Source organism: Tateyamaria sp. (genome assembly GCF_039945315.1).
In the GTDB taxonomy this organism is placed as follows: domain Bacteria; phylum Pseudomonadota; class Alphaproteobacteria; order Rhodobacterales; family Rhodobacteraceae; genus Tateyamaria.
Genome location: NZ_JBDUXB010000052.1, coordinates 56,083 through 111,464, shown reverse-complemented (window position 1 = coordinate 111,464; position 55,382 = coordinate 56,083). Strand labels below are relative to the sequence as shown.

Sequence of the window (55,382 nt, the reverse complement as noted above, 5' to 3'; positions counted from 1 at the left end):
CATCGGCGATATCTTTGCCCCCTATAATCACGACGAATACGCCGCGAGCATCATCAAACCCTTCGTGCGTGAACAGTGCACATGGGTTGTGGAAAAGCACGGCGACTTTCAAATGATCTATTACGGGCAACACGTGGGCGGCAATCAGCACAAGCGTGACGCCTATGCCGGAAATGCCTATTTCGACGACTGCGCGACGTTTTGCGAACGCTGGGACCAGTCCAGTTTCGATCCGGACTACGACATGCTGCCACTGGATCACTTCCGCCCAATGGTGCGCGAAGTGTTCGCACGCAAGGCATACGACCCGGACGTGATACAGCCCGGAGTGCGGGTGCCATTGGTGGATGCCGAGGTTGCGCGCGAGCGATAACTTTAGGCGAAAGCACTACGTGCAGTTAGTGGTTCAGACAAAGCTTCCCGCTTGCTCAAGCCGATAAACGCCGAGTTCGCGCCCATTGTGGCATTTGGCGTTGTTAAAGCAAAACTGTGTTTATTGGCTTTCCGGAGCAGGTCCTACGGTCAGTAATCTGTCATTGCTCCAAACAAGCGCTTCGTAACAGACCTCAGCACCAGCACCGCCGCACCAACCACCATCCCGGCCAATCAAGAGGATCCGATCCGGGCCCCAGTCGACAAGTCTCCAGCCGATCGCCTGCCATGCTGTTACCGTCCCATCAACGATCAGGTTCAGCATACAGCCACCCGAACCGCAGTAGAGCGAAGCAGCGGAAGAGCAGGCGTATTTGCTTTCATCAACTAGCTCCGCGGACACTTTGCCAAATTGTGAGCCAAGTTCGATCTCGCTCACGGCTTCACCCACATTGAATTCACCATTTTCGAATGAACTGCAGTCAGCCGCTGCGCGGTCGATCAAACCTTGAGCCTCAGGCGAGACTGCAAACGCTGAAAGCGTGCTCAAAATGACTGCAAAAAATGCGCCAAAAACTACTCGCATTGCGAATGCCTCCCTGAATAATTCTGACAGCATATTGGGGCTCGCGCAGAACTATCGCAAGTCTTGCTGCCATTCTCAGTTGCGGCGGCGACACGCCACGGGTCGCACTTCAAACCTGCAAACGGCCAAACCGCCTTTACTCCGCAGCAGTATCCTTGAGCGGCAACACAGGTTGCTCTTCCAATTCCTCAAAGTCAAAGTTGTCGAGTCGATTGGCCCGCTTGCCCGCTTTATCGGCACTGATCTTTATGTCTTCGATGTCCTTGGACGCCTGCGAAAAGTGGCGATCCAGATTCCCAACTCGTGTGCCAAGACGATCCACATCCTGCACCAACATCGACAGTTCTTTGCGGATGGCACCGGCCTGTTCACGCATCCGCGCATCCTTCAGTATGGCGCGCATCGTGTTCAGCGTGGCCATGCAAGTGGTCGGCGACACAATCCAGACCCGCGCGTCGAACCCAGCGCGCACAAGGTCTGGGAAATTCGCGTGCAACTCGGCATAGACCGCCTCAGACGGCAGGAACATCAGCGCACCATCTGCGGTTTCGCCCTCAATGACGTATTTTTCCGAGATGTCGGAGATGTGCTTTTTCACCGCCACCTTCATCTGAGCGACGGCTGCCTTGAGCGCATGATCGGAATCCGCCGCGCGCAGGGCCTCGTAGGCCTCTAGCGGGAATTTGCTGTCGATAACGATAGGGCCGGGCGGGTTTGGCAGGTCAATCAAGCAGTCAGCGCGCTTGCCGTTCGACAGGGTGTGTTGCAGCGCATAGCTGTCACTCGGCAGCGCCTTGGACACGATGTCGCGCAGTTGAATTTCGCCAAAGGCGCCCCGTGTCTGCTTGTTCGAGAGGATGTCTTGCAGGCTCAGCACATCGCCGCTCAGCTTGGTGATATTGTCCTGCGCCTTGTCGATGGCGGCCAAACGTTCCTGCAGCTGGGTCAGGCTGGTCGTGGTCTGTTTGGACGAGCCGTGCAGCGTTTCCTTCATCCGCTCTTGCATGTCAGTCAAGCTACGCTGGCTGCGCAGGGCGTTGTCTGCGAGCCTGTCCTGCATCTGTTGCTGGACGACCGCCAGCCGGGCCTCAACCGTTTGCGCGAGCTGCGCCTGTCCGTTGGTGGCAGTGTCAGACACTGTCTGGATCGAGGCGCGCAGCCCTTCCTGACCCTGTGCCAGACCCTGCACATGCTGGCCCAGATAACCCAACTGCTGGGCCAATGGTTCAGAGGCGCGCGCCGAGCGTCCAGCCGCACGCAATGCCGCAATCAGCAGAACAACGATGAGCAACACCACAGCGGCACCGATGAGGGCTGCCAAGACCAGCGGATCGCTCGTGTCCAGCGTTATGTTTCCAATCTGGATCATGTACGCCCAAACAACCGTTCGATGTCGGCCAATTTGAGTTCGACATAGGTGGGCCGCCCGTGGTTGCACTGGCCGGAATGGGGTGTCGCCTCCATCTCGCGCAAAAGCCCGTTCATCTCTTCACCCCGCATCCGGCGGCCTGAACGGACAGAGCCGTGACAAGCGACGCGGGATAGGATTGCTTCAATCCGCGCCTGAACAGATTGGCTGGACCCAAGGTCAGACAGCTCGTCCAGAATGTCGTGGATCATGGCAGAGGCATCGACTTCGCCCAAGATGGCTGGTGTTTCCCGCACGGCAATCGCGTCCCCGCCGAATGGTTCTATGCCAAGGCCCGCTTGCGCCAACCCATCCGCTATTTCGAGCAATGCCTCTCTGTCCCCCGGCGACAGTGTGACGATTTCCGGGATCAGCAAGGCCTGCGCCGCGACACCGTTTTCGGCCATCTGGCGTTTGAGTTTTTCATAGACCAAGCGTTCGTGCGCGGCGTGTTGATCCACGATGACCATACCCGTCGCTGTCTGCGCCACGATGTAATTCTCGTGCACCTGCCCGCGCGCCACGCCAAGGGGCAGATCGGTCGGATCCACCTCAATCGGCGTTTCTACGACCTGCGCACTGAAATCCTGCGCCATCTCGGCAAAGCCTGTTGATCCGCGCGGACCAAGGCTGGGCCGGTCCATCTGGTAGACGCGTGGGGCCATCGGTTCGGGCTGCATTGCGCCAAGGGTGGCGCTGGCCACTGTCGAGGAGGCTCGGTGCCCAGCTTCGGCCAGAGCATGGCGCAAACCAGAGACGATAAGCCCACGTGCCAAACCCGGATCGCGGAACCGCACCTCTGATTTGGCGGGGTGCACATTGACGTCGACGAGTTGCGGATCACAGTCCACGAACAGCGCTGCGGCCGGGTGGCGATCTCGGCTGAGGAAGTCAAAATAGGCGGCGCGCAGAGCGCCTGTCAGCAGCTTGTCTTTGACAGGGCGCCCGTTCACGAACAGAAACTGCGCCACCGCTGCGCCGCGCGAATAGGTAGGAAGGGCGGCGTACCCAGTTAGGTGCAGCCCCTCGCGCTGTGTGTCGATGGGAATGGAATTTTCAGCAAATTCGCCCCCCAGTACATCAGCCAGTCGCGCACGCAAGGCGGCCATTGGATCGCCTGTCTGCGCCTCTGTCTTGAAAACGGTGCGCGGATCGCCGGTCACGTCACGCAATTCGAAACGAATAAATGGTTCAGACATGGCGAGGCGCTTGATCACATCCGTGATCGCCTGTGCTTCGGCGCGGTCAGTGCGCAGGAACTTCAGGCGTGCAGGCGTGGCGTAAAACAGATCACGCAGAGTGATCACTGTGCCGGAGTTCAGGGCCGCCGGTTTGACCGTAGATGTGACACCTCCTGCCACTGTTATCTCTGCCCCGGGCTCGCCTGGCACCCGGCTGGTGATCGTCAAACGGCCTACCGCGCCAAGGCTTGGCAGTGCCTCACCACGAAATCCAAAAGTGTGGATGTTGAGCAGATCAGACCCATCGATCTTTGACGTCGCATGGCGGCTAAGGGCAAGCGGCAGGTCGCTGGCGGCAATCCCGCACCCATCGTCGGTGACACGGATCAGGGTTTTTCCGCCTCCCGAGACATCAATAGCGATCCGGCGCGCGCCCGCATCTATTGCGTTTTCAACCAGTTCCTTGACGGCGGATGCAGGCCGCTCAACCACTTCACCTGCGGCGATGCGGTTGACGGCTGCGGTATCGAGTTGCCGGATCACAGGACGTATGTTGGGGGTCTGGTCGTTCATCCCACAAGACTTAGCATGAGTGGGCGCGATTCGACCACACCTAGCAGCGGTGCCGACGACACATCGGCCTTGCGGCTCACCCGTCGATTGCGGCCTTGTACCACGCGACAATTGCGGCGCGCTCCGCGTCTTCCATGTAGCTCAGATTGGCGGGCGGCATGGCGTGGCTGATCCCCGACTGCAGGTAGACGGCACGGGCATTGCGGGTCAGATCTGCTTCTGTTTCTAGCGCCACGCCTTTTGGCGCCCATAGCAGTCCCGACCAGACCGGTTCGGCGGCATGGCACATGCTGCAACGTCCCAGCACGATGTCGTGTACCTCTTCGAACCCTTCGGCTTGTGCAAACCGTGCAACCCGCTGCGCCTCTTGGTTCAGGTTGGGGGCGACACTCAGCCAGACAATCGCGATAAAGATCAGTGCGGTCACCGCCCAGGTCCAGTGCGGATTGCCCTGACGGGAATGGTGCGTGTTGAACCAGTGCCGGATCGTAACCCCCATCAGAAAGACGAGGCTCGCGATGATCCAATTGTACTCGCTCGCAAAGGACAGCGGGTAATGGTTGGACAGCATCAGGAAGATCACCGGCAGGGTCAGGTAATTGTTGTGGGTCGAGCGTTGCTTGGCGATCTTGCCGTATTTGGAGTCGGGCGTGCGCCCCTCCATCAGATCCGCCACGACGATTTTCTGGTTGGGAATGATGATAAAAAAGACATTTCCTGACATGATCGTCGCTGTGAAAGCACCCAGATGGAGCAAGGCCGCGCGCCCTGTGAACACCTGCGTGTAAAACCACGCCATGGCCACCAGAACAGCAAACAGAGCCACCATCAGAGTGGTCTGATTGGCGTTTACGAACAGGTTGCACAGCTGCGTATAGGCCAGCCAGCCAAAGGCGAGCGAGGCGAGCGAAATGCCAACCGCCTGCCAAGGCGCGAGGTCCATAACGTTGGGGTCAACCAGATAGAATTCAGCGCCGAGGTAGTAGACTAACACAAGCAAGGCAAAGCCGCTCATCCACGTCCAGTAACTTTGCCATTTATGCCAGATCAGCCCGTCGGGCATGCCTGCCGGCGCGACTAGGTACTTCTGGATGTGGTAGAACCCGCCCCCGTGGACCTGCCATTCTTCGCCATCTGCACCGCTGGACAAATTGCGATCCCGGTGCAGCCCAAGATCAAGCGCAATGAAATAAAATGAAGACCCGATCCAAGCGATGGCCGTAATGACGTGCAACCAGCGGACAGCGAATTCGGCCCATGCGCCCAGTGCGGCCAGATCGTACATGTTGTGTTATCCCTTTGCTCTTGCTTAGCAGAATAACAGGGCTTCAGGGAGACGAAAGGGTGGAAGACGCTCTGCCCCCAGCCTTCAGCCTTCTTGTGGTATTCTCAGTCTACAGATTAATCGTAGCGCAGTTCGACAGCCTTACCCTTGAACACCCAATATGCGAGCGCTGTGTATCCGCCGATCATGGGCAGCACAAAAACTGTTCCGACGAGAATTAAGAACAGGCTTTCCGGTGCGCTCGCGGCCTCATAGATCGTCAGCTTTTCAGGAACTACGTAAGGGTAAAACGAATAGGCGAGCCCCCCCAAACGCCAGAATAAACAGACTGATCGCATATAAGAACGGTGCCCGTGCACCTTTGTCCGTCGCGTTGGGCAGGCGTTGCAAGGATCGCCACAGCATCCAGACCAGCAGTGCCGACAAGAGCGGCATTGGCGCCAGCAGAACGATTTCCGGGAAGGTAAACCATTTGTCGAAAATGCGGGGGCTGACCAAGGGTGTGGCAAGCGATACCGCCCCAAGACCAAGCACCAGACCCCAGATCCCGCCTTTTGCCCAATCGACCACCTTGGCTTGAAGCGTGTATTCGGTTTTCAGGATCAGCCAGCATGCGCCGATAAAAGAATAAGCTACCGTCAGGAAAACGGCTGTCATCACCTCGTAGGCCAGCAAAGGTCCTGCAATATTTCCGACAGTTTCCATAAACCCGGGCCAGTTGGTCCCGAACTGGAAAGACATGGTGATGCCTGAAACAACGCCCATGGCAAAGGACAGCGCAAAGATTTTGACCCAGAAGCGGTAGGCCTCCATCCATTTGCCATCGCCAGTCGCGTTGAAGCGCAGCTTGAAAAACAAAAGCACCCAGCCCAGGGCGATCGTGATTGTCGGGAACAAAATGTGGAACGAAATGTTTGCGCCGAATTGAATGCGGGACAGAATAAGGGTGTCCATTGTGGCCTCCGGTGGTCAGAACCGTCTGAATTCCATGTCTGACCCTAATATAATTGCCCAACTATGACTATCAGCGGAGGTGCGACAGCATGCGCATGCCGCGAAGTTGCGCGTATTGTCGCGGGGCTTGAATGCAGCCCACATATCAAATGCAAAAGAGCGGAGGCATTGCCCCCGCTCTTTGATCATAGCGTGTTTAGAAGCTTAGATTTCTTCTGGCAGAACCAGATTGAGGAAAATGGCCACAGCCGCCGTCGGTGCCACTGCTGATGTCATCAGTGTTTTGACCACTCCGGGCAGGTACTGCACCGCTGATGGGACAAGGTTCAAACCCAGTCCGGCGGCAAGGGACACGGCGATGATCACCATGTTGCGACGGTTCATCTTGACCTCGGTCAGCACGTTCAGACCAGCAGCGGCTACCATGCCAAACATCACGATGACCCCGCCCCCAAGAACCGGCAAGGGCATTGATGCAATGACCGCGCCCACTTTTGGCAGCAGTCCGCAGATAATCAGGAACAGCGCCCCGATGGTCACCACATGGCGAGACATGATGCCCGTCATACCGACAATGCCAACATTCTGGCTGAAGGATGTATTCGGCAGACCGCCAAAGACAGCAGCCACGGCAGTTCCCAGCCCGTCGGCATAAGTCGCGCCAGCAATCTCTTTGTCCGTCGCTTCGCGCCCTGCACCTGCTTTGGTCGTCGCGGAAGCGTCACCAACGGTTTCAATGGCCGACACGATGCTAACGAGAACCACGGCAATCACGGCTCCAAGGCTGAACTCAAACCCATATGGCAACGGCTGCGGCGTCATGAACAGCCCGGCATTTGCGACAGCGCCAAAATTCACCATGCCCAGCGCGAAGGCCAGAAGATAGCCAACCACAAGGCCGATAAGGATGCCTGCGTTCGATATGATACCTTTGGTGAAGAACTTGAGCACAAGGGCGACGACCACAACTGTGAGAGCAACGCTCCAGTGCTTCAATGAGCCAAAGCTTTCTGCTTCCATCTGGAATGTTGCAGCGCCGCCGGCAGCGTATTTGATCGCAACAGGGATCAAATACAGACCGATTGCCAAAATCACGAGGCCGGTGATCAGCGGTGGGAATAAGAAACGCAGATGCTGAATAACCGAACCGAGAAAGAAATGCACAATCCCACCGATCAGGCACGCAGAAAGTGCGACACCCAGACCCTGGGTCGCCGCGATGCCTGCGAGCACCCCGACGAATGCAAAGCTGGTGCCTTGCATGATCGGCAGACGCGCGCCAACAGGTCCTATACCGATGGTTTGGAAAAGCGTCGCTATGCCGGCGAACAGCATGGCCATCTGGATCAGATAAACTTGCTCAGGCCCACCGAATGCAAGGCCAGCAGCCCCTGCAACGATGATCGAAGGGGTTACGTTGGAGGCAAACATTGCCAGTACGTGTTGCAGGCCCAGCGGCACCGCCTCTACCAGAGGTGGCGTCTCATTTGGGTCTGAATAGTACCCGTCGCTCATGTCAGTCATTGGTCTTTGTCCCTGTTTTCAGCCGTCTTGATCGCGGCTAGAAAAGGTTATGGGACCACGCGATAGGGGGGATCAAGCAAAAACTCTTGCAGGTTCGCGCCCGGGCCAATCCTGTCCACAACTGCAAACAAACCGGGCGAATGCAGCGGAGTGAGCACACCGTGCCATGTCCCACGATGCAAATTGATGCCCTGCCCGGGGGCCGTCAGGAAAGCGAACGGCAGACCCGGTGCGCCCCCATCGTCCGGAGCAACCGTGACAAGAAAGGGGTGTTCAGCCATTGGTATGAACGCCTGACTGCCCTCTGGATGCCGCTCAAGCAGGTCAAGGGTGTAGGGCAGTGCGCGCGGTGTTGCCTTGAACAGACTCACCCCCGCTTTCCCGTCTCCGAAATCCATGCGCGCGCGATCGTGAAAGCGCCCGCAGAGCCCTGCGTTGATGATCTTGTCCGGCTCGCCGGCGCATTCCAGCACGTCGCCAAACGGCGCAAAGGCCTCTGCGGTCAAAGGTTGGCATTGGATATCAGAGCGGAACATGCCGGTTCACATCTTTGTAGAGCAGGTAGCGAAACGGCTCCGTTCCGGTCGCGATACAGGCCTGTGGGCAAAACGCACGCAACCACATGAAATCACCCGGGCCAACTGAAACCCAATCCGTGTTCAGCAGGTATTCGGCGGTGCCTTGCAACACATACAACCCATGCTCCATCACGTGCGTCTCTGCAAAGGGAATGCGCGCACCGGGCAAAAAGTTCACCAGATTGACGTGACAGTCGTGGCGCAGATCCAGCGGATCGACAAAACGCTGCGTGGCCCATGCGCCATTGGTGTCTGGCATCGGCACTGCCTTGACGTCCGTCTCATGCGTGACAATCGGTTCAGGCAGCGTCAGCCCATCCCCTTGCACATACCTTTTGCGAACCCAATGGACGCCACAAGGCAGGTCGCCTCGGTTAAACAGGGTCCATTGAGCCCCGGATGGGATGTAAGCATAGCTCCCCGGGGTCATAACATGCACGGTTGCACCAATGGTTAAATGAGCTGTGCCTTTCGCGACGAACAGAATCGCTTGTGCATCCTTGTCGGGTTCGGGGTCGTTGCTACCTCCCTCTGGCGCAAGTTCTATTGCGTATTGTGCAAAGGTTTCCGCAAAGCCGGACAAAGGCCGCGCCAGTATCCACGCGCGGGTGCCTGCCCAACCGGGCAAGAAGGACGTCACGATATCGCGCTGCGTCTCGGCAGGGATCACTGCATAGGCTTGGGTGAAAACTGCAGTGCCCACAGGTGAATTATCTTGAGCCGGATGGCCTCCGGGGGGAAAAGCATAGGTGCTCATTGCATCGCCTCCAATCGCAGACGCGCGATCCGCTCAACCTGCCTGCAGGCCTCGGTAAATTCAGTTTCGGTGTCATTGGCGATCCGGCGATCAAAGGCGCGCAGGATACCGGACTTGTCGTGATCCTTGACCGCAATGATGAAAGGAAAGCCGTGCTTGGCTACGTAGGCACTGTTCTGAGTGTCAAACCGCTGGCGTTCGTCGTCGGTGAGCGCATCCAGCCCCGCACTCGCCTGCTCGGCCGTGCTGTCATCTGTCAAACGCTTGGCCGCTGCTAGCTTGCCCGCAAGGTCCGGGTGGGCACGCAGCACCGCTAGCCGTTGATCATCACTGGCTGCGCGAAACACGCGGCAGAGCGCGTTGTGTATGCCTTGGGCTGTGTCATGCGCCGGCCCCAATTCCAGCGCCCATGCCCCTTCGGCAATCCAAGGCGAGTGTTCAAAGATACCCCCAAAGGTCGATACGAAATCCTCCTGCTCTAGCAGATGCCATTTGCTACGGGGTTGAGGGGGATGCTTGGACGCCCAATGTGTCGCGATATCCGTGCGGCGGGCGCACCAGACACCCTCAAACTCATGGATGTACTCAATAAATTTGCGCAGCGCCTGCACACGACCCGGGCGCCCGATCAGGCGGCAGTGCAAACCAATGCTCAGCATCGCCGGGCGCCCCGACGTGCCTTCGGCGTAAAGTGCATCAAAGCTGTCCCGCAGATAGGCAAAGAACTGATCCCCTGCGTTAAACCCTTGCGGTGTGGCAAAGCGCATATCGTTACAATCAAGCGTATAAGGGATGATCAGCTGGTCACGCCCATCTGCATCGATCCAGTAAGGCAAATCGTCGTCATAGGTGTCGCTGATCCATTCAAAATCTCGCTGTGCGGCAAGCGAAACCGTATTCACCGAACACCGCCCCGTGTACCACCCCTTGGGGCGCGCGCCGGTGACTTCGGTGTGTAACTTGATCGCTGCGTCCATGTCGGCGGCTTCGGCCTCTGGGTCATGATCCTTGTAATCAATCCACTTCAGCCCGTGGCTGGCGATTTCCCAGTCGGCTTCCTGCATCGCCTCGACCTGCGCCGGACTGCGCGCCAGGGCTGTTGCGACCCCGTAGACCGTAATCGGCACGCGGGTTTCGGTGAACAGCCGGTGCAGCCGCCAGAACCCTGCGCGGGCGCCGTAGTCATAAATGCTTTCCATATTCCAATGGCGTTGTCCGGGCCACGGGGCGGCGCCTACAATCTCTGACAGAAACGCTTCGGACGCCGCATCGCCGTGCAACAGGCAGTTCTCGCCGCCTTCTTCATAGTTCAGCACAAAAGACACAGCGATGCGCGCACCACCGGGCCATGTCGCATCCGGTCGATCAGCCCCGTGCCCATGAAAATCGCGCGGGTAACGGGGGCTCTTGTCAGCCATGGACTTCCCTTTGAAATCAGAGTGAGATGCGCACAATCTGAGCGATGATGAGGCGGGATGCAATGGCTACAGGATATCTGACGACGCATGTGCTTGATACGGCACGCGGTGTGCCTGCAAACGGTATTACAATCGCGCTTTACCGGGTATCAGCCAATTCACACCGCAAAATTGCCGAAGCCGTCACAAATGTAGACGGGCGCACAGACACACCAATCCTGCCGGAGGGCAAGATGACGGCGGGCCAGTACGAACTGATCTTTTTCTGTGGTGATTATCTGGATGCCCACGAACTGAATAGTGACCCGGTCAAGTTCCTCGACCAGATTCCGATCCGTTTTGGGATCACGGATGAGGACGCCCATTACCACGTGCCATTGCTGTTATCGCCCTATGGCTATTCGACCTACCGCGGCAGTTAAACGCGTTCAATCAGCGTGATCTGAGATGTTCCAAAACTGCGCTGATCAACCGGCCCGAACCCCTCTGGAGGGACCATTGCCGCGCTTTCTTCCCAAACCACCAGTGCCCTGGGATTGAGCCAGTCGCGCACAGCAACGAGCGCACGTTCCCCCAAGCCCTTGCCATAGGGTGGATCAAGAAAGACAAGATCAAACGGTGCCCCGTTCCATGCGGCAAGACGAGTGGCGTCGCCGCGTATCACCTGTGTCTCATCCTGCGCTTTCAACTTGGCGATATTGTCTGTGATCAACCGCTGCCCCACACGACCGTTTTCCACAAAGACAGCAGCCGCAGCCCCCCGCGACAATGCCTCTAAGCCCAGCGCGCCGGTACCCGCAAACAGATCAAGTACATGTGCGTCCTCGATCACGCCGCGGCTCGCCAGCATCGAAAACAGCGCCTCACGCACGCGGTCGGGAGTTGGACGCAGGTGCGCGCCCGGATCGCCTTTGCCAACGCCGGTCAAAGGCACCCCGCGCCAGCGCCCGGCGATGATCCTCACTTGAGCAGTGCCTTCAGGTCACTGGAAGGATCGGCGATGACATCCGCGTCCGGGCTTTTGCCAGCTTCGATCAAACGTTTGCCAATCATATACCCGCGCGGATCGTTGGCCGCGTCCACCGCCAACAGGGTGTCACCCTGATAATACCAGAACGATTTGGCGCTGCCCCCATCACGGGTCACCACGCGGTCATAGCCGGTGTTCAGGCCTGCGATCTGCAATTTCACGTCATACTGATCCGACCAGAACCATGGACGGGCGGCATAGTCTTTGCCCGCCCCAAGGATGTTTTCAGCGACACATTCCGCCTGATCAATGGCGTTGGGCACGCTTTCTAGCCGGATACGCCCACCGCGGTACGGGAACGAGGCGCAATCGCCTGCAGCCCATACATGGGGCGCAGACGTGCGCCCCTGAGCGTCGGTCGCAATGCCGTTGTAGATTTCAATACCGGCAGCCTCAGCCAGCGCTGTGCCGGGTGCAATGCCGACACCGACAATGACGAAATCCAAATCCAAGGAAGTGCCATCTGACAAAACAGCGCCAGACACCGCGCCGTCGCCCGTCAGATGGTCAAGGCCGACCCCTTCACGGATATCGACACCGTGCTCACTGTGAAGCGTTCGGAAAAAATCACTTGTCTCAGGCGCGGCGACCCGCTGCAGGATACGGTCCGCCATCTCGACCAGCACGACCTGCAATCCCAGCTTGGACGCGACCGAAGCGGCCTCAAGCCCGATATACCCGCCGCCCACAATCAACACCCGTGCGCCAGAGGTAAAGCGAGGGGCCATCGCATCAACATCCGACAAATCGCGCACCACAAAAACACCGTCCAGATCGCCGCCAATGGCGGTTGGCAAATGGCGCGGGACGGATCCTGTGGCCAGTACAAGATCTGAATAGGTCAGCACATCGCCATCAACGGTGACGGATTGAGCGTCGGTATCAATGCCCGTCACTTCAGTGCCCAAACGCAGGTCGATGGACTGATCCACATAGAACGCTTCGGGGCGCAAGAACAGACGCTCCAACGGCATGTCGCCCATAAGATAGGCCTTGGACAAAGGTGGGCGTTGATAGGGGGGCACAGGCTCGGCCCCGACAAGGGTCACTTGCCCCTCAAACCCACCATTGCGCAGCTTGGCGACACAGGATGCTCCTGCCTGCCCGGCCCCGATCACAACCACATGATCCATCTATTTTACCTTTGTTCTCGCCCTTTGCCGACGCTCAACTATATCGCAGATAAGTAGCGAAGCAATTCCAAGAAAGGCCTGATTACATGGCAATCTCCCAAGGCGACACCCTTCCCGACGCAACTCTGGTCTATATGGGCGACGAAGGTCCGGCGACAGTCGCGCTAAGCGACAAGACCAACGGGCGCAAAGTTGTAATTTTCGCCCTACCCGGCGCCTTTACCGGGACGTGCAGTACCGCCCACGTCCCCAGTTTTATCCGCACCAAGGACGCGTTTGCCGCCAAAGGCGTCGATGAAATCATCTGTATCTCTGTCAATGACCCTTTCGTGCTGAAGGCGTGGAGCGAGTCTACCGGCGCAGGTGAAGCCGGGATCACGATGCTTGGGGATGCCGAAGCGGTCTTTACCAAGGCGATGGGGCGAGATTTTACTGCGCCGCCCGCTGGCATGATCAACCGTTCGAAACGCTATGCGATGTTAGTCGAGGACGGCAACATCACGCTATTGCAGGAAGAAGAAAACCCTGGCGTCTGTAATGTTTCTGCCGGGGAAGGCATGCTTGACGCCATGTGAGGCAGAGCCAATTCAAACATATAGCAAAAGGCCCCGATGCGGGGCCTTTTTCCTTTGGATCAGACCAGCCCGTCCATCTTGCGTGCCAGCTTGACGTCCAGCGGGCTCAGTCCATCGACGTCATGGGTGGTCAAAGTCACCTCAACGGTCTTGTAGACGTTCGACCATTCGGGGTGATGGTCCCACTTTTCCGCCCACAGCGCGACACGGGTCATCCAGCCAAAAGCATCGACGAAATTGCCAAATTGAAAGGTCTTGTGGATCGCATCCCGGCCGTCAACTGTAGTCCAGCCTGTCTCGATCAATGGCGCAAGCAACGTGTCCCGGGTTTCTTCGCTTAAACGTTCTGTCATTGCTGTTCCTCTATCTCGACCCGCTTGAAGGGGCCGTACTCTGTCAGAATTTCGATCTCTTCCTCGACCGCCTCCCGCTCGGCTTGCAGGTAGTTGGCGATTGCGTCAGCAAAACCGGCGTCATTGACCCAATGCAAGCTGTACGTCTGCGTTGGCAAATAGCCGCGCGCCAGTTTGTGTTCACCCTGCGCTCCGGCCTCGACCCGCGCCAATCCTTGGTTAATAGCGATGTCGATGGCTTGATAGTAACACAATTCGAAATGCAGGCACGGGTGATGCTCGGTGCATCCCCAATACCGGCCAAAAAGCGTCTGCGCGCCGATAAAGTTCAACGCCCCGGCCACATATCGCCCATCTCGTTCGGCCAGAACCAGCGCCATATCATCGCGCAGTGTCTCTTGAGCGATACGAAAAAATCGCCTTGTGAGGTACGGCGTTCCCCATTTTCGTGCGCCCGTGTCCTGATAAAACTCCCAGAACGCATCCCAGTGTTCAGGTCGCAAATCGTCCCCGGAAAACGTCTGGATGGAACCGCCAAAGGCCTGCGCCTGCGCGCGTTCTTTCCGCATGTTCTTACGCTTGCGACTGCTCAGGGTCGCCATGAAAGCATCGAAATCCGCATACCCATCGTTTAGCCAATGAAACTGCTGTGTGGTGCGCACCATCAGACCCAAATCTGCACCCGCGTCACGCTCGGCTTCGGTGCAAAAGGTCACGTGCACTGAACTAAGGCCGTTGTTGTCCGCCAGCTGCACCGCCCCTTGCACAAGGGCCGACAAGCCGGACTCGGCAAAGTCTGGATGGGTCAAAAACCGCCGCCCCGTAGCAGGGGTATGGGGCACTGCTATTTGTAGTTTCGGGTAATACCGACCACCTGACCGTTCGTAGGCATGGGCCCAATTATGATCAAAGATGTATTCGCCCTGTGAGTGCCCTTTGGCGTACATCGGCGCCACACCAATTGTCTGGCCCTGCATGATCGCTTGTAAGTACTGTGGCTGCCATCCAGTACCGGGACCGACAGAATTGCTGTCCTCCAACGCTTTGAGAAAACGGTGAGTTGTAAAGGGATCATTGGGGCGACCATCCTCAGCCGCCTCAGGACAAGCGCACGCATCCCACGTCTCGGCTTCGATGGCCTCAAGGCTGGGCAGGACCCGAATTTCGATCTCTTGCTCGGACACGAAGGTTCCTTATGGGCTTTCGCAATTCAATGTGTGTCACGGGTGCGAAGGATCAACCGGGATGGGCCGCCAAGTACCCTTCGAACGTCACATTTTGGGCGATCTTGCGCGCCTCTGCCTCAGCTTCTGGCGATTTGATGGTCCAGCACAGAATATCCGCACCTCCTGCTTTCAATTCCGCCACGCGCGGGCGGGACAAGTCCGCAGCGTCGTGGCTGACAAAACTGGCTTTGACACGGTCGTAGTCGGGGATAGCACGCAAAGCCTCGCACGTCGCCCGAGACAAGGGCCACTCTTTGGGATCATAGCCACTGGTTACCAGACCTCGCGGGATATCGGGGCACAGTTCGGCCATGCGGGCGACAGAGTGCGGATTGAAAGACATCACAGCCACCGGGCCCGCGTAGGTCTGCAATGCGTTCGCCACTGCTTCCTCAAGCGGACCGATCTGCTCTCCCATTGCGCCATCCTGATCCTTGATCTCAATCAGCACCGGAACCTGTCCTGCGACCAAAGCAAGGATTTCCGGCAAGGACGGTATCCCTTCTGATCCGCCGCACAAAGTCGTTTGCGCAAGGACCGATGCCATCCGTGCGCGCACTGAACCACTGGCTTCAGCCAACCGGTCAAGGGCATAGTCGTGAAAGACCATGGCGGCGCTGTCCGCTGACAGTTGCACATCAATTTCGATGCCATAACCATGGGCAATGGCCGCAGAAATCGCCGCGCGGCTGTTTTCGGGCCGCCCGTCGGTCACATCATGCAAGGCACGATGCGCCAAAGGTGTGGTCAGAAAAACGGGGTTCAGCCGAGGCCTCATTTGACCTGAAAGATGCCTTCGATCTCGACCGCAACGCCAAGGGGCAAAGACGCCGCAGAAACAGCCGAGCGGCTATGACGCCCAGCGTCGCCCAGAGCTTCAACGAGGAAATCGGACGCGCCGTTGATCACCTGTGGCTGTTGTGTGAAATCGGCGGTGGAATTTACGAATCCAGTCAACTTAACGACCCGCACGAGGCGATCGATGTCTCCGCCGCACGCCGCCTTGACTTGCGCCAGGAGACTGATGGCACACGTTTTGGCCGCGGCCGCCCCGGCCTCTACTTCCAAATCTGCGCCCAGTTTCCCTGTAATCAGCCCATCGGCACCGTTCGAAATCTGGCCAGAGACATAAACAATGTCGCCAATTTGCACAAACGGCACATAGTTGGCGGCAGGAGCTGGAGCGTCAGGCAAAGAGACGCCGAGTTCGGCAAGACGAGTGGCGATGGACATGTGGTGATCCTTTCTGGCGATCTGGGTTTGGCGCAGACGCTAGACGCAAGCCATCACCTCGAAAAGGGCGAAAGATCGGGATTCGCGAAATGCCCATTGAAAATGTCAGCCATCGGTGCGATTTTTAGTTTCAGTTTGACCGGAGTATCAAATAATTGGGGTTTGATGCGGCTTTGGTCCCGCATCCGCGATTTTGATTTTTCTTCTCGATTTGACTTTTGACGCAGCATTTCAATCTCGTTTTCAGTCGGACGTTGCCCGGATTGCGCGCGTGACCCGCCAGTCTTACCAATCGGTCGTTTAAGCGGCTGCTTCGCGTTGCATCAGCACCTTTTCGCTTTTTTCACGATCATTCTTGGGCAAACGCCTGCCTCTGGTCGGGATTTGTGTAACGCAACAGCCACATCGCCATAAATCGGCGTTGCGTGCACTGTGCATTTTGCGGACAAACACTAGGTGTTCTTTACGAAGTTGCCGGAGATTTTGAGTGACCATATTTTCCCGCCTGCACCGTGCCTCTGTGCTCGTGCTTGTCGTGTCCCTTTTGGGCGCGTGCGCGGGGTCCAATGGCACAGCGATCACGCCCGAAGGGATCAATGACCCCAACGAGAAAGCGAACCGCGGCGTTCATGAATTCAATCGCAGCCTCGACCGGGCCTTTATCCGGCCAGCAGGGGTCGGATATACTAACTTTGTTCCCGACGGGCTAGAAGACGGCATCACCAATTTTGCGCTTAATCTGGAAGAGCCCAAAAACATGGTGAATAGCTTGTTGCAGGGCAATCTGCGGGGCGCAGGCCTGTCTCTTTTCAGCTTTGTAACCAACACGACGCTGGGGTTTGGTGGGATAATCGACGCTACTCGGGAACTCGGCATTCCTGAAAACGACACCGATTTCGGTGAAACGTTGTATGTCTGGGGGGTTGGTGAAGGCAACTATATCGAATTACCGTTTCTGGGACCATCCACCCATCGCAGAACGGCAGGTTTGGTTGTGGACCTGTTTACGAACCCGCTCAGCGCCGTTTTTGACGGCCGTAGCAGATTTTTCTACCTGACTCCCGCCGGCTTCGCATCAGGTCTGTCGGCACGGGGTCGCTTTACAGACACAATCGACTCGGTGCTGTATGAAAGTGCGGACAGCTACGCTCAGGCGCGGCTGATCTATTTGCAAAACCGCAGATTCAAGCTTGGCGACGCGGAGTCGAGCACCGAAATTGACCCGTTTGAATTGGACACCGAGGGGTTCTGATATGCAAAGACGACACTTTTTGGCGATTATGGGCGCATCCGCCTTTCTGCCCGCATTGCCAGCACGGGCTTTGACCGATGCCAGCGCAAAGAAATTGGTGGATTCTCTGGTGAACGACGTCAACAAAGTCATCACCTCGGGTAAGAGCGAAAAGGCAATGTATTCTGAATTTGCCCGCATCTTTGCGCGCTACAGCGACACGTCCTACATCTCGGCTTACGCCATGGGTGCGGACGGGCGCACAGCGTCGAAGGCTCAAAAGCGAGCTTTCTCAGAAGCGTTTCAGAGTTATATCGCGCGCAAGTACGGGCGCCGCTTCCGCGAATTCATCGGCGGTCGGCTTGAGGTGAAATCCGTGCGTCGGGTCAAGAACTGGTACGAGGTCGACACCACCGCGTTCCTGCAGGGCGAAGCGCCTTTCACGGTGACCTTCCACGTGTCGAACCGGACCGGGCGCGATCTGTTCTTTAACATGTTCATTGAAGGCATCAATCTGCTGTTGACCGAACGGGCCGAAGTCGGCGCGTTGATCGACCGCAATGGTGGTAATATCGATGGTATGATCCGCGACCTTAAATCTGCGGGCTAAGCCGGCGCGCTCAGCGATCGCGCACGCCCAGTATATCGCGCAACAGTTTTTCGACCAGGCCCTCAGTGGTCCGAGGGATGTCTCCACCTCTTTGTTGGGTCGGCGAGTTTTGCGGCTCGGGGCCCCGGACCTGCGCGCCGTCGGGCGCCCGCATTGGCAATGGCCGTGCAGGCACCCCGTCGTGGACACGCACCATTGTTTCGCGCCAGATCTCAGCAGGCAGACCACCACCCGTCACACCCGTGAGCGGCGTATTGTCATCATAGCCCATCCAGACTCCGGCAACGTAATCGGCGGTAAACCCGACGAACCACGCATCACGCGCGGCCTGCGTTGTTCCGGTCTTACCCGCAATTTCGCGATCTCCGAACTGAGCCCGCTTACCAGTGCCCTGGCTGACCACTTTTTCCATCATCCAGATTAACTCTGCCGCCGCCTGATCCTGAATGACGCGCTCGCGTATACCACCGCCGGTGCCCATCAGAGGGGCGTCATCCCCCTGCAGGCGCAAATCCACCAGACCATAGGGTGTCACGGATGAGCCCCCATTCAGTATACCTGCATAGGCCCCCGTCATATCCAAAAGCGTGCTTTCGGATGCACCAAGCGCCAGTGCAGGCCCATCGGCCAGATCGCTCACGATCCCAAAGTCGCTGGCCACACGGCGCACCAGATCTCGTCCCACGCTTTCCGACACTTTAACGGCTGGGATATTCAACGAGTCCTGCAATGCCTCGGTCAGGGTGACTCGGCCGCGGTAGTCGTTGGTGTAGTTGCGCGGGGACCAGGGACCGGAGCCGGGGATATCAATGGTGAGCGGGGCATCCTCGACCGTGGCCAGTGGCGAATAGCCCAGTTCGAGCGCTGCGGCATAGACAAAGGGCTTGAAAGCTGAACCCGTCTGACGTTCGGCCTGAATGGCGCGGTTGAAGACACCTGAGGCACGGGTTTCACGCCCGCCCACCATGGCGCGCACTGCGCCGTCCGCGCTCATCACCACGATAGCGGCTTGCGCTTTGGAACCTTCGCGCACTTTGGTTTCAAAGACCACTGTCAACGCCTCTTCTGCGGCGTTTTGCAGACGCTGATCCAACGTGGTGCGGATAATTACATCCTCTTGCGTGTTGCGCGTGAAGAACTCAGGTCCCGTCGACATCACCCAGTCAGCAAAATAGCCACCAGCATTGCGCCGGGCTGCAGGAGCAAGACCGGCTGGGTTCTGTTGCCACCGGGCAACCTCTGCATCCGACAGATACCCCTGTTCGCCCATCAGGCGCAGGATGGTTGCTGCGCGGTCATGCGAGCGCTGTAGGTTTGTGGTTGGCGCATCACGCGATGGCGCTGTCAAAAGCCCTGCGATCATCGCAGCCTGCGACGGGTTCAGATCAGACGCAGGGACACCAAAATATCGTTGCGCCGCCGCTTCAGCTCCATAGGCGCCGCCACCCATATAAGCCCGGTTGAGATAGATCGACAGGATTTCATCCTTGGAATACTTCACTTCCATCGCCAGCGCATAGACCGCCTCTTTGGCCTTGCGCTGGATAGAACCACGGCGGCAATCGGCGACGTAAGCCGCCTCGTTTTCCCATTCAGAGGCAACGTATTCCTCACCGAGGCACAGCAGTTTTGCGGTTTGCTGTGTGATCGTCGACCCACCGTGCCCGGACAGCGGGCCGCGCCCTTCGCTGAGGTTGATGCGCACCGCACTAGCCACACCCCTCGGGCTGATGCCGAAATGCCGGTAGAACCGTTTGTCCTCGGTCGCGACCACCGCGTTTTTCAACGCAGGAGAGACAGTTTGCGCAGTCACTGGCCCACCGAACTGATCGCCGCGACGGGCAAATATCTGTTCATCGCGATCCAACAGGGTGACGGACCCACGTGCCCGGCCGTCCACCAGCTCTGACGCATCTGGCAAAGTCGTCCAGTAAAAGCCGACAAAGAGCGCCAGAACGGCACAGGCAGCGGCAGTGACCCGCCAGGTGATCTTCCAAATGAGGCGGAGAAACCAGCGGATCACGCGGGTGAAAATGTTGCCTTTGGGCTTTTTGTTCGGAGCCCGTTTGCGCTTGGCCGGAGCAGCCTTTTTCGGACTCGGCTTTTGGGCCTTGGAACCATAGCGGCGTTCAGCCACCAAAGGCCGCTTGCCTTTTTTTGAATCACGCATCTGACGACCCCTGCCCGGCCTGTTCTTTGAGGCTACCATATCGACTTTGAACCCCATTGCCACGCCTCAGCAATTGCGGTGTGTGATTCTTATTTGCCACAATTTTGGGCACATCATCAAAATTGCGCATTTTTTATGCACATGCGGAAAAAGTATGCGCCGGAATCGGGTGCCAAATCTTTGCCCCGTAAAGGGAATGCCCTCTTTTGCCATCTGTAACGCAGGGCGACCTGCCAATCTAAGGGGACACGTGGTGAAACTCATCATTGCAACGATCAAGCCGTTCAAGCTGGAGGAGGTTCGCGAAGCGCTGACCGAAGCCGGCGTGCGCGGTATGATGGTCACAGAAATCAAGGGCTTCGGCTCGCAATCGGGGCATACAGAAATCTATCGCGGCGCAGAATACGCTGTAAATTTCGTGCCTAAGGTCAAGGTTGAGATCGTTGTGGCAGAAGCCATGGCCGATCAGATCGTCCAGACAATCACAAAAACGGCCCAGACGGGCAAAATCGGCGACGGCAAAATCTTTGTCCTCGACGTGGAACAAGCGGTGCGCGTGCGCACCGGCGAAACCAACGAAGACGCCATCTAAGCGCTCCAGCAAAGGGAAAAACGGAAAATGAAACTCACGAAATCTCTCCTCGTTGGCGCAGGCTTGACCGCACTGCCGACGCTGGCGCTGGCACAGGATGCCGCTCCGGGCTTTGACGAGATCGGCCCATACATCATGACAACCCTGCTGTTCTGTATGGCGGGCTTCCTTGTCTTCTTCATGGCCGCAGGCTTTGCGATGCTCGAAGGCGGCTTGGTCCGTTCTAAGAACGTCACGATGCAGATGACCAAGAACATCGCCTTGTTCTCTATTGCTGCGATTATGTACTGGTTGGTCGGGTTCAACACGATGTATCCCGGCGACTTCAACGGTTACTTCGTGATCGGTGGTCAGACAGTCCTTGATGCAGTTGGTGTATCGGCGGCTGACGCAGCACTCGACTATGCGTCAGTTGGTTCTGACTTCTTCTTCCAGCTGGTGTTTGTCGCAGCGACGGCCTCCATCGTGTCGGGTGCCGTGGCTGAGCGCATAAAACTGTGGCCATTCCTGATATTCGTCATCGTTCTGACTGGCTTCATGTATCCCATCTCCGGTTCCTGGCAGTGGGGCGGCGGCTGGTTGTCCGAAGCAGGCTTCTCAGACTTTGCTGGCTCGACAGTCGTGCACTCCGTGGGTGGCTGGGCCGCTCTGGCTGGTGTGATCGTGCTTGGCCCGCGTCTTGGCAAATACAAGGACGGGAAAGTGAACCCGATGCCCGGTTCAAACCTCGCGCTTGCTACATTGGGTACGTTTATCCTGTGGCTCGGTTGGTTCGGCTTTAACGGTGGCTCGCAGCTCGCTATGGGTACAGTGGGCGACGTGTCCGACGTGTCGCGCATCTTTGCCAATACCAACATGGCCGCCGCTGCGGGTGCTGTCACAGCGCTGATCCTGACCCAGGTTCTTTACAAAAAACCTGACCTGACCATGGTGCTGAACGGTGCGCTGGCGGGACTGGTGTCGATCACGGCAGAACCCCTCGCGCCGACACTGTTTGGCTCGCTGTGGATCGGTGCCGTGGGTGGTATCATCGTGGTCCTGTCCATTCCGATGCTCGACAAGTTCAAGCTGGACGACGTCGTCGGCGCGATCCCGGTCCACCTTTTTGCAGGTATCTGGGGCACAATCGCCGTGATCTTCTACAACTCAGATGCAAGCCTTGGCACGCAGCTGATGGGCATCATCGCGTACGGTGTGTTTACCTTCGTCGCCTCGCTGATTGTTTGGTTCATCCTCAAAGCCGTCATGGGTATCCGTGTCAGCGAAGAGGACGAAATCAACGGCCTGGATATGGCTGAGCTGGGTATGGAAGCGTATCCCGAGTTTTCCAAGGGCTAAGGTCCTTTGAACAAAACAGGGAAAGGCCGGGCGACATCGCCCGGCCTTTTACATTTCTGAGGTGTACGACATGTCCACCTTACGGGATGCGGTTCCGGTAATGTGAGTGCACCGCTCAATCTAAAGTGTCAGACACCCGCTGCGATGATCGCATCCGCAAGGATCGGTATCGATTGCTCATTCAGGCCCGCAATGTTCATGCGACTGTCGCCAACCATATAGATCCCATGATCTTCCCGCATCTTCACCACCTGTTCGGGTGTCGCCCCAATTCGCGAAAACATGCCTCTGTGTTCGGCGAGAAATCCAAAGCGGTCGGACCCGGCCCTTTGCTGCAAGGCCTGCGCCAATTGCTCACGCAGCCCCAGCATCGACAGGCGCACGTCTTCCAACTCGGTCATCCAATCGGCACACAATGCATCGTCGTTCAGGATCATTGTCACCAAACGCGCCCCGTGATCCGGGGGGAAAGAGTAGTTTTGGCGATTCAGGAACGCCAATGTTCCCTGGGAAATCGCCTTGTCCGTCCCGTTGGCCACCATCATCAGAATGCCGGTGCGTTCGCGGTAGATACCAAAGTTTTTAGAACAGCTTGCCGCGATCAGGCATTCCGGTACAGCCGCCGCAACAGCCCGCGTGGCAGCGGCATCTGCATCCAGACCATCGCCAAAACCCTGATAGGCGATGTCGATCATCGGTACGGCGCCTGTTTCCTGTAGAACTGCAATCACGTCCCGCCATTGAGCCATGGTCAGGTTAGCGCCCGTCGGGTTGTGACAGCAGCCATGAAGCAGCACGACATCCCCGGCGCGCGCCGTTTTGAGGTCAGTAATCATACCATCAAAGTCAACGCCGCACGTACTGTCATCAAAGTAGCGATATTGCATCTTTTCGATGCCAAGATGGTCAAGGATCGACAGATGGTTCGGCCATGTCGGGTTGGACACGAAGACCCGTGCTTCGGGTCTCGCCATCTGAATCAGTTCAAACGCCTGACGCACAGCCCCCGTTCCGCCAGGTGTCGCCGCAGCCGCAACATCCTCGCGAGCGACCGCACCGCCCAGAACCAGTTTTATCATCGCATCCGAAAAGGCAGGATCACCAACCAGCCCAACATAGGACTTCGACGTTTCGGCCTCCCACAACTGCTGTTCAGCCGCTTTAATCGCGCGCATGATCGGCGTGTTGCCGCTGGCATCTTTGTAGACACCCACGCCGAGATCGACTTTTTCGCTGCGCGGGTCTTCGCGGTACATCTGCATCAGCATCAGAATGCCGTCAGGTTTCTGCGCGGAAAGGTGTTCAAACATCAGGCGTCTCCTGTAGCGACAGGCACGGTGGGGAACATCCCCCATTCGGCCCATGATCCATCGTAGAGCGACCAGCTGTCATTTCCGAGCCGCTCAAGCGCGAGGGACAGGATGGCTGCCGTGATCCCCGAGCCGCAGGTCGTGATCACCGGCTGGGACACATCCACACCCGCTGCCTCAAAAACCGCGCGGGTCTCTTCAGGCGTTTTCATGGTTTTGTTGCTGTTCAAAAGCCCGGTAAAGGGCACGGAACGCGATCCCGGAACATGACCAGCACGCAGGCCCTCGCGCGGCTCGGGTACGTCACCGCGAAAGCGACCGGCAGCGCGGGCATCCACGATCTGGGTCGAGCCAAGTTTGGAGGCTTGCGACACTTGCGTTACATCGCGCACAAGGTGGTTCTGAAAACGGACAGTCAGGTGACGGTCTTTGACGATGGGTGGCATGTCTTCGACCGGGCGCCCTTCTGCCAGCCATTTGGGCAGGCCGCCATCGAGAACCGCGACATCTCGGTGACCCATCAGACGGAACAACCACCACACCCGCGGCGCACTTTGTATGCCAGCCGCGTCATAGACAACGATCTGATGTCCATCGCCCACGCCCATTGCGCGCATGCGGCTCATGAACTTCTCTGCAGGTGGCGCCATGTGTGGCAAATCAGAGCGCGCATCGCTGATTTCATCAATATCAAAGAAACGGGCGCCGGGGATGTGGGCGGCGTCATACTCCGCACGGGGATCACGCTCTACACCCGGAAGGTACCAGGACGCATCCAGAATGCGCAGGTCAGGGTCTTTAAGGTGAGCGGCCAGCCAATCGGTCGACACAAGTGTTTTGGGATTATCGGACATGAGCGGGCTCCGCGGCGCTGTCAAAAACGCCCTTGGGTACCGCTCTGCGCCGTTTGTGACAAGGGGGCGTCGGCGACGAAACCTGCGACTCAGAGGCTAAGTCAGCCCTGTTTTAACAAGCGCTGTTTCTGACGGCCCCAGTCACGCTTGGCAGACGTGTCCCGTTTGTCATGCAACTTTTTGCCCTTGGCGATGCCGATTTTGATCTTCGCCATGCCCTTGTGATTGAAATAAAGGACAAGCGGCACAAGAGTCATACCTTTGCGCTGGGTCTGGTTCCAGAGGTTACTCAATTCCTTGCGGCTGACGAGCAGTTTACGCCGCCGACGCTCCTCATGCTTGAAGGATTTAGCCTGCAGGTACGGCGCAATGTAAGAGTTGACCAGCCACAGTTCGCCATCTTCTACGGCGGCATAGCTTTCGGCAATGTTGGCCCCGCCGACGCGCAGCGATTTGACCTCGGACCCTTCGAGGATGATGCCACATTCGATGTCATCGTCGATGGCATAATCATAGCGCGCCCGCTTGTTTTCGGCCGCGATCTTATAGTTTGGGTCTGATTTACCTTGTGCCATGGGTTCCGGATGTAGGCGGTGGTGAGATGTGGCGCAAGGGGTGCCCCAACCTAGGACGCAGTGCGGGTCGCAGCTTCTAATGTATTACAACCAATTGATCGGACTCGCTGTTCTGCCTTGCAAACCTTGGCGCACAATTGTGAGGCGGTTTGCTGTACAAACTGTCTTGGGACCAAGCGGGTCGAAAATGCTTAATCCCATTCCGAAATACGCCGCAACGTGATCCTAGGTTGGCTAGAAGGTTGATTCACATCCCAAGATCATGCGTTTTATCAAACTGCCTGAGCTCTAGCCTGCCCAAATGAAACAAGTTTCTTCCGGTTTTCATCCCATAAATGCAGTCGCGCACTTTGAAGGCTTTGCTTGATTGTCATGCGGTTGCTCGACGCAAGAACATCATGGTCCCGAAGCACTTCGGGCAACCGATAGAATGGAATCCGACTGTACAAGTGGTGCACGTGATGAATTCCAATGTTCCCGCTCAACCATTGCAACACGGATGGCAAGACATAGTGAGAGCTGCCGTGCAGCGCAGCATCATGCAAATCCCAGTCTTGCTCGGCTTCCCAATGAGTGTCTTCGAACTGATGCTGAACGTAAAACAGCCATACCCCAGCGCTTGCTGCGAGCAGGGTCGAGGGCAGGAAGATCAGAAGGATCGGCATGACCCCACCGAAGTAGAACATAACCGCCAGCGCAATGAAGATCACCGCGTTGGTGCCCATTGAGCTTACCCAGTATTTGGCATGACCGGTAAATCCCAGTGGCAGTCTGTTTTGCAAAATGAACAGGTAGCCGGGGCCGAGGCCAAATAGGACCAGCGGGTGCCGATAAAGTCGGTACAGCAAGCGCTGTAGTGGCGTTTTTGCCTGATACTCCTCAACCGTCAGGGTATGGACGTCGCCCATGCCGCGGCGCCCAAGGTTTCCGGACGAGCTGTGGTGCAGTGCGTGCGAAGACCGCCATACGTCGTAGGGCGTCAGAGTGACGATGCCGAGTGCGCGGCCGAGCCAATCGCTCAAAACGCGGTTCTTGAGGAAAGCGCTGTGGCCGCAATCGTGCTGAATGATGAACAACCGCAATAAGAAGGCGGCGTTACACAATGATATGACAAACGTCAGCAACGGGCTGGTTGACATGAAGTACCACGCCAAGGCCCACAAAAATACGAATGCGCCGACGGTTATCGCCAACTCAAAGCTGCTTCGGACAGTATCCGGTTCGCGATATTCGGACAGAATTTTGACCCAGTCACGAGCATTGTTCGTGTGATAGGCAGACGTATCGTTTTCGTGGGTCATTGCTTCTCTTCGGTTAGCCGTTTCCGCAGTGCTAAACGAAGTTTGCGAATATACAACCAACGATGCGGTTGTTCAGGTCTGAACTCTCAGCGAAATCGATACTGTGTGGCTATGAACCATCAGAAATGGGGGGCGGGAAGTTGAGAATCCGGTCGTCGTTTTGGAAGCATCTAATGGCAAATACGCTGGGATTGAGGTTTTGCGCTGAAGACCAAAGGCTCTCTTCTTGTGGTGAGAGGCCAATGATCGCCAAAATGGGAATCCCCAGTCATTCCAGCAACTTTTCCATAAGGGGCTCATCCAATGCAGCGATACTGCAGACACCGGTTCAATCCCCTAATTTTTTGTGTACCTCGTCCAGATCGATCTCCGCGATAGGCATCTTGTTGCCCGGGTCATCGAAATCGTATTTGAACAGGTCAAAGTCGCGTTTATAGATTTCGCGGACCAGATGCATGGACAGGTCGTCAAAATAGTCTTCAACCGGATGAGCACGCTTTGGCCCGTGCCCCTCGCTTTCGTTGAAGCGGGGGATTTCTGTGATGTTCACAGCATGTGGCGTTTTGATTGCCTTCATCACGTCTTCCATCCCCTCGTTGAACTTTTCTGTCCAGACGATCTTGTCGTAAGTCCCGCCGTTCACGATGAAGGTCGACACGTGACCTGACATGGCGGACCAGTGGATGTCCGGGTCCATGGGGCGTTTCCAGCGGATGGTATCGCGGGCAAAGAGTAGAAAGCGGCGAAAGGATTTGATCTGGTCAAACTCCTGCTTGCCATCCGGCCCGCCTACGTCGATCCCGTATTTCTGGATCAGGAGCGGTACGAGGTTACCACGATAGCGTTTGCCATTGCGCTGGATGCCGCAAATCTTGTCAAAGAACGAGCTGAGGATGCGGGTGTACGGGTTGCGTACACAGGTAAAAGCGTAAGAGTTTTGGGCCTTTACGTTGCTGGTGATGGTGGGCTGGCTGGCATCCAGCGCCCATTTATGCATACCACTCTTTGCGTCATGAATGTCGCCATCGAAGAACGCGCCGTGGTCAGAATAGTACATGATCTGACCGATGGTGGAACAGGCGCACTTGGGCACCACGCGGTACACAACACTTTCACTCTCTGTCATCCAGGTGCCTGGAAACCCCATACCGCCCGTCCTTTGTGCCCGCCGCCTATCCGGGCGGCTTGAATTGTCGTTAAAAAACCAAAGAAATCTTGTTTATTCAATCACTCCTTACCTCTATTCACGTAAACAATACTGGGTAAAGAGGTAGTTAAGTTTCCAGAATGGCCAAAATCGCCTACATCCTCCTGTGTCACAAAGACCCGGACGCTGTGATCAAGCAGGCGGAACGGCTGACTGCGGCTGGCGACTACATGGCGATCCACTTTGATGCCAATGCCGATGCGGCGCATTTCAAGCAGATCAAGACTGCGCTGAACGACAACCCGAGTGTGACGTTCGCCCATCGCCGCATCCGTTGTGGTTGGGGTGAGTGGAGCCTTGTGCAAGCGACTCTTCACGCGGTTGAGTCCGCCATCGAAGCGTTCCCGCGTGCGACGCATTTTTATATGTTGTCGGGTGATTGCATGGCGATCAAAACGGCAGAGTATGTCCACAACTTTCTTGATGACAATGACGCCGATTTTATCGAGAGCTTTGACTATTTTGAAAGCGACTGGATCAAGACTGGGTTCAAGGAAGAGCGACTGATCTACCGCCACTTCTTTAACGAACGCACGCAGAAGAGGCGGTTTTACACCAGCTTCCAGCTGCAACGACGCCTTGGGCTTACCCGTGAGATTCCGTCCGACATAGATGTAATGATTGGCAGCCAGTGGTGGTGTCTGCGGCGTCGCACGATCGAATGGGTTCTTAATTTCACCCGCGAACGCCGGGATGTCATGCGGTTTTTCCGCGGGACATGGATTCCGGATGAAACGTTTTTTCAGACCGTAGTCCGCCATGTGGTCCCAGAAGACGAAATACGATCGCGCACGCTGACCTTCCTGCTGTTCAGCGACTACGGGATGCCCGTAACGTTTTACGACGACCACTATGATCTGCTGCTCAGCCAGGATTTCTTGTTTGCGCGTAAGATAAGCCCCGAAGCGATTGACCTAAAACGACGTCTCGGCCTGCTCTATGCTGCTCAGAACGTGCATTTCCAGATTTCGAACGAAGGGACGAGCCTGTTCAAGTTCCTGACCGGGCGAGGCCGGATCGGCCGCCGCTTTGCCACCCGCTTCTGGGAGACCGAAAGCACGCTGGGGCGCAATCGCGAACTGCTGATCATCATCTGCAAGAAATGGCATGTGGCCAAACGGATGCTCGAACGGATCCGTCAGATGACGAACGTGCCTGCCATTGAGTACCTGTTCAACGAAGAACACTCTCCGCTTCCTGATCTGGGCGGCATCCAGACCACGTTGGAAAAGCGCACGCGCCACCGCCGGGCGTTGATGCGGATGCTGTTTGATTACTATGGAACCGACCGGCTGATTGTGTGCATGGACCCGGGCAACATTGACCTTCTTCAGGACTTTGCCGGGGATCGGTCGATCACCCGCATGTTGGAAATCAACTGCAACTTTACGGACGAGTATCTGGTGGGACACGCGATGCGCGTGGGTCTCGCCGGCGAACAAACCGGTGCTGAGACCATTGACCGATTGCTACCCACCATTCGCAATGACATCGTGTTTGAGTCCGACCGTATTCGCGATGCCGATTTCGAACATCTGGATCGGATCGAGGAGTCTGCTGACCTTGACCAGAACTCCCGCGCCCTTGCCCGGTTCCTGAGTGTTCCTGAAGACAAGGCGCGCGAGATTGCCGAAGTGGAATACCTGTTTGCAGACTAGGTAAGGCGGCCAAGCTCCGGTCACAACAAAACCACTCGAATACCACACAGCAACTGCGTATGGAGGCATTCATGACCGATGCCCCTCTCACCTTGTTCGCCATCACACTGCCTGGCCTTGAGGTCACGCTTGCAAATGAGGCGCGCGAACTTGGGTTCCGGGTGACAGATGTTGAGCCAGGTGGCGTTAGCATGGAAGGTGACTGGTCCGAAGTCTGGCGCGCCAATTTGGAACTGCGCGGTGCCACGCGGGTGCTGGTGCGGATCGGTTCGTTCATGGCCTTTCATCTGGCTCAGCTGGACAAACGTGCACGGAAGTTTCCGTGGACCGATGTATTGCGCGCTGATGTGCCTGTGCGCGTGGATGTTGCGACCTCGCGCAAATCCAAAATCTATCACGCAGGCGCTGCCGCCGAGCGGATCGAGGCCGCATTGCGCGAAGAGGCTGGCATGAGCATCGCACCTGATGCACCCGTCATTCTCAAGGTGCGGATCGACGACAATCGAGTCACGATCAGCGTCGATACGTCGGGCGAACTTCTGCACAAACGCGGGCACAAGCCCGCCGTCGGCAAGGCCCCAATGCGCGAAACCATTGCAGCGATGTTTCTGCGACAATGCGGATTTGATGGGACTGCGCCAGTGTTTGACCCAATGTGCGGTTCAGGCACATTCGTTATTGAGGCGGCAGAGATGGCCGCAGGTCTTCAACCGGGTCGGTCTCGTTCCTATGGGTTTGAGAACCTGGCCACCTATGACGCCAATGCCGAAGCGCTGCGCCGGACCAGTCGGTTACGTACGCCTGAAACGCGGTTTTACGGCGCGGACCGTGATGCCGGTGTCATCGACATGGCACAGGCAAATGCGGCAAAGGCAGGTGTCGATGATCTGGTGACGTTTACCTGCACCAATGCGGGCGAGGCGACGCCGCCCGAAGGTCCACCTGGCCTGGTCATCGTCAATCCGCCTTACGGAGCGCGGATTGGGGACAAAAAGGCGCTTTACCCTGTCTATGGACGCTTGGGCCAAGTGCTGTCCGAGCGGTTTTCCGGTTGGCGGGTTGGGGTTGTCACATCAGAACCCAGCCTTGCCAAGACCATGGCTTTGCCCTTCTTGCCGGACGGCCCGAGCATTGCACACGGGGGTCTGCGCGTCCGTCTTTACCGCACAGACCCTCTGCCCTGATTTATTTGGATTTCCACGTGTCCAGCCAGCGGCGGAAACGCCCACGCTTTTCATCCACCGCATCGCCAGCCGCCTCCCAGCTGTCCTGAAGCTCTTCCAGCTTTGGATCGATCCGCGCCTGGCGGAACCGCCGCCAGCGCACCCAGATTGCGTAAAAGAACGCAAAAAGCAGGGCCAGAATGATGATGTTGACCCAATAAATCCCTTTTGACGCATCCGGCCCGTCGACTTGCCTGATCGAAATGGCGTTTGGAAAGGCCGAGAAGAATTCATTGCGCCAGCCATAATGCGTGACCACATACCACTCGGGTGCCGCCCGGGTAGAGACAGCGTCTGCAGCTTCAGTATAAAGATTCGCTGTGTCGAACTTGAAATAGGGCGGCCAACTCCAGCCGGTGTCTTCGTTGCGGTAGACGATCGGTTTGCCGTTGGCGCGCACCCCCTGAATGAACTGTACATCGCGGGTGATCATTGCATCCGATTGTTCGTCTGGTCGCGACCAGAAGATACGTGTCCAGTCGTTGAGCTGCTGACGTTCCTCATAGGTGCTCACGATCCGCACGATGTCGCGGTGTGGCAGAGTGTAGTGCAGGAAGGCCGCGAGGCAGACCCAGAAGGTGATCAGAATGGTCCAGCCGATATAGCGCATGGGGGTCCCCTTCAGGCGAAGTTCACGAGGTAAATTATTAGGCAAACAAGCGACATTGGCACAATATACACGCCCAGTATCAGCTTGCGCCGCAGCGAGCTGTCATATTCCATAAGGCCCGCGCGGACATAGGCATCGCGCGGAATGTCAAAGTCGCCCGCGTCATATTCGGCCTCAAGCCGGTCGCGCGCCCGGGCACGGGAGTAAAGCGACAGCGACAGATAAATCACGCTGAGCACCACAAAGGCGATAAACAGAAGTCGAACGAGAGCCATCACTTACCTCCTTACTGCGCCCCATGGCCCCACCCGCGCGATCGGGTCGAGCGGTTCTGGCGTTGGGGTTTCCATCGGCGCGTCGTGACCAAACAGAGCCGCACGTGCACCCGCCTTGTCGGCCTTGTACTCGGCTTCGAGGTAGCGTGCGACATATTCCTTTTTCGCCTCCGGCCAGCGAGCATAGGCCGCGTAGAACGCCGGTTTGTGACAGATAAACAGCTGTCGCACATCGCGCGGCGAGAGTTCAGAGAGCAGCATATTGACCAGATCCATCTCTGAAGTGGCGGCCGCCCGCAAGGTGTAAAAGTAGGCCGGATGATCTGACGAGATACGCGGCCACTTGCCCCCGTTCTCGGCCCAATTCACCAGATCGGCCAGTCCGTGGAATTCGTCGGGCAGCAAGGCAGAGTGTCTGCGTGCCAGCATCCGCATGTCCCGCCGCGTCGTGCCCTCAAGGTCTACGCCAGCTTCGGTCACGGCAGAAACAAGGATAAAGTCCATTTTTTGGCGCAGGATCGCAGCCCCATCGATGCCGCGTGCCCTAACGATGGGTTCGACCAGATCGTTGTATTCGAGGAACTTGGCGATCTGGTTCCGGTCGGACAAATCAAAACAGTATTTGGTCGCCACATCGTCGGGTTTGTCCCGGGCTGCGATGGTCGCCGGGTGATCGAGCGTCTGAAAAATATAGAGGCCGCCGAAATGTGCCGTCCAGAAATTGCCCTGCTCGACCTTGAGCGGTTTCAAGTTGACCGGGTTGCGTGTCACATCACCCGTCTCTCCGGCCAGTGTGATCATCTCGGCGATCAGCACATCGTCAAACCAACCATCTTCTGAGCTGAGGAACGTATCAACCTTGTCCGCTAGAGCACCTGCATTGCGCACCGTGCCGCTGGTCGTGTCCGCCTCGACTGTGATCGCACGTATGTCGAACAGGCTGCGCGGTGTGGAAATATCATAGACAGAGTTGATCAATTCCCCCGCCACGGCATCCCGCGCTGTGAGGGCAAAGAGCGCGGCTTCGTTCTCCGTAAAGAACTGTTGCAAGATCGGACGGGAGGTCGAGAATTTTGCGTCCAGCAGCGGGCAGTGGCGCTGTTCAGAGCTAAGCAGAATGAACTGCCGGTTGACCCCGTTGTGGTTGAGGTAGAGCGGATCGTTCAGATCATCGCCCACTTCGGGGGAAAAGCCAGAGATGTCGATGTAGAAGTCGGTGAGGCTGGTGCGATTGCCCGTGAGGTGTTCGAGCGCACGGTTGTAGCGCTCGAACAGCGCAGGGGAGGCCACGTGGAAGAGGTTGCCATACATGAGGCCGCGTTGGATGAGCCGGATCATGGCATATTGCCTTTCGCCATGTCCTTGCCACGTTGCACTTCGACCCGTTGGGCGAGGTTGAACCACGAAAGCAACAGCATCGGCCCCCATGCGATTGCAAATAGTACAGAGCCACGAAGAGCAATCTCAGCAACCAAAAAGGCGCCCCCAACCGCCATCGCGCTTTGATAAGCGAGTGTATCAAACGCCACGAGAACCAACGCCGAAATCGCGACCAAAGCGATCGCACTTGCGACGACGGCCACTGCGACACTGCCATGCGAACGGGTGTCTGTTGAAACGAACGTACGAGGCACAAGCCACCCGAGCGCCCCAAGGATCAACAGTGGCAAGCCCGTGTTCCAGATGTTTGGTGTCTCGGTCACCCCTTCCCCTCCACCCACCGTTTCTTCGCCTCTTCCTGCCGGCCAAAGTCGCGCACTATCGCCTCTACGGCCACCTCATCCGACTTGTCCGCATAGCGGAATTCGCTGTCGGCGTAGCGGTTGATTTCCTGCACCACCATCTCAACCGTGATCGGCACGCGCAGTTCTGAAATCATCGCTTTCTTGGCGTCGTAGTCTTTGAATAGGAACAGTTCCGGGTTCTCCATCCATTCATCAGGCAGCTCGAAATCCATCGCGCGGACTTTGACTGCGTCGGTGATGTTCTTGATCGCGCGGCCGGTAAATCGGTCGTCGGCCTCTTGGATCGCCTTTAGGTACGTGCCGAGCTTGGCGATGGTGTCGAGCGTGCCGATGTTTGAATGCACGCGGTCGAACACCTCTAACAACCCGGCCTCGTGCGGACGCGAATGAAAGTCAAAGCTTGCGGCAACAGCCTTTTTGATCTCTTGAGCCGAGAAGACCTCGTGATCGCCGGTCGGGATGTCGTGGTTCTTGCCCATGAGCAGATAAAGGATGTCGATGTAATCTTCGCGGGTTTGCGGACCATCCACGAGGAAACGGGCCCCGGCGCGCTGACGCAGGGCGTCATCCACGTTTTCGGGATAGTTCGAAAACATGCCAAAGGTGCAATTGCCGCGCACAACCGTATTGGCCCCGGCAAAGCTTTCCATCAGAACGGCCGTGATTTCCAACTGCCCAGCAGAAGACTGTCGATCCCCCCGCTTGCCTGCAAGCTGGTCGATGTCGTCGATTGTCCCGAAACCGATGGCCGCCGGGTCCAACACGTTGTTGATAAACGCCTTGGCATTCTGGCCTGACTTGCCCTGGTAGCTGTCGATGTTGTCAGTGCTGAGGTTCTGATAGCGGAACGGGTAACCTGCGACCTGACAGTAATCATTGAGCAACCCGGCCATCATCTGGATCAGCGTTGTTTTGCCCGTGCCCGGTTTGCCATCGCCCATAAAGGTAAAGATGAACCCGCCCAGTTCGGCAAACGGGTTCAGCCGGCGGTCAAAGTCATATGCCATCAGCATCTTCGACAGTTTCATCGCCTGATATTTCGCGATGTGGTTGCCCACGACCTCATGCGGTTTCTTGAAGGTCATGGTGAGGGTGGTAGATTTCGCCGCGTGCGCGGGCCTGAACCCCTGTACTGTGAAATCATCGGCCTCGACCCGCCAGCTTCCTTGGGTAAACGGCGCAAGCCGTGGGGCGTTAGAGGCGCGCAACGCGACCTTTTCCATCAGCGCTTCGGCGAAGGCCGTGACGGCGGCGACCAGATGTGTGTCGTCTGGTGCGTGTGCTGCGATGTCCTGATCCAGTTCCCACAGCGCGCCGTGCAACGCGGTTTGACCGTTGTCGGTCAACACTTCTTCGACCTCACCGACTTCGGCGGTCACTTCGGTCTGGTGGGCAGACAGCAAGTAGGCGGTGGCATTGCCAAAGACGTAAAGGGTGATCAACGCTTCGGCGGCGAGCAGTTCTGCGAACTCGGTTTTGCGAGCGGGCGGCAAGGCCCCTTCGAGATTGGCGCGTTTCAGATCACCAAGACCAGAGACGGCGGCATAGTTTTCAGCCACCGCCAAAGCGATGGAAATGGCGCGGCGCAAAGCATTGAGCACCGTTGCCTGCACCGGCGACATCAGCGCATCGTCGTCATCCGCGGCCTCAATCGTCGCCATCAACTGCACGGCCCCAGTGGGCGTTGTGCGCCGTGTCACAAGCCCCGGTGTGGTGGTGCGAAACCGTCGCCGCGTGCCCATGCCAGAGGAGCGTTCCTGTGTTTCTGCGCCCTTGCCTTTGCCGATGCGCGGAGCATGATCAAAGCCTTGCAACATGGCCAGCGCCATTGGGTAGTGGGCGACGATCTCTGCCTCGCGCAGTTCCATTTGATCCGAAGTCTGGCTCATCTCACTGACCTGCTTTCTTCATCTTGACCAATACACTCTTGCCTCGAGGGCAAATGTGCCACTCAAACGACCCATCAATACCTCAACACTCGCCCTGCCGGGCTGACCACGAATTTGCGCACAGCGCCAAAGCCCGGCGGATTCAACTCTTCGAGCGCCTGAAACGGGCGCTGCGGCAACACGATGTTACGTTCCATCCGGGTGGTGCCCGTTTCTGCGCCCCGTCCGGCAAAGGGATCGAGCGCGAACACCTCGCGTTCGACACTCGAAAACCAGCCTGCGCGTTCTTCGACCACGCGTTCGGATTGGAGGTCTTCTTCGGTCCAGACCATTGCCCAATCTTGTCCTTCGGGTGCGCGCGCGGCCTCGAGCACTTGATTGATCGGGCCCGATTGCTGGGTGAACGCTGAGGAATACATTGGCCCCAAATGGAAGCGGCGCAGGCGTTTGGGATGCAGATCGTCGAAATCTTCGTCAAAGCCCGATGCGATCGTGACCAGTTTCAGCCCGCCCAGCGCCTGCGCCATCAAATGCGCCTGTGCTTCGGGCCAACGCCGTTGGTCTTTGGGCAAGGCCGTGCGCCCGGAGTCCTCGACCTCCATCATGTAGATGATGGGCAAGTTGACCTGACTGTCATAAACCGCCCAGTGAATACGGAATGTACGGCGCTCATCGCTTAGGTTGCCGGTCCACTCGATCTGCGGATCATTGCGGGGCCAAAAGAGTTGCCCACGCAGCAATTCCTCGTAATAGAGCCGCTGTGAGAGCGCGAATTGGAGCTTGGTCGGTGGTTTGCGTTCGCCGATGATCACTTCGACCATCTGCTTTTTCAGCTCATCCGCCGAAGGCATCCCCGCAAGGTGGCGTTCGGCCTGTTGCGCGTCAGAGGCCATGGTGATGATCTCTTCGGCGGCCGGGAAGCCGGATTCGATTGCGTCGATGGCAAGGCTGCCGAAAAAGCGGCCCGTATCGCGCCCGACCAGAAGGTATTTCTGGGACAGCGCGCGGAAGGTGAAAGTAAGTTCGGTGATGTAGCGGGTGAGGATCTTGACCTCGTCCCGGTTCAGATTGCCTTCGGCCTCCATTACACCTGCAACGCGGCCCAGATGCGAGGTTATCGTCTCAAACTTTTTGAAGTAGCGTCGCGAGGCGAAAAGGTCGGTGAGGCCGATGGTTTCGGGTTGGGTGTTCATTCGCCACTACCTCCGCCACTGCCATCACTCCACTTTTGCCGACCCGAACGGTCAGGCTCGGAGTTTATTGCACCGAGCCAAATCAGCCCAAACAGAAGCAGCGCAAATCCGATGATGTAGACCCACCATTCCGCACCGAATTTGGCGGCAACAGCGATGGTGGCGAAACCACTAGCGACAGGAACGAGTTTCTTAATCATTCAACCCTTGCACCAACTGCACACGAGGGTTTTGAAAGTAAACTGAGATCACCCGCCCTTACGCCCCCGTGTCAGAACGAACATTCCAAAGAGCCCGCACAGCAGCCCTGCGATGTTCACCCATGGCGGCGCACCAAACGCAAAAGTGCCGATGAGGCTGAGAATGGAAAGCGCGATGGCGGCGATGCCGAGTCTAATGTTCATTTTTGTCTTTCCATTTTACATACCAATCTACGCTGACGGACCAAAACCCGTAGGCAAGTACCACGAGCAGTGCAATTGCTGAGATTGTTTGGAATGCCACCTCATAGGTTGACCTGCCCCAAGTCTCGATCGAAAACCATTTCGCGAGTGTCAGCAGCCCCAGTACGGCAAGTGCAAAGGATGTGAGCGAAGCGCGTTTCAACATTTACCCCCCATACGCATTGCTGTCGTGCTTCTCCACGATCTGCGAGAAGCGGCGGGCAAAGCGTTCGTCCGCCTTGGCCTTCTGCTCCAACACGTCGCGGGCAAAGACCATGTGATCCTCGTGCGCTTCCAGCATGTCAGCCATCTTCTTGTTGGTCGCGGCACCAATCCCGGCCATTGCGGTCTGTGCCTCCTGATCGGTCTTGACCCCGATTTCGTTGATGCGGTGCGCCACATCCTGTTGCTGCGCCGTTTTCAGCGACTTTGTGAGGGCATCGTATAGAACCACGCGTTGCTTGGTGTCGGTTTGCAGTTTGTTGATCAGCACCATCTGCGTTGCCGCCTGGTTCTGAAGGCTGTCGATCCAGGTTTTGCCCTTTTCGATATAGCGTTCCAGCGTCTGGGATTTGGCCAGCTTGACCTGTTCGTCCTGCACCATCTGATTGTACTTGCTGTTCACATCCGCCAATTCGGTTTCGAGCGCCGTACGTTTTGCTGCGTCAGTTTCCGAGGCGATCTTGTTTTCAAGCGTGATGATTTGCGGGTCCATCGCCTGAATATCACCCTGAAGCGTGGCCAGTTCCTGAACGGTCATCTCACGCTCATCCAGCGTTTCGGTCAGGTTGCCCTCGACCTTGACCTTTTGCTCTTCGAGCATGGTCAGTTGCCCGGTTAGCAGTTGCACAATCACGTCGGATTTCGAGATCAGGTCCTGCAACTTGTCGTCAATAGAGGCGCTGCGCACCCGTTCTTGGCGCATGGATTCAGATTTGGCCTTGGCAAAGATGCCCACGACGCTTTCCCAGCCGGTCTTGTTGCGCATCTCGTCAAAGTCTTTGGAGAATGCAGCCGTGACGTCGTCGAGCCCCATGATCAGCTCGGCAATGTTGGCGTTCATGACGTCAGTATGAGCGTGCACGTCCTCAAGTGTGGCGTTTTCGATGTCGATGGCAATGTCGTCACCCGACTTCATCTTGGCGCGCGCAACCTCGATCCGGCTAGTCAATTCGGCGATCTTGGTTTGTGCCTCGGCAACCTGGTCTTGAGATTCTTTCACCTGACTTGCGAAATCCGCCATTTAATTCTCCGTTCTATCAATGTGTTGGAACCCATATAGGCAATGTTACTCCGATTTACATCGGTTAAATCCCTTAGATTTCCCAAATTGTTGCAAAACCGTCTCGGGAAAGAAAGCGGCAAGACAGGGTTTTCGAGCCCGCATTGCACCTGTACTGCTTGAACGCGGTTCATACGAGGGCATGATATGGCGAGCAAAGCTGAGGAACGGCGCACCGCTCTGCGCGATACGTTGATTGATATTGCGGAACGTCAGATTGAAGAGACAGGCCTGGCCGCTATCAAGGCCCGCCCATTGGCGCAGGCTGCTGGATGTTCGGTCGGTGCAATTTACAACGCCTTCGGAGATCTTGAGGACATCATAATCGCGGTGAACGGCCGCACCTTTGGTAAGCTTGGTCGTCATGTTGCGGCCGCTTTGAAAGACAAGACCGATCATTCCGCGACAGAGCGGTTGGTGGCGATGTCATATGCCTATCTTGATTATGCCGCAGCCCACCCCAACCTTTGGCGCGCCCTTTTTGAATTGCGCATGTCGACGGATATGGAGGTGCCTGACTGGTACCTGAACGAGTTGGGGCAACTGTTCAGCTATATTGATGGGCCAGTTCAGGAATGTTTTCCGGATATGGAACCGCAGGACGTCAGTTTGATGACCCGGGCGCTGTTTTCATCGATCCACGGAATTGTCATGCTTGGCCTTGAAAACAGGATCAGTGGCGTGCCCCAAGATCAGATCCACCGGATGATCGGAATGATCCTGCGATCCGTTACTGGAAATGAATTTTTCTGAACAGCGTTCACATTTTTCCTTGAACATCGTTCATGGCGCGCCTATCTCCTTCCTTGAACGATGTTCACAGCAGGAGAAAAATTATGTTATCTACATTTCGAACACTCTTTGTCGGGGCCAATGCTCGCGCTGAAGACCGGCTACGCGATGTTTATGCCATCGAGTTAATTGATCAGAAAATTCGCGAAACGGAAGCACAGGTACAGGCCGCCAAAGGAACCCTTGCCAGCCTGATTCAGCGTCGCCGGTCAGAGCAAAAACTGTTGGATATGCTGCACACTCGGAGCGAGTCGTTGACAGAGCGTGCCCGCGCCGCAATTGCCGCCGGTCGCGACGAAATGGCGAACGAAGCTGCGACCGCCATCGCGGAAATGGAGAACGAAACCGTCGTTCGTCAAAGCACCCTCGACCGCCTTGATACTCAGGCCACCCGACTGCGCGCATCCGTAGAGAAAGGCCACCGCCGCGTGATTGATCTGAAACAGGGCGCACTGCAGGCCAAGGCGATCCGCCGCGAGCAGACAATGCAGGCGGGGCTGAACACCACGTTGAAAGGCGTATCTTCAGCCGACGAGGCGCAGGATTTGATCAACAAAGTCGTCGGCAAAGATGACCCGTTGGAGCAGGCCGAGATACTGGCTGACATCAATGCAGGGCTTGATCACTCCAACCTCGAAGACCGGATGGCCGACGCAGGTTTCGGGGAGTCCACCAAGGTTACAGCGCGCGACGTGCTGGACCGACTGAAAGACTAGTCAATCCACGAGAATTTTTTGAAGAAGGAAAAGACCCATGTTGAATGATAAACCCGACAATACCGTCATCATGATGTTCAATGCCGTTGGTGTGGCTGCCGCCTATGCACTTCTTGGCCTGTCGCTGTACCTCAGCACAGACGTGCCCCTGTCCACAAAAGGCTTTTGGGGCATTGGTATCTTGTTGCTGACCCTCAGCCTTGTGAATTTCGTTAAGTATCGTTTTGACAACCAGCAGCGCGTTGACCGGATCAACCGGATTGAAGAAGCCCGTAATGAAAAGTTGCTGGAGGATTATGTGAGCGACACCAAAGACGCCGCCTGATCAATCTACTCCCCACATTAACGGGCCGCTTTGTTTCTAGAGCGGCCCGTTTTTTCGTTAGCCAACCACGTTGTGTTCGGGTCCGTAAGGAAATCCGGTGATGTTCTCGGCACCGTCTTCGGTTATCACCAGAATGTCGTGTTCACGGTATCCGCCTGCGCCCGGCTGACCCTCTGGAATGGTCAGCATCGGTTCCATCGAGATGACCATGCCGGGTTCAAGCACCGTGTCGATGTCCTCGCGCAGTTCCAGCCCCGCCTCGCGCCCATAGTAGTGGGACAACACGCCAAAGGAATGCCCATAACCAAAGCTGCGATATTGCAGCAGATCGCGCTCAGCGAAGAATGCGTTGACGGCATGTGTCACCTCAGCACAGCTGGCACCCGGCTTTAGCAGCGACATCCCCAGTTCGTGTGCGCCCACATTGGCCTCCCACAACTTTAGGCTCGCGTCGTCCACTGTCTCGACGAACAGCGTGCGTTCAAGGGCCGTGTAGTAACCCGAGATCATGGGAAAGGTGTTCAGTGACAGAATATCGCCCCGCTGCAATGCCCGCGCGGTGACTGGATTGTGGGCGCCGTCAGTGTTCAGGCCCGACTGGAACCAAACCCACGTGTCACGGTATTCCGCATCGGGAAAGCGCTTGGCAATCTCCAACTCCATCGCGTCCCGTCCGGCCATCGCCACGTCGATCTCGCGCACCCCTGCTTTGATCGCGTCCCGAATGGCGTAGCCGCCCACATCGGCCACTTGGGCCCCATGGCGGATCAGCGCGATCTCGGCCTCGGATTTATGCATACGCTGGCGCATTGTGGTGTCGGATAGATCCACGGTGGCGACGGGTTTGAGGAAATCCTCCATCTTGCCCTGTTGCAGCAGGGTCAGGTGATCGGACTCAACTCCGATCACGCCGCCTTCGCCTGTCACTTCGCGCACCGCGCGCCAGAAATTGTCGCGTTGCCAGTCGGTGTAGGTGATGTTGTCTCCATGACAGCGCCGCCATGGCTGGCCTGCATCGATCCCAGCGCTGATGGTCACACAAGCGTCTTCAGTGACGACACACGCATAAGGGCGGCCAAATGCGCAGTAAAGAAACCCCGAATAATAGGCGATGTTGTGCATCGAGGTGAAGACGGCTGCGGTCGCGCCTTGCGCCTCCATCCGGTCGCGCAATTCGGCGATGCGCGCATCATATTCTGCCCCCTCAAACGGCAGAGGACCCTGTTCCCCGTTGTGCAGTCGGTAGAAATTTGGACGAGTGGTCATCCCTGACCCTCCTTTTTATCAGAAGGTCCCGGCGTTCAGGACGAAACGGCGTGATGGTGCAAGCGACGCCATCGCTTGCGGCCATGTTTTCTGTCGCGGATCAGGGCTCCGTCGTCAAGCGCGAGATCAGGTCAGAGGCGGGATCAGAGAGCGGCTCGATCACATTGAAGTGGTGTTCGCCCGCAATGACAGCATGTGCGCAGCCCCACGCCTGTGCCAGCCCACGCGCCTGTTCGAGAAACGAGGGACGTTCGTCGCCGCCAACCCATACGGTCACAGGCACGTCCGGGGCGGGTTGGTGCACCGGGCTTTCGGCACGAGCCATATCGGTATCCATCCCGAAATCATCATTCATGCTGGTGCGCAACAAAGGTTCCAGATCGGCGACCGGTGATATGGGCACTGCATGGATCAACCGACCGCGCACATTTGCCGGCAGCATCCCCGGCGCCAGCATACGCGCCGCAAGGTGCCCTCCGGCCGAGTGACCCGCGAGGCTGAGAGGGCCCGTTGCAGCATCCGCGATCGTCGTCATCGCTTGTGCGACCTGTTGTGTAATTCCGGCGATCCGAACTGTCGGGCACAAATCGTAAGATGGCATGGCAACCGCCCACCCCCGCGCCAGTGCGCCCGCAGCCAGATGCGACCAATACGAGGGATCATATTTGAGCCAGTATCCACCATGCACAAAGATGAACGTGCCTTTGGCCTCGCCCTCGGGCGAAAAATGGTCGAACACCATGCGCTCGGACGGGCCATAAGACACCCCCAATCGCGCGCGCGCCCCAAGGTAGGCGCGAAAAGCCGCCGCCTGTTCGATCCATTGCGGGGCAAAGTGTTCAGACCCCGGAACATAGGCCCCGATTGCGTATGCGTCGTCGAGTTCGGCCATGTGCCCTCCTGCCATTGGAACTTTACAATCTTAGGCTGGCTTGAAAGACAAGCGCCAGACCCGAAAGGAGATACCCATGCTGGATCAGAACACAGACCTGAAATCGATGCTCAAGGACCCGACATTGCTGGAAACCAGCGCCTATGTGAATGGCGCTTGGTTGGACGGTGACAAGGGCACGTTCGACGTCACCAACCCGGCGCGTGGCGACGTGGTGGCGCAGGTTGCTGACCTGAGCCGCGAACAGGTCGCCGATGCCATCGGTGCCGCTGAAGTCGCCCAAAAGGAATGGGCCAAGTGGACCGGCAAAGAGCGCACAGCCGTGATGCGCAAGTGGTTCGACCTGATGATGGCCAACCAGGATGATCTGGGCATCATCCTGACTGTCGAACAGGGCAAGCCACTGGCCGAGGCCAAAGGCGAAATTGCCTATGGTGCGTCCTTTGTCGAGTTCTTTGGCGAAGAGGCCAAGCGGATCTACGGCGAAACGATACCCGGTCATCAGCGTGACAAACGGATTACCGTTTTGAAGCAACCCATCGGTGTTGCCGCGTCGATCACGCCCTGGAATTTCCCGAACGCGATGATCACGCGCAAGGCTGCGCCAGCGTTGGCTGCTGGCTGTGCCTTTATCGCGCGGCCCGCCGAACTGACGCCCCTGTCAGCCATCGCGATGGGCGTGCTAGCCGAACGGGCGGGCATCCCCGCGGGCGTGTTTCAGGTTGTCACCACGTCAGACGCCTCGAGCACGGGCAAGGAATTCTGCGAAAACCCGATTGTGCGGAAACTGACCTTTACCGGATCAACTGCGGTGGGGCGCATTTTGCTAGGCCAAGCCGCCGATCAGGTCATGAAATGCAGCATGGAGCTGGGCGGGAACGCACCCTTCATCGTGTTTGACGACGCTGATCTGGATGCAGCGGTCGAAGGTGCCATCATGTGCAAGTTCCGCAATAATGGCCAAACCTGCGTCTGCGCAAACCGAATTTACGTGCAGGCGGGCGTCTATGACGCCTTTGCCGAAAAGCTAAAAAGCCGGGTCAGCCAGATGAAGGTTGGTGACGGTCTGGAAGCAGGCGTGGACCTTGGGCCGCTGATCAATACGGCAGCGTCTGCGAAAGTCGCAAGCCACATCAAGGATGCCACGGAAAAGGGTGGACAGATCATTTTGGGCGACGCATCGGGCGATCTGGACGGCAACTTCTTTGCGCCCACGATCATCACTGGCGTCACGCAGGATATGGCCGTCGCAACCGAAGAAACCTTTGGGCCGCTTGCCCCTCTCTTCAAGTTCGAGGACGAAGACGAGGTGATCGCCATGGCGAATGACACGATCTTTGGCTTGGCGTCTTATTTCTATGCCAAGGATCTGTCGCGCGTTTACAAGGTCGCCGAAGCGCTGGAATACGGGATCGTAGGGGTGAACACAGGCATCATCTCGACCGAGGTCGCGCCGTTCGGCGGTGTAAAGCAATCCGGTCTGGGCCGCGAAGGATCCCATCACGGGATCGAGGATTACCTCGAAATGAAATACGTCTGCATGAGCGTCTAACGCTTGGCCCCACCTGACAAAGGTGCAGGTGGAGCCATCGCCTTACTCTTTTACAAGCCGCAGTTTGGCCAAATCGGTCCTGACAACAATATTGCTCTCAAAACCACCGTCGCGCACGGCGCTTTCATAGTCCGCCTGTGTCAAACCGCCCTCGGGCAGTGGGTATGGTCCCTGACGCGGCGCGCCCATCGGTGGGATCAGGTGGGTCAACATCAGGTTCGGCACCCCGGCCCGTTTCGACAGACTGCCCAAATCCGTTGCTGTGGACTGACGGAAATAGATTGGTGGGGGAAAACCGGTTGTCCCATCCGGCCCCATGACGGGGTGAATGACCGAATGCACCACAATGTCAGCCCCTTTGGCCAGCAATTCAACCTGAGCAGACGTGGACGTATCGCGTGGTGGTGCCGGGCTGTCATTGCCTGCATCACCGCCGATCACGACGCTGCCAGCCGGCGTGTCCACCCGGTAAGAGGCGTGGCCCGCCACGTGACGGCTTGAAATGGCGGATACGCTCACTTCACCGCGTTCCCATACTTTTTGGGGTGTTTGAGAGGCCGGGAACGTCATGACATTCAACAGGTCAGACGGCCCGCCGGGCAAACGTTTTGGATTTTCGGCCAGCCGCTGCGCCATCTCTCCCGACTGGATCAGCGGGGCGCCAAGAGCCTTGGCAAAATTCTCGCAACTCATGATCCGATTGCCCGCCGCCTCGGCGTCGGCATGGCAGACCATGTCGACCTTGGGACCCCCAGAATTGAAATGCCAGCGCAACTGCATCATGTCCGGCAGCCCTTCGGAATGGTCAGAGTGCACATGGGTCAGGAAAACGGCTGTGAGACGGCCGACAGGCACACCGATTTTCGACAGCTGTTGCGTGGTGCCGCGCCCTGTATCGAACTGCAAAAGAACGTCTCTGCACCCGGTTTCTTCGTTGCCATATGTGACCAAAGTTCCGGACCCAGCCTGTCCCTGAAAGACTGGTGGACCGCCTTGGGTGCCCGTCAAAGTGACCTCAATACACGGAGCTGCGATTGCTCCTGTGCCCGAGGCGGCGACAGCCCAAAAGGCCACCGCAGCTAAGCGGTTGAACATAATGAATCCTCCCAGTTTCATCGATATTTTATGATTTTTACAGTTTTACCGATTTTTTGGAAGGTTGGCAAAAGAAAACGCGGCAGGTCAGGGACCCGCCGCGCTGAAGTTACGTCAAGACTGATCTATTCAGCCGCGCGCCGCGGCAATACCCAACCGGGCCGCACAAAGTGACAGGTGTAACCGTTCGGAATACGCTCGAGGTAGTCCTGATGCTCAGGCTCGGCCTCCCAAAAATCGCCCACGGGCTCGACCTCGGTCACTGCCTTTCCCGGCCACAAACCAGATGCGTTCACATCCGCAATGGTATCTTCGGCAATCAGTTTCTGGTCCTCGTCCACGTAGTAAATGGCAGAGCGATAGCTGAGGCCGCGGTCATTGCCCTGTTGGTTGATCGTGGTCGGGTCGTGGATCTGGAAAAAGAATTCCAGAAGCTCGCGGTAGGACGTCACAGACGGATCAAAGATAATCTCGATCCCTTCTGCATGGGTGCCGTGGTTGCGATAGGTCGCGTTCGGGACATCGCCGCCGGTGTATCCTACCCGCGTTGCCTTGATCCCCGGTTTCTTGCGGATCAGGTCCTGCATTCCCCAGAAACATCCGCCTGCCAGAACTGCGCGTTGATCGGTCATGCCACATCCTCCACTTGATCCAAATATTTGCCATAGCCTTCGCTTTCCATATCGTCGCGGTGGACAAAACGAAGCGAGGCCGAATTGATGCAGTACCGCAGGCCGCCGCGATCCCGTGGTCCATCGGGGAAAACGTGGCCCAGATGGCTGTCACCGTGTTTGGAACGTACCTCGGTGCGGATCATGCCGTGCGAGACATCGCGGAACTCTTCGACATAGACGTCCTCGATCGGTTTGGTGAAAGAGGGCCAGCCGCAGCCGGATTCAAACTTGTCCGAAGACGCAAACAACGGCTCGCCCGAGACGATGTCGACATAGATGCCCGGCTCTTTGTTGTTGAGCAGCTTGCCGGTTCCTGGACGTTCTGTCCCACTTTCTTGCGTGACATAGAATTCTTCAGGCAACAGGGTCGCGATGACGTCGGGGTTCTTGGTGTATTCAGACATGATGTCCTTTCCCGTAGGTTTGACGAGGGTTAGTCCATATTTGGAGCAATTCGCCACGATTGAAAGAGGGTGACGCCGACGGATTTTGCCCTAAATGCTGCATACCCGAGAATGAGAGGCCAAGATGCACCGTATCCTAGTCGTCCTGCTCGCCATGTGTTTCAGCGGTATTGCGTCCGCTGACCTGCCCGATGTCTCGTTTGCATCGATTGACGGCGGGCAGCTGCATATGTCCGATTGGAACGGGCGTCCGGTGATGGTCGTCAACACCGCGTCGCAATGTGCCTTCACCGGTCAGTACGAAGAATTGCAAGCGCTCTACGATACGTATCGCGATGAGGGCCTCGTGGTGTTGGCCGTCCCTTCAGACGACTTTCAACAGGAACTAGACACGGCCGCTGAGGTAAAAGAGTTTTGCGATATGGCTTTTGGCTTGGATATGCCGATGACCGATATCACAAGTGTGAAGGGCGCGCAGGCCCACCCGCTATACCGCTCGGTCAAGTCAGAGACGGGCTTTGTCCCACGCTGGAATTTCAACAAGGTCCTGTTTGGCGCAGACGGCGATGTAATTGCGACATGGGGCTCGCGCACATCTCCAATGTCAGCAAAGGTAAGACGCGCAGTCGCAGAAGCCATCGGGCGGCAGTAGGTGCCCGTTGCGTCCACATTCCGATTGGGACGTGGCTGGGTGAAACCGTCGATCAGTTCGTTGTTGTTGTCGTCGCGCCAGAGACAATTATGGCAGCAGCGGTACTAGCCGCAGATGTGGCCAAAGTAGAAGTCGTGGTCAAAGCACCAACGGTTTGCCCCTGAGTCGTTTCAGCACCGGTGGTTCCGGAAACCAGTATGTTCAGTGGGATATTTTGAGCGTGTCCAGCAGTCGATGCCATTGTTGCTGCGACGACGATTAATGCTGTGATTAGGGGCGTTTTCATGCCTACGGCTCCTCCAAGTGAGAGAGGAAAAGTTATGCCGAATTTGACAAAAACTCAATCTGAAGCGCCAAAAGTCTGAGCAACTGGTTAACGCGAGATCGCGCCGGAGTGTGCGGTTATTCTTTCAAAAGGCGTGTTCTTACGTAGCCAATATCTGGTCCAGCCCATTGCCGCGATTGCCATACTGTAGATTGACGCTCATCAACCCAGAAGTCATAACTTTTGACCGCGCCGCCCCATTTGCAGGCCAATCGCACATGGCGGCTTTTGATCTGCCTCTCGAAAATATCGATGACTTCATACCCGACCAACTGGGATGTGCATATCTGATCAATGGCCTTGGTACTGTTTTCACCGGTGATGGTGTACAGGACATGACGACCAGACACTGGCGCGCGCGCAGACAATGCCGCGACCATTGTTTTCACCAAGGTCGAGTCGACATCGTTTCCTAAACCACGGGTCGCAATCAGGACGCCACCGCGCAACACGATCTGCGCGTCGTCAGCAGACCGCCAAACCCGCACGGCACCTCGCGTAGAGTCCGGGCGATCCGAAAACGGGGCTAAAACAGCGACACGTCCAGATCGCTCAAGTGTTACTTCCAATGTTGGCGTCGTCAAAGCGGCGATCCATTTTTGGCCAAACTCCGGTACATTTTCAGGCGTTGGAGGCGGTTTGCGGAACTGGTCAACGATTGTTTGTGCTCCCCGAGACTGGGCGTATGGCGCGTCGCTGCCACCAGAACATCCAAACAGAGTGGATGCCAAACACAGCACGCAAGCTCGACAAATTGAGGTCATTGCCACACACGCCCCCAATCATTCGCCACGTCCACCAAATGACCAGACCGGATCTGCTCATACAGGCGGTCATTCACGTTCAGCCGCGCGCCGCCATCCCGCTGGATCGGCCTGATCGCGGCGCTGACCGCACGGCGCGTTGGCTCGCGGACAAACCAACTGACCGGCACAGTGAACGTTATTCCTTTGTCAAAAGAGCCTTCACCAAAGTCTTCTGCCGACACATCCGTCAGTGTGAAAAAGCCACCAACTCGCCACCCATTGGCAAATTGTCGTTCCACGGTAACCGTTGCACCGAAATCACCGGCCAGATATCGCCCAGCATCAATCTGAGCGTGATACCCATTCCCAAAGTCGTAATAGCCCTACAAATGGCCCGTTGCGACTTCATAATCCTGAAACCCGAAGCCCTGATCAAAATCTCGCTGCTTGACGTAGTTAAGTTCCATTCCAACCGCGAGGCGACTGTTGACGGGCTTCCACAAAAGTTCACATGAAATGCCCCCGAACATCTGCTCAAGATATCCTAAGCTGATACGCCCATAAGTGGTTGGCACGACCTTCCATTGTCTCCACAAGACCAAATGTTCCAACGACGTGTCTGTGGCCTGCGCGTAGAGCAATGCGTCGGTGCGCACGCGCGGCAAGACCGAGTCTGATGACCGCGAAGCGTCTGCGATGTTGCCAACAAGACGGTGGCGCACTTCGCCAAAGACTTGCCACCCAGCAGCAAATCGATACTGCGCCATCGCAGAAATACCCAGATCTGCACGCACGGGCCTATCAGGATCGAAAAAGCTGGGCCGAATGTAGGGACCAACTGCCCACCTGAAATTCGGATAAAAGCCCTCGACCTGCGCAGTCAGTCCTTGGGACGCCGGATCAGCATCCGAGACCACGGTACGGGACAACAACATCGCACTGGCATCAGGCTGAAACTCAAGCGTCTCGAGATCGCGCCGTGACAGTGAGATCTTGGACAATGGGATGTCATTTGCGACCAACACAATGTCAAAGGTCTCAATCGAAGGTGGCAGAACCCGCGCCATTGCCCGTGCTACACGCCCAGTCAGAATTGCTAAGTTATCAAACCGGTCGCTGGATGCCCGCACTTCGGCACTGGTGGTTGTGACACTGACGCTGTGCAGTCGGATGCCATCCAGGACCAATTCTGACCCCAAAGCATCTCGGATCAGCGCCGGTGCGTTTTGAACAGCGACCCATCCCTGATCATAGGCCACCGGGTTGGACAACCGTTTCGGGCGTTCAATTATGGGACGCGGACCAGCAAGCCTGTATGGGACAGGAGGGATTTTCGGATTAACCTGCAGTTGCAGGTTCACCCCTATTTCTGAACCATAAAGCCAATACCCACCGACCCGGAGCGCGGAACTGACCTGATATTCAATTCCGAAATTGAATCGGGATCGTTTGGAAAAAACTGCGCGCGAGGTTTCCGCAGTATATGCATCTGTTGAGTATTCAGCCTTCAGACTTAGTCTGTCATTCACCCCCCATTCCAAACCGCCAAATGGCGAGATTGCCCCACGAAACCACTGATCGACAGAGAATTCTCTACCCGGATCACCTGGTACAAATTGAGGACGATCCGCCCCAAAAGGCGAGCCAATCGAGCCCGCACTGCCTAAGCGTCCCCAGCCCAGTCCCACCGTCGCCTTGAGTTCCCCGCCAAAGCGAAATGCTCGCTCAAAAGTTTTGGTGCCGACGACGTATTCTCCCGCGTATATGCCGGTGCCTGCGAGGTCCTGCAAGCCAATCGAGATAGCCGGCGCAATGCGACCTTCTCTGACAAGCAAATAGCGGAAGTCAAAGCTTCGATCCCCTAGGTGTCGAACCCATCCGAATTCCAGTTCTGAATGCCAACGTATCGAAACGTGACGGTAACTCGAGGTGAAAACTGGAAGCTGAAGTTTGTCCGAGTCTGCCCGCCAAAACTGGATACGCCAATGGCAATTTGTCCGTTGGGCAGCACATTTGCGTCCGGCATGTCTATCAATCCGGGGACACCATAGAAGTTGAGCGCGGGCGTTGAAGACGGGCTTGCAGACAATGTCCGCTCACGTGCCATCACTTCAGGTGCAAGGGTGCAAGCCACGAGGCAAAAGTGGACTGTCTTCAGGTGCGCTGACAAAACGTTCCACACTGTGAGGCGTCTTCTTTGCGATGCACCGTTGCGCATCAAGAACATTCAACCCTCAAACGTCGTGAACGCTGAGCTTTCTCAGGCACAGAAACCGCGCAGCCCGGTCCATGTTTGCCTTTGGGAGGGGCGATCCCGTCTTCCACCACCTCTCCAATCCCTTCGACCCAATGACATGCATTCGCGCGCGCGCCAGCTTCATCCTCGTTAGCAAGGGCCCACCGCAAGGCGCGAAGGGCCGCCGCGACTTCGAACTCAATCAATCTGGCCTCGATTGCGGTGAAAATCCTGGGATGGGACGTGACAGCGCGCCTTCCATTCACGGTGAGTTCTTCTTGCAGTTTCTCACCACGTCGCAGTCCGATGAACTTCAGTTGAATATCGCCGGTCAGATTGTCCTCATCGCGCACACTATAGCCCGCACTGTGGATCACCCGGCGCGCCAGGGCTTCAATCTTCACTGGTTCACCCATATCTAGAACGAAGACCTCGCCTCCCAGCGCCATGGAACCGGCGTGCAGTACGAGGTGAACAGCTTCTTGTACGGTCATGAAGAACCGCGAAACGTCGGGATGCGTCACAGTCACTGGCCCGCCGCGGCGCACTTGATCGCGAAACAACGGCAAAACCGACCCTGACGAGCCCAAGACATTGCCAAATCTGACGATCGAAAAAACAGGCCCATTTTGCTTTGACAGACGCCGCGAAACATCTTGCACGATCAGTTCACAAAAACGCTTGGACGCGCCCATGACGTTGATTGGGCGCACAGCTTTGTCGGACGAAATGAGGACAAACCGTTCGACACCGGTGGCGACGGCCTGATTTACCAGTATCTGTGTACCAACGACATTGTTTTGCAACCCGGCAAGTGGGTTCAGTTCGACCAGTGGAACATGTTTGTAGGCGGCCGCGTGCAGGACAACTTGGACCGCATGATTACAAAGCGTATTCCGAATTTTGCGTTCATCCGTCACCGACCCAAGCACCGGAACAACTTCGATATTGGTCCCAACGGCCTCACGATCAATGGTCTGATGCACCAGATAAAGTGCGGCTTCGCTGAGCTCAAAGAGAATGATCTTTCGCGGCCTGCAGGCAAGTACTTGGCGACTAAGTTCAGACCCAATGGAACCGCCAGCCCCAGAGATGAGCACAACACGATCCGCATACGACTCTGCCCCTTCCAAGCGGGATGGAAACCCGCTTCGACCCAGCAATTGAGATGCGTCATCAGGGTGACTTTCGTCTTCCTTCGCAGAGGGGTGAAAAAGACCCACATTGGCAGAGTCCTTGTTGCGTCTGAGCGCAACAAAGACAGCTCGGAAACGATTGCTTTGGACAACGTGTGCTATCGCAGTAAAAAAAGAAAATGCGGCGGGTGACAGAAATTTGGCTAGTCTGATCATCGCGCCCTCTTTGACCCACACCCCGACAATTCCGTCGTAGAGTGCCGTGCCATTTGTTCGAATTCTGTGGGCGATCTGGAGTGCCCAATTACACCCCAATCATTGCGCGCTCTTGCTTAAATCTGCGTTAAACGGGCTGCCATTTTTGATCTTCCCCCATTTGCCGGCAAACGTTGAGCAGAATGCGGGCGTACAGAACGGAAAAGGTCGACCGCGGTTTCCACACCCAGTCGAAAGTCAAAGGCAATGGTCTGATGACGTTGATAGATCAGATCAATACGAGCCTTGCGGGGCACACAAATACGGGCGTAGACAGCGTCAGTCTGCTGAGACGTGCGGCACCGAGACAACAAGCGCGCCTCGTGTTTGTGAAAACGCAATGTCGCAAGACCAGTGACACCTGGGCGCATCTTTAGGACACGCGCATATAGATTTGGAAACCGCTCTACATATTCACGCAAAGGCGGTCGCGGGCCGACGAAGCTGATGTCGCCTTTGAGGATGTTCCATAGCTGTGGCAGCTCATCCAGACGACTTGCGCGCAGCTTTACCCCAAGCGGGGTTATGCGCCCTGCTTTATTGCCCCCAGACACCCCGGCATCGGATGCAACCACAGTCATTGTCCGAAACTTCCACAATCCAAAGCTTTGCTGCGGCGTTTTCATGCGCTCTGCTACGTAAAACACGGGGCCATCTTGCACGCGCCAGATGCGCCATGCGACAAACGCCATCAGTGGAACCAGAAGGATAAGCAAGAGCGCTGCAAAAATCACATCCAACGTCCGCTTGCCTAGTGTCATCTAGCTCTGCCTGTTCTGCCAATCCTCAACGATGCCCATCGGAGTACTGTCCGAGGACTTAAATTCCGTGAACATACGCAACCGCGTCGTATCAAGGTTAACAGATGGTATCGTTGCGGCGGCTGCAGGTTTGGGCCGCCACTCCAAACGCGCCGCATCAAGCAAGGCGCCCATTTGAATGCAACCGGGCGCAGCCACATTCAGAAGAGGTGGCAATGCAGTTGCCTCAGACAGCTGCAAGAGCGTGCGAGCCAGCGCATTTGGGCCGATGTAACTGCGACAAGGCGTGCTGCCATCTGGTAGTTGATCAAGCCGGAAACCGGGAACCCAGCCTGCCAGAATGGCATCCGCACCCGCCACGTTACCAAGGCGCAAGACAGTATTGGGATGCGGGTGTTGGGCCGCTGCACTTTCCATCACAAGTTTGGCTTTGCCATATTCAGAGTTGGGCGCCGTGGGACCATCCTCAGTGCATACACCCGCCGTAACGCCGTAAACTGCTGCACTGGATAGCAAAATGACGCGCCCAGCGGAAACATCTTGTGCTGCATCGAGCGTTCGCACCGCAATGTCTGTGTTCATGTGCAGTGGCTGAGCACTGGCATTCGTAACCCCAGCCATACAAATAACTGCATCCGCATCGCGAAGGGCCACGCGTAAGGCGGCCGTGTCATGAATGTCTACGTCAGCGCGGGCGAACCACCGGGCCTTTCGCGGGAACAGTGGCCGTAACAAACGAGCAAGCTTGCCACCCGCCCCAAGAATGACCAGATCCACGACCTAGGGTACCGTCATGCGGATGTCTTTGGGTACAAGTGCGTTGATCTGCCGGATGTGCTCGGGCAGGCAAACGGACAGAAAATCGTAGTTTTCGACCACATGCTGTCTAGCTGCAGGTCCAAGATGCGCAAAATCGCCCGGACGATCCAACACCTCGGCCACTTGCTCGGCCAGCGCTTCGTGATTGAAGAAGTCTACCAGCAAACCGGTTTTCCCGTGCTCCATCACCTCACGTACCGGGGCGACGTCACTGGCAACAATTGTCGCCTCCATCGACATGGATTCAAGCAATGACCAGGACACAACAAAGGGCATGGTCAGGTAAATGTGGCATGTGCTGATCTGGATGATCTGCTGGTAATTTGCATAGGGCACCTGCCCCAGAAAATGCAGGCGATCCCAATCCAGCATATGTCCAACCTCGGCTTCCATCTGCCCACGCAGACCGCCGGGGTGTTTGGATTTGCCACCATAGGAAGTCTCATTCCCCCCAATAACCAGAACGCGGGCGTTTGGGCGTGCTTTTTGGATCAAAGGCAAGGCGCGCATGAACTGGTGAAACCCGCGCGTGGTTTCGAGGTTGCGTGCCATGAACGTGACCACCTCGTCAGATGCGGTCAACGGACGATTTATCCGCCCCAGTGACACGCTCGCCTTTGGGTCAGGCAACAGTTTGTCCGTCCGAATGCCGTCATGGCAGACATAAATTTTGTCATGGAAACTGGGTGGAAAGCGGTTTCGTTGCCACCACGTCGGACTGTGAGCGACATCGACAACCTCAATATTCACTAAGGGTACGACATTGTTGCCATGCATGATGTAGGACGCGTGATCAGATACCACATCGTTTGGATCAAACCCGACAGGACCACCGCGCACCGAGTAGAAGTACTCGAAAAAGCCAATCATCGGCGTCTCGGGCAGCACCTCACGGAAAAAGCTCATCTCGCCCCAGCCGACATGACCGATAACGATGTCGGGAACAAAACCGCCTGACAAAATCTCGCGCAGGGCCGTAACCGCGCCGAACCCGTTGCCTGCCGCCGTTTCCCAGGTTTTAGAGAGGCCATAGGCATCTTTGGACGCCTTATGATGCGATTTGTAGCGAACAGTGCGCACACCTGGGATATCCGGGACCTTTTCCCGCTGAGTCAAAAAGACAATCTCGTGTTCGCCTTGCGCAGCCAACCATTGGACCAGCTCGCGGTACTGGCCCGGCATGTTCTGGTGCACAAAAAGCAGTTTCATCAGGACCTCACAACCTTGCCCGCGTACAGTGTTCGATCACAGCCCGCACAATCAAGGCGACGCAGACCATATGGCAGCAGTACCGCGTTTTTCTTGCCCCGGGCTTAACCCGAACGTCGCCCGGTAACTTTTTGAGAAGTGGGAGAGAGAGCGAAACCCGCAGGCAACACAAATATCCGTCACACTCAACGAGGTTTGGCGCAGCAATCCACGCGCTTTTTCGAGACGAAGTTTGAGATAGTAGCGTTTTGGCGGCATATTCAGATGCTTGGCAAACAGACGTTCAAGCTGGCGCGTACTGATCGACACGAGGGCAGCGATTTCCTCCGGGCGCAGCGGGTCTTCGAGGTTATTTTCCATGATCTGCAGAGCCATTCCCAGCTTGCCGTGAGCCAAATCCGGGCGGGCACGTCGGGACAATCTCTGGCCATGTGTCGCTCCGCGTGGATCAGTATAGACCATCTGGTCGGCAACCCACGTGGCCAGATCGACTCCGTAGTCCCCCTTGATCCGCGCCAGCATCATATCCATGGATGCCGCCCCTCCGGCGGTCGTGAACACACGACCATCAATAGAAAAGAGACTGTTCTCGATAATCACATCCGGCAACAATTCGACCAATGCATCATAGTATTGCCAATGGGTCGTCACCCGCTTGCCCCCCAACAATCCAGCCAATGCCAGTGTGTAGGTGCCCGAGGAAAGCGCCCCAAAATCCATACCCTTGCGGGTTTCGCGCCTCAGCCAGTTAAGGACGGCCCGCGTGCTGCCGATCGCGGCATCATCGCCCGCGCACACGACCAGCGTTTCGTGGCGATCAAGCGGCGGTAACGCATCATCAACGGCGCATGTCACACCATTATAGGCCGGAACCGGCGCGCCTGTTTCGCCGACAATCCGCCAACTGTAGAAAGTTTGCCCGGACGGGTGCAGGTTAGCGAGGCTCAGTGCCTCAAGCGCGCAGGAAAAACCCAGTAGCGAATAGCCCGGGATCAGCAGAAAAACATAGGCCTTAGGTGTTGACCCGTCAGGCAGCAAGGGCGACGTCCAAAAGATCGCGCACTTGTCGGGCGTAAGGTTCATTCACCAGCCGGGCCAGTTCCTCGCCATTCTTCATCACCAGAAGAGTCGAACGGCGTTCGACCTTGAGCCGTTCGGTCAATTGCGATTGGCCAAAGGTGTCCCAATCCACATCAATGAATGTAAGCCGCCCATAGGCCGGGTTTTCGGCGATTGCCTCGGCGATCAGGTCCGCCTTGATCTGACAGGTCAGCGACCAACTGGCGCGGTAATTCAGGATCACCACTTGTTGCGTTTCGCGCAGCGTATTCCAAATCGCGGGCGAAAAGGTTTCTGCGGGGTAGGCAAAAGCACATGGTGCAGTCAGTGCGGCAACTGACGAAAACAAAAAAGTACGACGGTGCACTGGCGACGCTTTCTCAAATCAAAATAATGGAGCAAAGGATATTGCGCATGTCTCAACGCGCAAGAGGGCATCCATCATGTTTTCTGGGCGCGTGACAATTGCACCGCAAGAATGCCTGCAGCGATCACGGCCACACCGATCACATCGCGGAGCCCCAAACTTTCGCCAAGAAGGGCAGCAGCAACAGCGACTCCAAAGAACGGATTGAGAAAGTGGAACGTCGCCGCTTTGGTCGGCCCGATCCGTGCGACCAGCGCAAACCATATCCATGTGGCCAGCAATCCAGGCGCCAAGGTCGTGTAGGCAAAAGCCGCAATCAATTCAGGCGTAAGATCGACCCGTATCGTTTCGGTCAGTGCTGAGGCCACAGCCAGCACAATCGCACCTACAAACATCTGCAGACCAACCA

The 55,382-nt window shown here is 56.9% G+C and carries 59 protein-coding genes and 1 pseudogene (2 of these 60 only partly in view); 14 read left to right on the top strand and 46 right to left on the bottom strand.

Going from position 1 to position 55,382, the window contains the following annotated elements; translation table 11 throughout:
- Positions 1-373: the 3' portion of an HD domain-containing protein gene (locus ABJD00_RS16630; protein ID WP_413832985.1), read on the top strand. It extends 242 nt beyond the left edge of the window; 373 of the gene's 615 nt are visible here — the last part of the coding sequence; its start codon lies off the left edge, out of view; the stop codon is at positions 371-373.
- 120 nt (positions 374-493) lie between these two features.
- Here the strand turns inward: ABJD00_RS16630 and ABJD00_RS16625 are convergent, their stop codons facing one another.
- The 10 genes from ABJD00_RS16625 to puuE all read right to left on the bottom strand — a co-directional run bounded on the left by ABJD00_RS16625 (position 494) and on the right by puuE (position 10,636).
- Positions 494-958, bottom strand: a complete 465-nt coding sequence (locus tag ABJD00_RS16625; RefSeq protein WP_413832696.1) for a hypothetical protein — start codon at positions 956-958, stop codon at positions 494-496.
- Between the two features lie 136 nt (positions 959-1,094).
- Complete coding sequence (locus tag ABJD00_RS16620) at positions 1,095-2,327, bottom strand: DNA recombination protein RmuC (RefSeq protein ID WP_413832694.1); 1,233 nt, start codon at positions 2,325-2,327, stop codon at positions 1,095-1,097.
- Positions 2,324-4,120, bottom strand: coding sequence for a DNA mismatch repair endonuclease MutL (gene mutL, locus ABJD00_RS16615; protein ID WP_413832692.1), 1,797 nt, complete (start codon positions 4,118-4,120; stop codon positions 2,324-2,326). The genes ABJD00_RS16620 and mutL overlap by 4 nt, the downstream gene beginning before the upstream one ends.
- A gap of 76 nt (positions 4,121-4,196) precedes the next feature.
- On the bottom strand, positions 4,197-5,405 hold the full coding sequence (locus ABJD00_RS16610; RefSeq protein ID WP_413832690.1) for a urate hydroxylase PuuD: 1,209 nt from the start codon (positions 5,403-5,405) through the stop codon (positions 4,197-4,199).
- 116 nt (positions 5,406-5,521) lie between these two features.
- The gene (locus ABJD00_RS16605) at positions 5,522-5,743 is read right to left on the bottom strand and encodes a cytochrome d ubiquinol oxidase subunit II (RefSeq protein ID WP_413832688.1); all 222 of its coding nucleotides are present in this window, start codon (positions 5,741-5,743) and stop codon (positions 5,522-5,524) included.
- Positions 5,673-6,359 (bottom strand): cytochrome ubiquinol oxidase subunit I, encoded by a 687-nt coding sequence (locus tag ABJD00_RS16600; protein ID WP_413832685.1) that lies wholly within the window; start codon positions 6,357-6,359, stop codon positions 5,673-5,675. Before ABJD00_RS16600 ends, ABJD00_RS16605 begins: the two co-directional genes overlap by 71 nt.
- A 204-nt stretch (positions 6,360-6,563) precedes the next feature.
- Complete coding sequence (locus tag ABJD00_RS16595) at positions 6,564-7,883, bottom strand: uracil-xanthine permease family protein (RefSeq protein WP_413832683.1); 1,320 nt, start codon at positions 7,881-7,883, stop codon at positions 6,564-6,566.
- Between the two features lie 47 nt (positions 7,884-7,930).
- Complete coding sequence (locus ABJD00_RS16590; protein ID WP_413832681.1) at positions 7,931-8,419, bottom strand: ureidoglycolate lyase; 489 nt, start codon at positions 8,417-8,419, stop codon at positions 7,931-7,933.
- Positions 8,406-9,218, bottom strand: a complete 813-nt coding sequence (locus ABJD00_RS16585) for a bifunctional allantoicase/(S)-ureidoglycine aminohydrolase (RefSeq protein WP_413832679.1) — start codon at positions 9,216-9,218, stop codon at positions 8,406-8,408. Before ABJD00_RS16585 ends, ABJD00_RS16590 begins: the two co-directional genes overlap by 14 nt.
- Positions 9,215-10,636, bottom strand: coding sequence for an allantoinase PuuE (gene puuE / locus ABJD00_RS16580; protein ID WP_413832677.1), 1,422 nt, complete (start codon positions 10,634-10,636; stop codon positions 9,215-9,217). Before puuE ends, ABJD00_RS16585 begins: the two co-directional genes overlap by 4 nt.
- A 62-nt stretch (positions 10,637-10,698) precedes the next feature.
- Here puuE and uraH point away from each other — a divergent pair, with 62 nt between their 5' ends.
- The gene (gene uraH, locus ABJD00_RS16575; RefSeq protein ID WP_413832675.1) at positions 10,699-11,058 is read left to right on the top strand and encodes a hydroxyisourate hydrolase; all 360 of its coding nucleotides are present in this window, start codon (positions 10,699-10,701) and stop codon (positions 11,056-11,058) included.
- On the opposite strand, the gene rsmD is transcribed toward uraH, so the two are convergent.
- Together rsmD and ABJD00_RS16565 are read right to left on the bottom strand one after the other, a co-directional pair.
- Positions 11,055-11,600 carry a 16S rRNA (guanine(966)-N(2))-methyltransferase RsmD gene (gene rsmD / locus ABJD00_RS16570; protein WP_413832673.1) on the bottom strand — a complete coding sequence of 182 codons (546 nt, stop codon included), beginning with the start codon at positions 11,598-11,600 and terminating at the stop codon, positions 11,055-11,057. The genes uraH and rsmD overlap by 4 nt on opposite strands.
- Positions 11,597-12,799 carry an NAD(P)/FAD-dependent oxidoreductase gene (locus ABJD00_RS16565; protein WP_413832671.1) on the bottom strand — a complete coding sequence of 401 codons (1,203 nt, stop codon included), beginning with the start codon at positions 12,797-12,799 and terminating at the stop codon, positions 11,597-11,599. The genes rsmD and ABJD00_RS16565 overlap by 4 nt, the downstream gene beginning before the upstream one ends.
- A gap of 86 nt (positions 12,800-12,885) precedes the next feature.
- Between ABJD00_RS16565 and ABJD00_RS16560 the strand changes: the two genes are divergently transcribed.
- Positions 12,886-13,374, top strand: a complete 489-nt coding sequence (locus ABJD00_RS16560; protein WP_413832669.1) for a peroxiredoxin — start codon at positions 12,886-12,888, stop codon at positions 13,372-13,374.
- A gap of 59 nt (positions 13,375-13,433) precedes the next feature.
- Here ABJD00_RS16560 and ABJD00_RS16555 read toward each other — a convergent pair whose 3' ends face one another.
- From ABJD00_RS16555 to ABJD00_RS16540, 4 genes are read right to left on the bottom strand one after another with little or no spacing between them, the layout of a single operon-like run.
- Complete coding sequence (locus ABJD00_RS16555; RefSeq protein WP_108836631.1) at positions 13,434-13,727, bottom strand: 4a-hydroxytetrahydrobiopterin dehydratase; 294 nt, start codon at positions 13,725-13,727, stop codon at positions 13,434-13,436.
- The gene (locus ABJD00_RS16550; RefSeq protein WP_413832666.1) at positions 13,724-14,911 is read right to left on the bottom strand and encodes a GNAT family N-acetyltransferase; all 1,188 of its coding nucleotides are present in this window, start codon (positions 14,909-14,911) and stop codon (positions 13,724-13,726) included. The genes ABJD00_RS16555 and ABJD00_RS16550 overlap by 4 nt, the downstream gene beginning before the upstream one ends.
- Before the next feature lie 52 nt (positions 14,912-14,963).
- Positions 14,964-15,731, bottom strand: coding sequence for a glycerophosphodiester phosphodiesterase family protein (locus ABJD00_RS16545; RefSeq protein ID WP_413832664.1), 768 nt, complete (start codon positions 15,729-15,731; stop codon positions 14,964-14,966).
- Positions 15,728-16,186 carry a RidA family protein gene (locus ABJD00_RS16540; protein ID WP_413832662.1) on the bottom strand — a complete coding sequence of 153 codons (459 nt, stop codon included), beginning with the start codon at positions 16,184-16,186 and terminating at the stop codon, positions 15,728-15,730. The genes ABJD00_RS16545 and ABJD00_RS16540 overlap by 4 nt, the downstream gene beginning before the upstream one ends.
- A gap of 487 nt (positions 16,187-16,673) precedes the next feature.
- On the opposite strand from ABJD00_RS16540, the gene ABJD00_RS16535 reads away from it, so the two are divergent.
- Both ABJD00_RS16535 and ABJD00_RS16530 read left to right on the top strand, forming a co-directional pair.
- Positions 16,674-17,438, top strand: a complete 765-nt coding sequence (locus ABJD00_RS16535; RefSeq protein WP_413832660.1) for a VacJ family lipoprotein — start codon at positions 16,674-16,676, stop codon at positions 17,436-17,438.
- A gap of 1 nt (position 17,439) precedes the next feature.
- Positions 17,440-18,027: a phospholipid-binding protein MlaC gene (locus tag ABJD00_RS16530; protein ID WP_413832658.1), complete on the top strand. Its 588-nt coding sequence runs from the start codon at positions 17,440-17,442 to the stop codon at positions 18,025-18,027.
- Between the two features lie 10 nt (positions 18,028-18,037).
- On the opposite strand, the gene ABJD00_RS16525 is transcribed toward ABJD00_RS16530, so the two are convergent.
- On the bottom strand, positions 18,038-20,197 hold the full coding sequence (locus ABJD00_RS16525) for a transglycosylase domain-containing protein (protein ID WP_413832656.1): 2,160 nt from the start codon (positions 20,195-20,197) through the stop codon (positions 18,038-18,040).
- A gap of 253 nt (positions 20,198-20,450) precedes the next feature.
- Between ABJD00_RS16525 and ABJD00_RS16520 the strand changes: the two genes are divergently transcribed.
- Positions 20,451-20,789 (top strand): P-II family nitrogen regulator, encoded by a 339-nt coding sequence (locus ABJD00_RS16520; RefSeq protein ID WP_413832654.1) that lies wholly within the window; start codon positions 20,451-20,453, stop codon positions 20,787-20,789.
- 27 nt (positions 20,790-20,816) lie between these two features.
- Entirely contained in the window at positions 20,817-22,127 is a 1,311-nt protein-coding gene (locus tag ABJD00_RS16515) for an ammonium transporter (protein ID WP_413832652.1), read from the top strand.
- Positions 22,128-22,255: 128 nt separating this feature from the next.
- Here the strand turns inward: ABJD00_RS16515 and ABJD00_RS16510 are convergent, their stop codons facing one another.
- From ABJD00_RS16510 to ABJD00_RS16490, 5 genes are all read right to left on the bottom strand, one after another.
- Entirely contained in the window at positions 22,256-23,437 is a 1,182-nt protein-coding gene (locus ABJD00_RS16510) for an aromatic amino acid transaminase (protein ID WP_413832650.1), read from the bottom strand.
- Entirely contained in the window at positions 23,437-24,291 is an 855-nt protein-coding gene (sseA, locus tag ABJD00_RS16505) for a 3-mercaptopyruvate sulfurtransferase (protein ID WP_413832648.1), read from the bottom strand. Before sseA ends, ABJD00_RS16510 begins: the two co-directional genes overlap by 1 nt.
- Before the next feature lie 101 nt (positions 24,292-24,392).
- Entirely contained in the window at positions 24,393-24,866 is a 474-nt protein-coding gene (gene smpB / locus ABJD00_RS16500) for an SsrA-binding protein SmpB (protein WP_413832646.1), read from the bottom strand.
- Between the two features lie 272 nt (positions 24,867-25,138).
- Positions 25,139-26,167, bottom strand: coding sequence for a fatty acid desaturase (locus ABJD00_RS16495; RefSeq protein WP_413832644.1), 1,029 nt, complete (start codon positions 26,165-26,167; stop codon positions 25,139-25,141).
- A 328-nt stretch (positions 26,168-26,495) separates the two neighbouring features.
- On the bottom strand, positions 26,496-27,314 hold the full coding sequence (locus tag ABJD00_RS16490) for a sulfotransferase family protein (RefSeq protein ID WP_413832642.1): 819 nt from the start codon (positions 27,312-27,314) through the stop codon (positions 26,496-26,498).
- Between the two features lie 140 nt (positions 27,315-27,454).
- On the opposite strand from ABJD00_RS16490, the gene ABJD00_RS16485 reads away from it, so the two are divergent.
- A complete protein-coding gene (locus tag ABJD00_RS16485) occupies positions 27,455-29,032 on the top strand; it encodes a DUF5928 domain-containing protein (RefSeq protein WP_413832640.1) in 1,578 nt (525 codons plus the stop codon).
- A gap of 71 nt (positions 29,033-29,103) precedes the next feature.
- Entirely contained in the window at positions 29,104-30,216 is a 1,113-nt protein-coding gene (locus tag ABJD00_RS16480; protein ID WP_413832638.1) for a THUMP domain-containing class I SAM-dependent RNA methyltransferase, read from the top strand.
- 1 nt (position 30,217) lies between these two features.
- On the opposite strand, the gene ABJD00_RS16475 is transcribed toward ABJD00_RS16480, so the two are convergent.
- The 9 genes from ABJD00_RS16475 to ABJD00_RS16435 form a co-directional block, all read right to left on the bottom strand.
- Entirely contained in the window at positions 30,218-30,865 is a 648-nt protein-coding gene (locus ABJD00_RS16475) for a DUF1523 family protein (RefSeq protein ID WP_413832636.1), read from the bottom strand.
- A gap of 11 nt (positions 30,866-30,876) precedes the next feature.
- Positions 30,877-31,140 (bottom strand): hypothetical protein, encoded by a 264-nt coding sequence (locus tag ABJD00_RS16470; RefSeq protein WP_413832634.1) that lies wholly within the window; start codon positions 31,138-31,140, stop codon positions 30,877-30,879.
- Between the two features lie 3 nt (positions 31,141-31,143).
- Positions 31,144-32,478 (bottom strand): DUF6638 family protein, encoded by a 1,335-nt coding sequence (locus tag ABJD00_RS16465; protein ID WP_413832632.1) that lies wholly within the window; start codon positions 32,476-32,478, stop codon positions 31,144-31,146.
- A complete protein-coding gene (locus ABJD00_RS16460) occupies positions 32,475-32,843 on the bottom strand; it encodes a hypothetical protein (protein ID WP_413832630.1) in 369 nt (122 codons plus the stop codon). The genes ABJD00_RS16465 and ABJD00_RS16460 overlap by 4 nt, the downstream gene beginning before the upstream one ends.
- Positions 32,840-34,774 (bottom strand): ATP-binding protein, encoded by a 1,935-nt coding sequence (locus ABJD00_RS16455; protein ID WP_413832628.1) that lies wholly within the window; start codon positions 34,772-34,774, stop codon positions 32,840-32,842. The genes ABJD00_RS16460 and ABJD00_RS16455 overlap by 4 nt, the downstream gene beginning before the upstream one ends.
- 74 nt (positions 34,775-34,848) lie before the next feature.
- A complete protein-coding gene (locus ABJD00_RS16450) occupies positions 34,849-35,967 on the bottom strand; it encodes a hypothetical protein (protein ID WP_413832626.1) in 1,119 nt (372 codons plus the stop codon).
- On the bottom strand, positions 35,964-36,167 hold the full coding sequence (locus tag ABJD00_RS16445; RefSeq protein WP_413832624.1) for a hypothetical protein: 204 nt from the start codon (positions 36,165-36,167) through the stop codon (positions 35,964-35,966). The genes ABJD00_RS16450 and ABJD00_RS16445 overlap by 4 nt, the downstream gene beginning before the upstream one ends.
- Before the next feature lie 48 nt (positions 36,168-36,215).
- Positions 36,216-36,371, bottom strand: coding sequence for a hypothetical protein (locus ABJD00_RS16440; RefSeq protein WP_413832622.1), 156 nt, complete (start codon positions 36,369-36,371; stop codon positions 36,216-36,218).
- 205 nt (positions 36,372-36,576) lie between these two features.
- Positions 36,577-37,653, bottom strand: coding sequence for a hypothetical protein (locus ABJD00_RS16435; protein ID WP_413832620.1), 1,077 nt, complete (start codon positions 37,651-37,653; stop codon positions 36,577-36,579).
- A 186-nt stretch (positions 37,654-37,839) separates the two neighbouring features.
- Between ABJD00_RS16435 and ABJD00_RS16430 the strand changes: the two genes are divergently transcribed.
- The 3 genes from ABJD00_RS16430 (at position 37,840) to ABJD00_RS16420 (ending at position 39,525) form a co-directional block, all read left to right on the top strand.
- Complete coding sequence (locus ABJD00_RS16430; protein WP_413832618.1) at positions 37,840-38,445, top strand: TetR/AcrR family transcriptional regulator; 606 nt, start codon at positions 37,840-37,842, stop codon at positions 38,443-38,445.
- Positions 38,446-38,528: 83 nt separating this feature from the next.
- Entirely contained in the window at positions 38,529-39,200 is a 672-nt protein-coding gene (locus tag ABJD00_RS16425) for a PspA/IM30 family protein (RefSeq protein ID WP_413832616.1), read from the top strand.
- A 37-nt stretch (positions 39,201-39,237) separates the two neighbouring features.
- Complete coding sequence (locus ABJD00_RS16420) at positions 39,238-39,525, top strand: hypothetical protein (RefSeq protein ID WP_413832614.1); 288 nt, start codon at positions 39,238-39,240, stop codon at positions 39,523-39,525.
- A gap of 57 nt (positions 39,526-39,582) precedes the next feature.
- Here the strand turns inward: ABJD00_RS16420 and ABJD00_RS16415 are convergent, their stop codons facing one another.
- Together ABJD00_RS16415 and ABJD00_RS16410 are read right to left on the bottom strand one after the other, a co-directional pair.
- Positions 39,583-40,791: a M24 family metallopeptidase gene (locus tag ABJD00_RS16415; protein WP_413832612.1), complete on the bottom strand. Its 1,209-nt coding sequence runs from the start codon at positions 40,789-40,791 to the stop codon at positions 39,583-39,585.
- A gap of 100 nt (positions 40,792-40,891) precedes the next feature.
- On the bottom strand, positions 40,892-41,683 hold the full coding sequence (locus ABJD00_RS16410; protein WP_413832610.1) for an alpha/beta hydrolase: 792 nt from the start codon (positions 41,681-41,683) through the stop codon (positions 40,892-40,894).
- 76 nt (positions 41,684-41,759) lie between these two features.
- Between ABJD00_RS16410 and ABJD00_RS16405 the strand changes: the two genes are divergently transcribed.
- A complete protein-coding gene (locus ABJD00_RS16405; RefSeq protein WP_413832608.1) occupies positions 41,760-43,235 on the top strand; it encodes an NAD-dependent succinate-semialdehyde dehydrogenase in 1,476 nt (491 codons plus the stop codon).
- A 42-nt stretch (positions 43,236-43,277) separates the two neighbouring features.
- Here ABJD00_RS16405 and ABJD00_RS16400 read toward each other — a convergent pair whose 3' ends face one another.
- The 3 genes from ABJD00_RS16400 to msrB all read right to left on the bottom strand — a co-directional run bounded on the left by ABJD00_RS16400 (position 43,278) and on the right by msrB (position 45,408).
- On the bottom strand, positions 43,278-44,330 hold the full coding sequence (locus ABJD00_RS16400) for an MBL fold metallo-hydrolase (protein WP_413832606.1): 1,053 nt from the start codon (positions 44,328-44,330) through the stop codon (positions 43,278-43,280).
- A 125-nt stretch (positions 44,331-44,455) separates the two neighbouring features.
- Positions 44,456-44,962 carry a peptide-methionine (S)-S-oxide reductase MsrA gene (msrA, locus tag ABJD00_RS16395; RefSeq protein WP_413832604.1) on the bottom strand — a complete coding sequence of 169 codons (507 nt, stop codon included), beginning with the start codon at positions 44,960-44,962 and terminating at the stop codon, positions 44,456-44,458.
- Positions 44,959-45,408: a peptide-methionine (R)-S-oxide reductase MsrB gene (msrB, locus tag ABJD00_RS16390; protein ID WP_413832602.1), complete on the bottom strand. Its 450-nt coding sequence runs from the start codon at positions 45,406-45,408 to the stop codon at positions 44,959-44,961. Before msrB ends, msrA begins: the two co-directional genes overlap by 4 nt.
- A 124-nt stretch (positions 45,409-45,532) precedes the next feature.
- On the opposite strand from msrB, the gene ABJD00_RS16385 reads away from it, so the two are divergent.
- Positions 45,533-46,060, top strand: coding sequence for a glutathione peroxidase (locus ABJD00_RS16385; protein ID WP_413832600.1), 528 nt, complete (start codon positions 45,533-45,535; stop codon positions 46,058-46,060).
- A 52-nt stretch (positions 46,061-46,112) separates the two neighbouring features.
- On the opposite strand, the gene ABJD00_RS16380 is transcribed toward ABJD00_RS16385, so the two are convergent.
- The 10 genes and pseudogenes from ABJD00_RS16380 to ABJD00_RS16335 form a co-directional block, all read right to left on the bottom strand.
- A complete protein-coding gene (locus tag ABJD00_RS16380) occupies positions 46,113-46,346 on the bottom strand; it encodes a hypothetical protein (protein WP_413832598.1) in 234 nt (77 codons plus the stop codon).
- Positions 46,347-46,462: 116 nt separating this feature from the next.
- Positions 46,463-47,149, bottom strand: coding sequence for a YjbF family lipoprotein (locus ABJD00_RS16375; protein ID WP_413832596.1), 687 nt, complete (start codon positions 47,147-47,149; stop codon positions 46,463-46,465).
- Positions 47,146-49,157, bottom strand: a pseudogene (locus ABJD00_RS16370) (YjbH domain-containing protein). The gene ABJD00_RS16375 and the pseudogene ABJD00_RS16370 overlap by 4 nt, the downstream one beginning before the upstream one ends.
- 191 nt (positions 49,158-49,348) lie before the next feature.
- Positions 49,349-50,590 (bottom strand): UDP-N-acetylglucosamine 4,6-dehydratase family protein, encoded by a 1,242-nt coding sequence (locus ABJD00_RS16365; protein WP_413853638.1) that lies wholly within the window; start codon positions 50,588-50,590, stop codon positions 49,349-49,351.
- Between the two features lie 245 nt (positions 50,591-50,835).
- On the bottom strand, positions 50,836-51,519 hold the full coding sequence (locus ABJD00_RS16360) for a sugar transferase (protein ID WP_413832592.1): 684 nt from the start codon (positions 51,517-51,519) through the stop codon (positions 50,836-50,838).
- Entirely contained in the window at positions 51,520-52,296 is a 777-nt protein-coding gene (locus ABJD00_RS16355) for an NAD-dependent epimerase/dehydratase family protein (RefSeq protein WP_413832590.1), read from the bottom strand.
- Between the two features lie 3 nt (positions 52,297-52,299).
- Positions 52,300-53,547 (bottom strand): glycosyltransferase family 4 protein, encoded by a 1,248-nt coding sequence (locus ABJD00_RS16350; protein WP_413832588.1) that lies wholly within the window; start codon positions 53,545-53,547, stop codon positions 52,300-52,302.
- 51 nt (positions 53,548-53,598) lie between these two features.
- Positions 53,599-54,630: a GlxA family transcriptional regulator gene (locus ABJD00_RS16345; RefSeq protein WP_413832586.1), complete on the bottom strand. Its 1,032-nt coding sequence runs from the start codon at positions 54,628-54,630 to the stop codon at positions 53,599-53,601.
- Positions 54,575-54,973, bottom strand: coding sequence for a thioredoxin family protein (locus ABJD00_RS16340; RefSeq protein ID WP_413832584.1), 399 nt, complete (start codon positions 54,971-54,973; stop codon positions 54,575-54,577). Before ABJD00_RS16340 ends, ABJD00_RS16345 begins: the two co-directional genes overlap by 56 nt.
- Before the next feature lie 74 nt (positions 54,974-55,047).
- Positions 55,048-55,382, bottom strand: the 3' end of a protein-coding gene (locus tag ABJD00_RS16335) for a DMT family transporter (RefSeq protein WP_413832582.1). It continues 535 nt past the right edge of the window; only the last 335 of its 870 coding nucleotides appear in the window; its start codon lies beyond the right edge, outside the window; the stop codon is at positions 55,048-55,050.

Bases quoted from the DNA above. Each gene is read 5' to 3' on its own strand.
- msrB (WP_413832602.1), bottom strand. From the start codon at position 45,408: ATGTCTGAATACACCAAGAACCCCGACGTCATCGCGACCCTGTTGCCT.
- ABJD00_RS16585 (WP_413832679.1), bottom strand. From the start codon at position 9,218: ATGAGCACCTATGCTTTTCCCCCCGGAGGCCATCCGGCTCAAGATAAT.
- ABJD00_RS16620 (WP_413832694.1), bottom strand. From the start codon at position 2,327: ATGATCCAGATTGGAAACATAACGCTGGACACGAGCGATCCGCTGGTC.
- ABJD00_RS16455 (WP_413832628.1), bottom strand. From the start codon at position 34,774: ATGAGCCAGACTTCGGATCAAATGGAACTGCGCGAGGCAGAGATCGTC.
- ABJD00_RS16595 (WP_413832683.1), bottom strand. From the start codon at position 7,883: ATGACTGACATGAGCGACGGGTACTATTCAGACCCAAATGAGACGCCA.
- ABJD00_RS16405 (WP_413832608.1), top strand. From the start codon at position 41,760: ATGCTGGATCAGAACACAGACCTGAAATCGATGCTCAAGGACCCGACA.
- sseA (WP_413832648.1), bottom strand. From the start codon at position 24,291: ATGTCCGATAATCCCAAAACACTTGTGTCGACCGATTGGCTGGCCGCT.
- ABJD00_RS16475 (WP_413832636.1), bottom strand. From the start codon at position 30,865: ATGCGCTATATCGGCTGGACCATTCTGATCACCTTCTGGGTCTGCCTC.
- ABJD00_RS16360 (WP_413832592.1), bottom strand. From the start codon at position 51,519: ATGACACTAGGCAAGCGGACGTTGGATGTGATTTTTGCAGCGCTCTTG.
- mutL (WP_413832692.1), bottom strand. From the start codon at position 4,120: ATGAACGACCAGACCCCCAACATACGTCCTGTGATCCGGCAACTCGAT.
- ABJD00_RS16345 (WP_413832586.1), bottom strand. From the start codon at position 54,630: ATGAACCTTACGCCCGACAAGTGCGCGATCTTTTGGACGTCGCCCTTG.
- ABJD00_RS16515 (WP_413832652.1), top strand. From the start codon at position 20,817: ATGAAACTCACGAAATCTCTCCTCGTTGGCGCAGGCTTGACCGCACTG.
- ABJD00_RS16530 (WP_413832658.1), top strand. From the start codon at position 17,440: ATGCAAAGACGACACTTTTTGGCGATTATGGGCGCATCCGCCTTTCTG.
- ABJD00_RS16350 (WP_413832588.1), bottom strand. From the start codon at position 53,547: ATGAAACTGCTTTTTGTGCACCAGAACATGCCGGGCCAGTACCGCGAG.
- ABJD00_RS16590 (WP_413832681.1), bottom strand. From the start codon at position 8,419: ATGTTCCGCTCTGATATCCAATGCCAACCTTTGACCGCAGAGGCCTTT.
- ABJD00_RS16540 (WP_413832662.1), bottom strand. From the start codon at position 16,186: ATGTCCATCGCCACTCGTCTTGCCGAACTCGGCGTCTCTTTGCCTGAC.
- ABJD00_RS16610 (WP_413832690.1), bottom strand. From the start codon at position 5,405: ATGTACGATCTGGCCGCACTGGGCGCATGGGCCGAATTCGCTGTCCGC.
- ABJD00_RS16385 (WP_413832600.1), top strand. From the start codon at position 45,533: ATGCACCGTATCCTAGTCGTCCTGCTCGCCATGTGTTTCAGCGGTATT.
- ABJD00_RS16525 (WP_413832656.1), bottom strand. From the start codon at position 20,197: ATGCGTGATTCAAAAAAAGGCAAGCGGCCTTTGGTGGCTGAACGCCGC.
- ABJD00_RS16625 (WP_413832696.1), bottom strand. From the start codon at position 958: ATGCGAGTAGTTTTTGGCGCATTTTTTGCAGTCATTTTGAGCACGCTT.
- ABJD00_RS16420 (WP_413832614.1), top strand. From the start codon at position 39,238: ATGTTGAATGATAAACCCGACAATACCGTCATCATGATGTTCAATGCC.
- ABJD00_RS16440 (WP_413832622.1), bottom strand. From the start codon at position 36,371: ATGAACATTAGACTCGGCATCGCCGCCATCGCGCTTTCCATTCTCAGC.
- ABJD00_RS16435 (WP_413832620.1), bottom strand. From the start codon at position 37,653: ATGGCGGATTTCGCAAGTCAGGTGAAAGAATCTCAAGACCAGGTTGCC.
- ABJD00_RS16510 (WP_413832650.1), bottom strand. From the start codon at position 23,437: ATGTTTGAACACCTTTCCGCGCAGAAACCTGACGGCATTCTGATGCTG.
- smpB (WP_413832646.1), bottom strand. From the start codon at position 24,866: ATGGCACAAGGTAAATCAGACCCAAACTATAAGATCGCGGCCGAAAAC.
- ABJD00_RS16465 (WP_413832632.1), bottom strand. From the start codon at position 32,478: ATGATCCGGCTCATCCAACGCGGCCTCATGTATGGCAACCTCTTCCAC.
- ABJD00_RS16425 (WP_413832616.1), top strand. From the start codon at position 38,529: ATGTTATCTACATTTCGAACACTCTTTGTCGGGGCCAATGCTCGCGCT.
- ABJD00_RS16565 (WP_413832671.1), bottom strand. From the start codon at position 12,799: ATGGATCATGTGGTTGTGATCGGGGCCGGGCAGGCAGGAGCATCCTGT.
- uraH (WP_413832675.1), top strand. From the start codon at position 10,699: ATGGCTACAGGATATCTGACGACGCATGTGCTTGATACGGCACGCGGT.
- ABJD00_RS16375 (WP_413832596.1), bottom strand. From the start codon at position 47,149: ATGACCTCAATTTGTCGAGCTTGCGTGCTGTGTTTGGCATCCACTCTG.
- ABJD00_RS16415 (WP_413832612.1), bottom strand. From the start codon at position 40,791: ATGACCACTCGTCCAAATTTCTACCGACTGCACAACGGGGAACAGGGT.
- ABJD00_RS16400 (WP_413832606.1), bottom strand. From the start codon at position 44,330: ATGTTCAACCGCTTAGCTGCGGTGGCCTTTTGGGCTGTCGCCGCCTCG.
- ABJD00_RS16560 (WP_413832669.1), top strand. From the start codon at position 12,886: ATGGCAATCTCCCAAGGCGACACCCTTCCCGACGCAACTCTGGTCTAT.
- ABJD00_RS16490 (WP_413832642.1), bottom strand. From the start codon at position 27,314: ATGGGGTTTCCAGGCACCTGGATGACAGAGAGTGAAAGTGTTGTGTAC.
- ABJD00_RS16430 (WP_413832618.1), top strand. From the start codon at position 37,840: ATGGCGAGCAAAGCTGAGGAACGGCGCACCGCTCTGCGCGATACGTTG.
- ABJD00_RS16480 (WP_413832638.1), top strand. From the start codon at position 29,104: ATGACCGATGCCCCTCTCACCTTGTTCGCCATCACACTGCCTGGCCTT.
- ABJD00_RS16545 (WP_413832664.1), bottom strand. From the start codon at position 15,731: ATGAGGCCTCGGCTGAACCCCGTTTTTCTGACCACACCTTTGGCGCAT.
- ABJD00_RS16555 (WP_108836631.1), bottom strand. From the start codon at position 13,727: ATGACAGAACGTTTAAGCGAAGAAACCCGGGACACGTTGCTTGCGCCA.
- ABJD00_RS16605 (WP_413832688.1), bottom strand. From the start codon at position 5,743: ATGCGATCAGTCTGTTTATTCTGGCGTTTGGGGGGGCTCGCCTATTCG.
- ABJD00_RS16410 (WP_413832610.1), bottom strand. From the start codon at position 41,683: ATGGCCGAACTCGACGACGCATACGCAATCGGGGCCTATGTTCCGGGG.
- ABJD00_RS16470 (WP_413832634.1), bottom strand. From the start codon at position 31,140: ATGGCTCTCGTTCGACTTCTGTTTATCGCCTTTGTGGTGCTCAGCGTG.
- ABJD00_RS16380 (WP_413832598.1), bottom strand. From the start codon at position 46,346: ATGAAAACGCCCCTAATCACAGCATTAATCGTCGTCGCAGCAACAATG.
- ABJD00_RS16495 (WP_413832644.1), bottom strand. From the start codon at position 26,167: ATGACCCACGAAAACGATACGTCTGCCTATCACACGAACAATGCTCGT.
- ABJD00_RS16485 (WP_413832640.1), top strand. From the start codon at position 27,455: ATGGCCAAAATCGCCTACATCCTCCTGTGTCACAAAGACCCGGACGCT.
- msrA (WP_413832604.1), bottom strand. From the start codon at position 44,962: ATGACCGATCAACGCGCAGTTCTGGCAGGCGGATGTTTCTGGGGAATG.
- ABJD00_RS16600 (WP_413832685.1), bottom strand. From the start codon at position 6,359: ATGGACACCCTTATTCTGTCCCGCATTCAATTCGGCGCAAACATTTCG.
- ABJD00_RS16450 (WP_413832626.1), bottom strand. From the start codon at position 35,967: ATGAACACCCAACCCGAAACCATCGGCCTCACCGACCTTTTCGCCTCG.
- puuE (WP_413832677.1), bottom strand. From the start codon at position 10,636: ATGGCTGACAAGAGCCCCCGTTACCCGCGCGATTTTCATGGGCACGGG.
- ABJD00_RS16445 (WP_413832624.1), bottom strand. From the start codon at position 36,167: ATGATTAAGAAACTCGTTCCTGTCGCTAGTGGTTTCGCCACCATCGCT.